Annotated in this window: 39 protein-coding genes, 1 pseudogene and 1 riboswitch (2 of these 41 running past the window's edge); of the genes and pseudogenes, 12 read left to right on the top strand and 28 right to left on the bottom strand. The window is 67.8% G+C overall.

Features of this window, described 5'->3' with window-relative positions; translation table 11 throughout:
- The 11 genes from ACFWUP_RS01575 to ACFWUP_RS01525 all read right to left on the bottom strand — a co-directional run.
- A protein-coding gene (locus ACFWUP_RS01575) for an SDR family oxidoreductase (protein WP_379229702.1) crosses the window boundary here: on the bottom strand, window positions 1-678 show its 5' portion. The gene continues 1,356 nt to the left of window position 1, outside the view; only the first 678 of its 2,034 coding nucleotides appear in the window; its start codon is at window positions 676-678; its stop codon lies off the left edge, out of view.
- A gap of 275 nt (window positions 679-953) precedes the next feature.
- Window positions 954-2,057 (bottom strand): glycosyltransferase, encoded by a 1,104-nt coding sequence (locus tag ACFWUP_RS01570; RefSeq protein WP_379229701.1) that lies wholly within the window; start codon window positions 2,055-2,057, stop codon window positions 954-956.
- A complete protein-coding gene (locus tag ACFWUP_RS01565) occupies window positions 2,054-3,394 on the bottom strand; it encodes a glutamate-1-semialdehyde 2,1-aminomutase (protein ID WP_379229700.1) in 1,341 nt (446 codons plus the stop codon). Before ACFWUP_RS01565 ends, ACFWUP_RS01570 begins: the two co-directional genes overlap by 4 nt.
- Window positions 3,391-4,716, bottom strand: a complete 1,326-nt coding sequence (locus ACFWUP_RS01560; protein WP_379229699.1) for a GNAT family N-acetyltransferase — start codon at window positions 4,714-4,716, stop codon at window positions 3,391-3,393. Before ACFWUP_RS01560 ends, ACFWUP_RS01565 begins: the two co-directional genes overlap by 4 nt.
- On the bottom strand, window positions 4,713-6,071 hold the full coding sequence (locus ACFWUP_RS01555) for a glycosyl hydrolase family 28-related protein (RefSeq protein ID WP_379229698.1): 1,359 nt from the start codon (window positions 6,069-6,071) through the stop codon (window positions 4,713-4,715). The genes ACFWUP_RS01560 and ACFWUP_RS01555 overlap by 4 nt, the downstream gene beginning before the upstream one ends.
- Window positions 6,068-7,348 (bottom strand): Wzz/FepE/Etk N-terminal domain-containing protein, encoded by a 1,281-nt coding sequence (locus ACFWUP_RS01550; protein WP_379229697.1) that lies wholly within the window; start codon window positions 7,346-7,348, stop codon window positions 6,068-6,070. Before ACFWUP_RS01550 ends, ACFWUP_RS01555 begins: the two co-directional genes overlap by 4 nt.
- Window positions 7,339-8,652: a hypothetical protein gene (locus ACFWUP_RS01545; RefSeq protein WP_379229696.1), complete on the bottom strand. Its 1,314-nt coding sequence runs from the start codon at window positions 8,650-8,652 to the stop codon at window positions 7,339-7,341. The genes ACFWUP_RS01550 and ACFWUP_RS01545 overlap by 10 nt, the downstream gene beginning before the upstream one ends.
- Before the next feature lie 29 nt (window positions 8,653-8,681).
- Window positions 8,682-9,698, bottom strand: coding sequence for a glycosyltransferase (locus ACFWUP_RS01540; RefSeq protein ID WP_379229695.1), 1,017 nt, complete (start codon window positions 9,696-9,698; stop codon window positions 8,682-8,684).
- On the bottom strand, window positions 9,695-10,945 hold the full coding sequence (locus ACFWUP_RS01535; RefSeq protein ID WP_379230919.1) for a lipopolysaccharide biosynthesis protein: 1,251 nt from the start codon (window positions 10,943-10,945) through the stop codon (window positions 9,695-9,697). Before ACFWUP_RS01535 ends, ACFWUP_RS01540 begins: the two co-directional genes overlap by 4 nt.
- Before the next feature lie 139 nt (window positions 10,946-11,084).
- A complete protein-coding gene (locus tag ACFWUP_RS01530) occupies window positions 11,085-12,221 on the bottom strand; it encodes a glycosyltransferase family 4 protein (RefSeq protein WP_379229694.1) in 1,137 nt (378 codons plus the stop codon).
- On the bottom strand, window positions 12,218-13,279 hold the full coding sequence (locus ACFWUP_RS01525; RefSeq protein WP_379230917.1) for a glycosyltransferase family 4 protein: 1,062 nt from the start codon (window positions 13,277-13,279) through the stop codon (window positions 12,218-12,220). The genes ACFWUP_RS01530 and ACFWUP_RS01525 overlap by 4 nt, the downstream gene beginning before the upstream one ends.
- 204 nt (window positions 13,280-13,483) lie before the next feature.
- On the opposite strand from ACFWUP_RS01525, the gene ACFWUP_RS01520 reads away from it, so the two are divergent.
- Entirely contained in the window at window positions 13,484-14,311 is an 828-nt protein-coding gene (locus tag ACFWUP_RS01520; protein WP_379229693.1) for a glycosyltransferase family 2 protein, read from the top strand.
- Window positions 14,312-14,353: 42 nt separating this feature from the next.
- Here the strand turns inward: ACFWUP_RS01520 and ACFWUP_RS01515 are convergent, their stop codons facing one another.
- Window positions 14,354-14,986, bottom strand: coding sequence for an MspA family porin (locus ACFWUP_RS01515; protein ID WP_379229692.1), 633 nt, complete (start codon window positions 14,984-14,986; stop codon window positions 14,354-14,356).
- 215 nt (window positions 14,987-15,201) lie between these two features.
- Complete coding sequence (locus ACFWUP_RS01510) at window positions 15,202-16,287, bottom strand: methyltransferase domain-containing protein (protein ID WP_379229691.1); 1,086 nt, start codon at window positions 16,285-16,287, stop codon at window positions 15,202-15,204.
- Between the two features lie 14 nt (window positions 16,288-16,301).
- On the opposite strand from ACFWUP_RS01510, the gene rfbC reads away from it, so the two are divergent.
- The gene (gene rfbC, locus ACFWUP_RS01505; RefSeq protein ID WP_379229690.1) at window positions 16,302-16,865 is read left to right on the top strand and encodes a dTDP-4-dehydrorhamnose 3,5-epimerase; all 564 of its coding nucleotides are present in this window, start codon (window positions 16,302-16,304) and stop codon (window positions 16,863-16,865) included.
- Here the strand turns inward: rfbC and ACFWUP_RS01500 are convergent.
- The 4 genes from ACFWUP_RS01500 to ACFWUP_RS01485 are packed head-to-tail and all read right to left on the bottom strand — an operon-like array spanning window position 16,843 to window position 20,577.
- Window positions 16,843-17,877, bottom strand: coding sequence for an NAD-dependent epimerase/dehydratase family protein (locus ACFWUP_RS01500; RefSeq protein WP_379230915.1), 1,035 nt, complete (start codon window positions 17,875-17,877; stop codon window positions 16,843-16,845). The two genes, rfbC and ACFWUP_RS01500, sit on opposite strands and share 23 nt — an antisense overlap.
- 2 nt (window positions 17,878-17,879) lie before the next feature.
- Window positions 17,880-18,530: a PIG-L deacetylase family protein gene (locus ACFWUP_RS01495; protein WP_379229689.1), complete on the bottom strand. Its 651-nt coding sequence runs from the start codon at window positions 18,528-18,530 to the stop codon at window positions 17,880-17,882.
- Complete coding sequence (locus ACFWUP_RS01490) at window positions 18,527-19,303, bottom strand: glucose-1-phosphate cytidylyltransferase (protein ID WP_379229688.1); 777 nt, start codon at window positions 19,301-19,303, stop codon at window positions 18,527-18,529. Before ACFWUP_RS01490 ends, ACFWUP_RS01495 begins: the two co-directional genes overlap by 4 nt.
- A gap of 14 nt (window positions 19,304-19,317) precedes the next feature.
- Complete coding sequence (locus tag ACFWUP_RS01485) at window positions 19,318-20,577, bottom strand: methyltransferase domain-containing protein (RefSeq protein WP_379229687.1); 1,260 nt, start codon at window positions 20,575-20,577, stop codon at window positions 19,318-19,320.
- A 488-nt stretch (window positions 20,578-21,065) separates the two neighbouring features.
- Here ACFWUP_RS01485 and ACFWUP_RS01480 point away from each other — a divergent pair, with 488 nt between their 5' ends.
- On the top strand, window positions 21,066-22,565 hold the full coding sequence (locus tag ACFWUP_RS01480; protein WP_379229686.1) for a sugar transferase: 1,500 nt from the start codon (window positions 21,066-21,068) through the stop codon (window positions 22,563-22,565).
- 86 nt (window positions 22,566-22,651) lie between these two features.
- Here ACFWUP_RS01480 and ACFWUP_RS01475 read toward each other — a convergent pair whose 3' ends face one another.
- From ACFWUP_RS01475 to ACFWUP_RS01465, 3 genes are read right to left on the bottom strand one after another with little or no spacing between them, the layout of a single operon-like run.
- Window positions 22,652-24,283 carry an ABC transporter permease gene (locus ACFWUP_RS01475; protein ID WP_379229685.1) on the bottom strand — a complete coding sequence of 544 codons (1,632 nt, stop codon included), beginning with the start codon at window positions 24,281-24,283 and terminating at the stop codon, window positions 22,652-22,654.
- Window positions 24,280-25,200, bottom strand: a complete 921-nt coding sequence (locus ACFWUP_RS01470) for an ATP-binding cassette domain-containing protein (protein ID WP_379229684.1) — start codon at window positions 25,198-25,200, stop codon at window positions 24,280-24,282. The genes ACFWUP_RS01475 and ACFWUP_RS01470 overlap by 4 nt, the downstream gene beginning before the upstream one ends.
- A gap of 3 nt (window positions 25,201-25,203) precedes the next feature.
- A complete protein-coding gene (locus tag ACFWUP_RS01465; RefSeq protein ID WP_379229683.1) occupies window positions 25,204-25,824 on the bottom strand; it encodes a TetR family transcriptional regulator in 621 nt (206 codons plus the stop codon).
- A gap of 100 nt (window positions 25,825-25,924) precedes the next feature.
- On the opposite strand from ACFWUP_RS01465, the gene ACFWUP_RS01460 reads away from it, so the two are divergent.
- Window positions 25,925-27,856 (top strand): acyl-CoA dehydrogenase, encoded by a 1,932-nt coding sequence (locus ACFWUP_RS01460; RefSeq protein WP_379229682.1) that lies wholly within the window; start codon window positions 25,925-25,927, stop codon window positions 27,854-27,856.
- Here the strand turns inward: ACFWUP_RS01460 and ACFWUP_RS01455 are convergent.
- From ACFWUP_RS01455 to ACFWUP_RS01445, 3 genes are all read right to left on the bottom strand, one after another.
- A complete protein-coding gene (locus ACFWUP_RS01455) occupies window positions 27,853-28,473 on the bottom strand; it encodes a phosphatase PAP2 family protein (RefSeq protein ID WP_379229681.1) in 621 nt (206 codons plus the stop codon). The genes ACFWUP_RS01460 and ACFWUP_RS01455 overlap by 4 nt on opposite strands.
- Entirely contained in the window at window positions 28,431-29,309 is an 879-nt protein-coding gene (locus ACFWUP_RS01450) for a nuclease-related domain-containing protein (protein WP_379229680.1), read from the bottom strand. Before ACFWUP_RS01450 ends, ACFWUP_RS01455 begins: the two co-directional genes overlap by 43 nt.
- 95 nt (window positions 29,310-29,404) lie before the next feature.
- Window positions 29,405-30,802: a DUF2252 domain-containing protein gene (locus ACFWUP_RS01445; protein WP_379229679.1), complete on the bottom strand. Its 1,398-nt coding sequence runs from the start codon at window positions 30,800-30,802 to the stop codon at window positions 29,405-29,407.
- A gap of 115 nt (window positions 30,803-30,917) precedes the next feature.
- On the opposite strand from ACFWUP_RS01445, the gene ACFWUP_RS01440 reads away from it, so the two are divergent.
- The 6 genes from ACFWUP_RS01440 (at window position 30,918) to ACFWUP_RS01415 (ending at window position 35,063) form a co-directional block, all read left to right on the top strand.
- Complete coding sequence (locus tag ACFWUP_RS01440; RefSeq protein ID WP_379229678.1) at window positions 30,918-31,559, top strand: CDP-alcohol phosphatidyltransferase family protein; 642 nt, start codon at window positions 30,918-30,920, stop codon at window positions 31,557-31,559.
- Window positions 31,560-31,601: 42 nt separating this feature from the next.
- Window positions 31,602-32,000 (top strand): glycine cleavage system protein GcvH, encoded by a 399-nt coding sequence (gene gcvH, locus ACFWUP_RS01435; RefSeq protein WP_379229677.1) that lies wholly within the window; start codon window positions 31,602-31,604, stop codon window positions 31,998-32,000.
- Between the two features lie 181 nt (window positions 32,001-32,181).
- A complete protein-coding gene (locus ACFWUP_RS01430) occupies window positions 32,182-32,667 on the top strand; it encodes an FHA domain-containing protein (RefSeq protein ID WP_379229676.1) in 486 nt (161 codons plus the stop codon).
- Window positions 32,668-32,737: 70 nt separating this feature from the next.
- Complete coding sequence (locus ACFWUP_RS01425; RefSeq protein ID WP_379229675.1) at window positions 32,738-33,523, top strand: MerR family transcriptional regulator; 786 nt, start codon at window positions 32,738-32,740, stop codon at window positions 33,521-33,523.
- Window positions 33,524-33,761: 238 nt separating this feature from the next.
- Entirely contained in the window at window positions 33,762-34,235 is a 474-nt protein-coding gene (locus ACFWUP_RS01420; protein WP_056817654.1) for a bifunctional nuclease family protein, read from the top strand.
- A gap of 270 nt (window positions 34,236-34,505) precedes the next feature.
- Entirely contained in the window at window positions 34,506-35,063 is a 558-nt protein-coding gene (locus ACFWUP_RS01415; RefSeq protein WP_379229674.1) for a MerR family transcriptional regulator, read from the top strand.
- A gap of 3 nt (window positions 35,064-35,066) precedes the next feature.
- Here ACFWUP_RS01415 and ACFWUP_RS01410 read toward each other — a convergent pair whose 3' ends face one another.
- The 5 genes and pseudogenes from ACFWUP_RS01410 to ACFWUP_RS01390 all read right to left on the bottom strand — a co-directional run bounded on the left by ACFWUP_RS01410 (window position 35,067) and on the right by ACFWUP_RS01390 (window position 41,222).
- A complete protein-coding gene (locus ACFWUP_RS01410) occupies window positions 35,067-36,296 on the bottom strand; it encodes an SfnB family sulfur acquisition oxidoreductase (protein WP_379229673.1) in 1,230 nt (409 codons plus the stop codon).
- A complete protein-coding gene (gene sfnG / locus ACFWUP_RS01405; RefSeq protein WP_379229672.1) occupies window positions 36,296-37,411 on the bottom strand; it encodes a dimethylsulfone monooxygenase SfnG in 1,116 nt (371 codons plus the stop codon). Before sfnG ends, ACFWUP_RS01410 begins: the two co-directional genes overlap by 1 nt.
- A gap of 40 nt (window positions 37,412-37,451) precedes the next feature.
- Complete coding sequence (locus ACFWUP_RS01400) at window positions 37,452-38,834, bottom strand: styrene monooxygenase/indole monooxygenase family protein (protein WP_379229671.1); 1,383 nt, start codon at window positions 38,832-38,834, stop codon at window positions 37,452-37,454.
- 184 nt (window positions 38,835-39,018) lie between these two features.
- Window positions 39,019-40,008: pseudogene (locus ACFWUP_RS01395) on the bottom strand (NtaA/DmoA family FMN-dependent monooxygenase); the annotation flags it as partial.
- Window positions 40,005-41,222 (bottom strand): acyl-CoA dehydrogenase family protein, encoded by a 1,218-nt coding sequence (locus ACFWUP_RS01390; RefSeq protein ID WP_379229670.1) that lies wholly within the window; start codon window positions 41,220-41,222, stop codon window positions 40,005-40,007. The pseudogene ACFWUP_RS01395 and the gene ACFWUP_RS01390, both read right to left, overlap by 4 nt.
- Window positions 41,223-41,379: 157 nt before the next feature.
- A riboswitch (glycine riboswitch) is annotated at window positions 41,380-41,479 on the top strand.
- Window positions 41,480-41,638: 159 nt separating this feature from the next.
- Here ACFWUP_RS01390 and gcvP point away from each other — a divergent pair.
- Both gcvP and ACFWUP_RS01380 read left to right on the top strand, forming a co-directional pair.
- Window positions 41,639-44,449, top strand: coding sequence for an aminomethyl-transferring glycine dehydrogenase (gene gcvP / locus ACFWUP_RS01385; protein WP_379229669.1), 2,811 nt, complete (start codon window positions 41,639-41,641; stop codon window positions 44,447-44,449).
- Window positions 44,450-45,281: 832 nt separating this feature from the next.
- A protein-coding gene (locus ACFWUP_RS01380) for a non-ribosomal peptide synthase/polyketide synthase (protein ID WP_379229668.1) crosses the window boundary here: on the top strand, window positions 45,282-57,671 show its 5' portion. Its footprint extends 12,078 nt past the window's final position; the window shows 12,390 of its 24,468 coding nt (coding positions 1-12,390); the start codon lies at window positions 45,282-45,284; the stop codon falls past the right edge of the window.

Below are 57,671 nucleotides of genomic sequence, written 5' to 3'. Positions count from 1 at the left end.
CGCGACGTAATCAACCGGCACCACGTTGGTCGCGCCCAGATCGGGCAGCGGCAACGGCAACTCGGACGGCAGGGCCGACAGCGCGGAGATGGCGGAGAAGAAGTAGTACGGGCCGTCGATCTTGTCCATCTCGCCGGTGCTGGAATCCCCGACGATGATCGCCGGGCGATATACCCGCCAGCGCAGGTCGTCGGCCTCGCGAACGAGTTTCTCCGCGGCGAACTTGGTGCGGTGATACGGCGAGGTCAGGTTCTGGCCGAGGTCGAAATCCTCCTCGAAGAACTTGCCCGGGTGATCGCCTGCCACCGCCACCGAGGACACGTGGTGCAGGGTGGCGTCGAGGCTGCGGGCCAGCTCGATCACCGAGCGGGTGCCCGCCACATTGGCGGCGTGGGCTGTTTCCTCGTCGGCGGTCATGTCGTAGACCGCACCGAGGTGCAGCACGTGATCGGCTCGCGGGGCACCGTCACCGAGGCCGAGGCCTTCGGCGGTCAGGTCACCGACCAGCGCGAAGACACGATCGCTGTCGGGATGTTGCGCATTGTGCGCGGTGAACTTGGCCAGCGATTCGGCGCGCACCAGCACGTGCACGATCGCGGTGGGGTCGGCCGCGAGCAGCCCTCGCACCACGCGCCGTCCCAGAAATCCGGTACCGCCTGTCACGATGTAGGAAACCATCGCCCCTCCTGAAAATCTCGAAACACGGTGTCGCGCAACAGTGATCGGCATGCGGCGGTGGATGCGAAATCAACGGTTGAGGTCCAGCAGCAAAGTGGCTGCAGAGAAACCGGACACATCGTCGTCCCGGCTGGGCCTAACCGTACTCGCCAGTAACCTTGCCGGGCAAGCTTTCGGGTGTCTGTGACCGTGTGGGGTTTGTCACCCGTCGTCGCAGGTCAAAGGGTATGTGTGACAAGAGATTTCCGTAACTCGAAGTTTCGGACAACTTGTCGCTACCGCGCCGCCAGTACCTCGCTGACGGTGCTAGCCATCCGCGAGCGGAACACCTCGGGGGCGAAGGTGTTGGCGTGGTCGCGGATCTTGGCGGGATCGTAGGCGGCCGAACTGAATTCGCGCATGCGCTCGGCCAGCGCCGCGACGACGTCGGCATCGGAGCCGGCCGGAACGTATTCACCGGTGACGCCGGGACGCACGGTGTCGAGGGCCCCGCCTGCGCCGACCGCGAGCACCGGCGTGCCACAGGCCATCGCCTCGACCGGGACGATCCCGAAGTCTTCGATGCCGGGCATGAGCAGAGCCTGGCAGCGTCGGTACATGTCCTGCAGCATGTCGCCGGAGGTGGCGCCGAGGAACGTCGTCTCCGGGCCCGCGATCTCGTCGAGCTGGGCGCGGAAGCGGCCCTCGCCCAGGACGACCAGGCGGACTCCGGCTCGTTGTGCGGCGCGAATGGCGAGGTCGGCGCGCTTGTAGGGCACGAGCCTGCCCGCGCACAGGAAGAAGTCCTCGCGCGCAACGGCCGGATCGGGGGTGAAGCGGCTGACCTGCACGGGCGGGTTCACGACCGAGGCGGGCAGACCCCACCAGTCGGTGACCCGCTCGGCGACCGCGTGGGAGTTGGCGACGACGTGCGTGAGTCGTGGTGCGGCGCGCAGTTCGCCGCGACGGGCGAGGGTGCCGAGCGCGCCGAGGGCGAGTTGGCCGACGCGGCCACCGGCCTCCTGTGCGCGGAACTCGCGATCCCAGGCCCAGCGGGCGGGGGAGTGCACGTAGGCGACGACGGGCGCGTCGGTGGCGAGGGCGGCCTGGGTGGCGAAGGCGTGATGGCTGATCACCACAACGTCGAAGTCGCGCAACGGCATTCGACGCAGGGCGCGGGGCACCAGCGGGAGCAGGGGTGCGTGCCGACCGCCGGTGTAGGTGTGCGCCTTGCTGAGCCAGGTGTCGTGCACGGTGCGCACGGGTTCGCGCAGGCCGTCGGGTGCGACGATCGGCGCGAAAACCTGCGCGTCGGGCCAGGTTTCGACGAATTCGCCGATCACGGCTTCGGAGCCGCCGAATTCGGTGAAACGTTCGTGGACGATGGCGACACGGGTCATCGGGAGGTGCTCGCTTCGATCTGTCGGGGCGCCGCGGTGCGGCGCAGTGCGGGGGCGACGGGACGACCGCGCAGTAGTCCGTCGACGGTGCCGCGCTCGATCGCGCGGCGGTAGACCTCGGCGGCCTCGGCGCACGCGGCGATGGTGGTGGCGATCGCGTCAGCGTCGTGGGCGGCGGAGGTGACGAAGGACTGGCCGAGCACGCCGCGCATCAGGAGTTCCTGGAGGAACAGGGTTCGAAATTCTTGCGAGGGTGCACCTTCCGCGTCCAGGGTGCGGTAGATGAGACAGGACGGCCTGCCGAGTACCTGGAGGAAGTCAGCGATGCCGAGGTCGGCGGCGACCGCGTTCACACCGTCGGCCAGTGCGCGGCCCGCCTGTTCCATCCGGGCGACGGGGTCCTCGGTGCGGTAGGCGTGGACGACCGCCCGGAACGCGGCCAGCGAGGACGTTTCGGGGCCGTGTGTCGTCGAGAGCAGGAAGACACGGTCCTGATCGGTGCGCAAGCCGCCCCGCTCCATGTACTCGCGTTTGCCCGCGAGCGCGGAGATCGGGAAGCCGTTGCCCATCGCCTTGCCCCAGCACGACAGGTCCGGCGTGACACCGTAGACGGCTTGGGCGCCGCCGGCCGACCACCGGAAGCCGGTGATCATCTCGTCGAACACGAGCAGCGTGCCGTACCGATCACACAGTGCGCGAACACCTTCCAGATACCCCGGCAGCGGCTCGGCCATGGCCGTCGCGGCTTCCATGAAGACCGCGGCCACGGAGCCGTCCGCCAGGACAGCCGCCAGCGCGTCGAGGTCGTTGTACGGGAATTTCACGGTGTCGACGGCGGGGATGCCGCCCGCCATGTCGGTGGTGCCGATGAACCAGTCGTCGACGGAGAAGAACGGCTGATCGCAGATGGCGATGGTGGTGCGACCGGTGACAGCTCTGGACAGGCGGACCGCGGCGGTGGTGGCGTCGGAGCCGTTCTTGGCGAACTTCATCATGTCGGCGCCAGGTACCAGCGACAGGAAGTCCTGCGCGGCGAGCAGTTCGAGTTCGGTGGGGCGGGTGAAGCTGACACCGTCGGCGATGGCGTCTGTAACTGCGGCGAGTACGGGCGCGTAACCGTGTCCGAGCGTGACCGCGCGCAAGCCGATCCCGTATTCGACGTAACGATTCTCGTCAGCGTCCCAGACGTGTGCGCCACTGCCGCGCACCAGTATCGGGGCCATCGACTCGGGATATTGGTCTGCGCCACGGGCGTATGTATGGGCGCCACCCGGAACCAGGTCGTGCAAGCGCGCTTGCAGTTCGTTACTGCGGCGAAATCCGCGGTGCCCGTTCATGGATGTGCCTCACCGGTACTCGTTGGCGCACTCACTGATGTGCTGAACGCCCACAACTCGTGATCGGCCAGTGCGCCGCCGGGACCACGGACATAATGCATCGTGCCCTCGTGACGCAAACCCGCCTCGTGCGCGACCTCGGCACCCGCGCGGTCGGCGGTCGGCACAGCCATCGCGAGTCGCCAGATACCGAGTTGCTCGGTCGCGTACATGACCAGCAGGCGCAAGGCCCGAACGGCGACGTCGGGTCCGGCGTCGGGTGAAACCCAGAGGGCCGCACGGACATTACGGTCGAACATGTCTCTGTCGAATAGGCGGCACTCACCGGCGTAGCGTCCGGCTACGTCGATGACGAGCACGACGCCCTGCTTCCCGAGTAATCCCGGACGTGTCGACATTCTGGTGCGGTACCACTCGCGCCGAGTGTGTAGTCGGGCCCACTGCTCGCGCCGCATCGTCGCTGCGAGCACCGGGTGGGCTGCGATGCGCGCCGCGCGACGAGCGCTGAAATCGTCACGGCGTAAGGGGCGTAGGGAGACTGTCGAGTGCTCACCGCGTACTGTGCCCCGCACTTGGGCGCGGAGTGGGTCGGCGGCGTGCCACAGCCTGCCGAGCTGGTACCGAGACCATGTCCGCGCGATCGTGTACCGCGAGATCGTTGGTCGTGATGTCACGACGCGACCGGGCCCGGTCGCGTCCACCGGGCCGACGTGGGCGGACCAATCCGCGGCCAATCCGCCTGCGGGCACCCGATCGCGGGTCACTGCCCACAGTTCGTGGTCGACGCGACCGCTGCCGGTGTCGAAGTATCCGGCCATGACCGCTTCCCGCGTCCAGCGCTGGTGTATCACCCGTCGAGCGGCTGGATTGGCGACCGAGATCGGTGCGGTAATCCGGTCCAGACCGACGCTGCCGAAGCCGAAGTCGATGAGCAGTGCTACCGCGAGTCCGGCAGCGCCACGACGGGCGACCTGCCCGTCCACCCACGCACTGGCCTCGGCGGCGCCCGCCTCGATCCCGAGCAGTTCGATCTGCCCAGCGAAGCGGCCGTCGATCTCCAGCACGGTCGCGACCCGTTTACCGGCCGCGGCTTCGGTGCGGGCAGTGAGACATTCGTGGACCCAGTGGGCAGCGGTGTGGCGGTGTTCCCAGTTCAACGGCGATCGGAACCAGTGCGGCTCGATCCGGTCGCGGTCGCGGAGCCGAATGCGCCGCCAATCGGCGAAGTCATCGAACCTGGGCGGGCGTAACACCACGGTGAGGCCGCGAAAGTTCACCGGTCCCAGTCGCACATCCGCGTAGGAACGGGTCCCCGGCCTCATGTCCGAGGCCTTTGCGTGCCCAGCGTGACGGTGTGTAGTACACCGTCTGTGTCGACCGCCAGTCGCCAGTAGCCGCCTTCCGGATCCTTGAGGATCACGCCCGCGTCCGCGCGATCGGACAGCCAGGTCCCACCGGAGAGGACGGCCGCGCGTACCGCACCGTCGGAGGCTTGCGCCTGGAACAGGTCGGCATCGCCGTGCCCCGCTCTGGTCACCAGCGTGCCGGTGAATCGCGAGGTCCGTATTCCGCTGCGTCCGATCACCTGCCAACCATCGGGGAAGACCCCTGCGCGCAGATCCTCGGTCGATCCGGAGATGAGATTGACAGCGGTGCCTTCGGAGCATCCGACAGGGTCGATTCGCAATTCGATGGCGGGCGGGTCGGATTCCTGATCGAACACGACATTGGCCAAGTAGGGCTGCCTGCAGTACACCAGATCGATCCCGACGGATCTGGCCGCTACCTTGCAGTTCACCATTCCGAACTGGGCGGGCCCGCCGACCCCGTGGGTACCGACGGAAATGGCGATGTCGGCGCCTTCGAACCAGATATTGGTCAGCCACCAGTCGTTGGCCGCGCCGTCGATCTGCAAGTGCCGACCGGTGGTCCGAGGATCGCGGTCGGAGACGAACTCGACATTGGTCAGCGCCAGACCCGCGTTGTGGTCATTGCCGGTGCCGAGTACGCCGACATAATTGCTGGTGAATTTCGAGGAGGTCACATAATTCTGGATACATCGGGTTTCAAGGCCGACACCGAAATTGTTGATATCGCAGTTGATGAACGCGGTGCCGCCGGTATTGCGATCCAGCACGATCCCACGCTGGGCGAGGAACCGGGGGTGGTTGTCGCTGAGATGGTTTCCGCGCACGACCACGCCATCGAAGGAACACCGGAAACACTCCGACAGGACGAAACCGGTCGCGCTCGGGCCCGTCAGGTGAAAACCGATGCGGGAGAACCTGACCCGGTTGCGCTTCTCCAGGCGGATCAGCGTGACGTCGTCCTCGCACAGCACTGTGCTGACATCGCCGCCGTCGCCGAGAACGGTGGCGTAATCGGCCATCTCGGGCCATGACCGGACGCGATAGGTGCCGGCCGGCAGATAAAGCACCAGCGACTGATCCCGCACTGCCGCGGCGGCCGCGATGGCGTCGGTGTCGTCGGCCTTGCCGTCACCGACAGCGCCGTAGTCACGCACGTTGCGCGCCGCCGGCGCGTCAGTGACCCGTGGTGACCGGAATTCGACATCCGTCTCGGGGGCGGGTGAGCACGCGGCCGCGAGTGGTAACACCGCGGCCGCCCCGAAGGTGGCCGTCAGGAGACGGCGCCGCCCCACTGATTCCTCTGTCATGCAGGCAGCCATTCCAGGAAGCGGTTGAGGGGAGTCGCCGGTTTGCTGTACACCACAACACCGGTCAACCCGGACTCGCCGAGGGTCGACAGCGCGTTGCGTAGGCCGACAGTGGTGAGCGCGCCTGATTCGACAATTCCAACGGTGACATCACACAGCGGCGCGACACAGATCGCTTCGGCGGCGACGGTGACCGGTGCCGTCTCGACGATGACGTGGTCGAATCGTGAGGTGAGGTCGGCAAGCAGTTCGATGAATCGCCCCGACGCAAGCAGATCGGGTGTCTGGTTGTCGGCCGCGCCCAACGGAAGAAACGCGATCCCGGTCTCCGACCACGGTGTCATCGCGCGGCCGATCGGCAGGGTGCCACGTAGGACGGCGGCGATTCCGGGGCTGTCGCTGGGAATGAGCGACGAACTTCCCCCACCGCTGGTGTCGGCGTCGATGAGGAGCACGTGCTGCTCGCTGTCGGCCAGCGAACAGGCGAGTGCCATCGCTACTTCCGGCTCCGATTTCGGCGACAAACTCGTCAGATGCACTGTTCTCGCGGCGTTGTACTGACGCAACCGACTACGCAACCGCCGGGTCTCGCCCTCGGCGCCGGGTCTGCCCTCGTCGATCACACCGAGAACCGGGACGGGTAGGGCCGCCGCGATCGCCGCCGACGTGCGCAGCGACCGGTCGGTGCGTTCGCGCACGAACGCGGCCCCGGTGCCCAGCGCGAGACCGGCGATCAGTCCGAGAAGTACCAGTCGGCTGGATGGTTGGCCGATGGGGGCACTCGGCACCGCGGCCCGGTCCACCACAGCGACTCGGGCAGCCGGTGCGGCGCCACGCTGAATGGATTCGAGTTCATCGATGAGCGTGCGGAATTGGGCGACGGTGGCGTCGGCGAGATTGCGCGCCACTGTCGGCGTCGAATCCTGTACCGCGATGATGATCACCGTCGTGGCGGGCGGCGAGCTCACGGTGATCTTTGCCCGCATTTGTTCCGGCGTGATCCTCAGACCCTGATCATCGACGACGCGCGCGGCCACCGTGGTCGAGGTCGCCAGATCGAGGTACGAACGCACCCGCTGCTGTGCGGCCAACCCACCCTGATAGGAGTCGTTCACCGAGGTACCGGTCGCCATCGAGACATACATGGAACTGGTGGCTGAGTAGGTGGTCGGCATAGTCTGTGCGTAAGCCGCCGAGGCTGCGGTGCACACCAGCGCGACGGCGACGATCAACAGCCACCGCTGCCGCACGATTCGCCAAATATCGATCAAACCCATCGCTGGGACTCCATTTCCCCTGATTTCACAGTTGTTTCGGTACGTCGGAACTCAGCGACGACCAGATAGACCAACCACACGAGCACGGCGGTCTGCGCGAACTTCCCGAGGTCTTCCATGCTGCCGAGCACCCCGCGCTCGAATAGCGTGGATCCTCCGGTGACGGCCAATCCGAGCACGACCACCGGGATCCATCGTGAGTACAGCGTCGCGGCCCAGGTCAGCAGCAGCGCGAAGGTGAACAGCGCGCCGAGGACCACGCCGGGGTAACCGCCGAGCACGTACCCCTCATTGAAGTTTCCTTCCGCGAGGGACACCGTCACCGTGCTCATGTCGACAGAAGCGCCGCGGACCTCGGTCGCCCAGGCAGTTCCGGATTGGAACTTCTCGATCCCGAGCAATGGGCCCGGAATCAAACTGAGACTTGTGTTCTGGGCGACCTCACCGGGTGTCAGCCAGCCGCCCGGCCCGTAATACAGTGCATCGGTGGCGGCTTCGAGCAAATCGAATCGTCGCAGGATGCTCAGGAACGGGCGCACATTCTCCGGGTAAATCGCATCGACCTGGTCCGCGTCGCCCTGGGCGGAACCAGCGGACTTGAACGACTGCAACCACCCGAAGCCGAGTGCGCCGACGACGCCGATTCCGACAACCCCGAGCGCGGTGCGTTTGCTCCAGCCGACCATCGAGAAGCGGATCACCAGTGTCAGTGCCGCACCGAGGATCGGCGTCTTGGATTGCACGATCGCTGACCACCACAGCTCACCGGCGAGCAGTCCGGCCAGGATCAGCGCGGTCCGGCGCGGATCGGGCGAGCGAACGAACAAGATCAGCCCGATCGCCGCGATCGACGCGGGCACGGCGAGCAGGGCGAGCGCGGGGTTGGCGCTGGACACCTCCCCAGCGGTGCCGGTCGAGCCTGTGGCCGTCGCCGCGGCCCGGCCGAGCATGGTGACGATGTACAGGACGACGAGGGTGGGCACGAAGTCGGGGTCGTCGAGGACTCTGGGACACCGTGGTGGTCGTCCGCGCGCCCACACGGCATAGGCCACGACCAGACCCGCGTACACCCACACGCCGAACATGACGTGTTCGAGCGCCAGCGCGATGCCACGGTCATAACCCAGATTCGCCAGTCGCGGATCTGGGACGTTGTCACCGAAGTGCGGTTCCGGGCGTACCGCGAGCAGCACCAGCGGGCGCGCGACGTAGGACAGCGACCAGAACACGGCCTGGGCGATGAGAAAAACCCGGGCGACGCCGGGAACCCACAGCGCGGCGACCACGATGACCAGCAACGCCACGGTGATGGCGGTGACGGTGGCCGATGCGTTCAGGGCCTCGCCTCCTGCGCCAGGGCGACGATCTCGCGGGCACGGTCCACATATCGATGTCCGTCGGCGACGATGCGCCGGTGCCCGGCGGCCGCCACCGCGGCGACCCGGTCGGGTTCGGCCGCACAACGGTCGAGAATGTCTGTGAGCTCGGCGGAGCCGGAGTACAGGAAGCACTCGGTGGAGTCATCGAGCAGTTCCGCGTGTTCGTCGGTGCGTTGACCGACGAACAGCCCTGCGGCGGCGGGTACTTCGAACGTGCGGCAGGTGTGAGTATCCCGGTTGTCGGAATTCAGCAGGACCAGGTTCGCGTCGATCTGGGCGATCGCGGCCGAGTACTGCGCACCGTAGACGGCCCCACTCACATGCGCGCGGGTGGCGCGGAGTTCGGGGACCCGGCGCCAGCCGGGACCACGGATGAGCATGCGCTCGCCATACCGTCGAGCCAGATCGACCAGGTCGGCGCGGCGATCCGGTCGGCACACCCCGATGAACCCGACCAGGTAGCGCCGGGCGTCGCGGCGAGCGGTCGGGTGGTGCCATGCCGGATCGTAGGCGCTGCGCACGAAACCGACCGCGCGAGCGCCACGCGCCCGCAGCTCTGCCACATTGTGCCGTTTGGTGGTGACGACGAGGTCCCACTCCGGTTCGTGCGCGAGGTAGGCCGCGCTGAGGTTCTCCGGATTCGACACATCATCGGCGCTGTAGTGCACATGCACAGCCGCGGGCAGATCGAGCAGTCTGCGCTGGTCGAGGTGGATTCCTTTGAACACGAACACCATATCGGGCGCGAAGTCCGCAGCGCTACGCTCGATTCGTTCGTGGATCGCGCGCACCTGCCACGGTGCTCGGTGACCGCGAGCTTTCGCGTACACCCAGGGCGGCGACAGCCGGGTCGGCACAGTGACGGCGGTCGAGTCGACGACGAGGACCTCGTTGCCCGCCTGTCGAAAGCCGTCGGCGAGTGAGCGGGCATTGCTGCCGAGCCAGTCGTCGCCGATGAACAGTATTTTCATGCGTGAAAATCTTTCTCGATTCGGTCGCGCACGACCAGCATCCTGATCCGTGCCAGATACCAGGCAGCGACGGCGTACTCGACCAGCACACTGCCGTAGACGAGGGTGAGTACGGAGTGGGTGCGCAGGGTCAGTCCCAGCGCGCACGCGGCGATGACGGTGCCGATCACCGCGCCGATCAGCACACCGACTGTGTCGTTGCGAACCGGCAGGATGGCGGTTGTGATGAAGGAGGTGACGGTGGTGGCGGGCAGGATGAGGACCTCGACACGCAACAGCGTTGCCGCGCGAACGAATTCGGCCCCGAAGATCAGCTCGATCAGCAGCGGCGCACTGACCCATACCGCCGCACTGACCACTGCTGCCAACGCCACGCAGGCCGCGAGCACGCGCAGACTGTCGCGCCAGAACCCACTGTCGGCGCTGCGCCTGGCCATGCGGGGCAGGAGGGCGAACCCGATCGGGTCCAGCAGCGACTGCACTGCTCGCACCAGGCGGTCACCCGCGGAGTACAGCCCGAGTGACGCGGCGTCGAGCACACCCGAATACAGCGCGGCCGCGCCCTGCCCGTAGCTGGTGGTCATCAAACGAGACGCGAAGACTGATGCGCCGGTGCGCAACAGGTCGCGAACGGCGCGCGGCCGACTCGGTGGGCCGTATCGCCGCGTGGTGTCGATCCAGGTCGCTACGACAGTCGGCACCGAGGAGACCAGCAGGCACAGCAGGGCGACCTGCGCGCTCGGGAAGCGAGGCAGCACCCCGAGTAACAGCGCGAGGTAGCCGATACGGCCGATGCCCTGATAAGCCGTCGACGCGCCGAAGCGGCCCTGCCCGATGAGCAGCCAGTCCTCCGACATCGACCACAATCCGCCTGCGAAAAGACCGAGCAGGATCATCTGCACCGGTTCCGGCGCACCGGCGACCCAGCCGACGGAGAGCAGAAGCGCCAGCGTGAGAACGGCACTCGCCCGCACGGCCAGGTAGTCGCCGCGCAGCTGGTTGATCGCGGCGAAGCGCGCGCTGCCCCGAGTACTGCCCTCGGCGTCGGGAACGCGGGCTGCCATGTACGACGTGATGCCCAGGTCCACCACCAATGATCCGATGAAATAGGCCGACATCGCTATCGCTAGCAAGCCGAGACCGTGTGCGCCGAGCACCCGGGCGATCAACGGCACCGTGACAAACGTGACCAGGTATTGCCCGTACTTGCCGAAGCTGACGAATCCGATGTCACGCAGGACTGTCAGCGGGCTCGACTTCGCGTGTTTGCCACCACCGCCCGCGCCGCGAAAACCGTCGGCGCGGCGATGCGCGCCGGCCGTTCGGGGAATCGCCTGGATACGCGGGAATACATCGGTGGTAACGGTGGCCAGGTAGTGATCGTTGTCAATCACCGCGCGTCACCACGGTGTCGAGGAAGTCGGCGACCACATGCGCGGTCGCGGTGATGTCGAAGTCGCGGGCGCGCCCGCGACCCGCCAGCGCGAGCTGGGCACGTGCGGCGGGGTCTGCCAACAGGGACTCCAGCGCGTCGGCGAGGGCGACGACATCGCCACTCGGTACGAGCAGACCGTGGACGCCGGGGTCGATGATCTCGTCGGGCCCGCCCGGGACCGAGGCGATCACTGCGGCGCCCGCGGCCATCCCTTCGACGACTACTTGTCCGAACGGCTCCGGCAGCACCGAGCAGTGCACGAGAATGTCTGTGGTGGTGAGGTATTCGCTGGGATCATCGATGTGTCCGGTGAATTCGGCGGGTATTCCCAGGTCGGCGGCCAGCTTCTCCAACTGTGCGCGAAAGGCTTCTTCGCCGAAGAAGGTGCCGCCGACCAATAGCACTCGGGCGGGTCGTACCGGAAGGGTCGCGACAGCCCGCAGGAAGACGTCCTGGCCTTTCCACGGACTGAGTCGCCCGACCACCGTGACCACCGCGTCGGCGGCTGGCCGAACCCGCGGGCGTGCTCGTGCCGCGGTGAGTTCCACGCCGGGATACGCCACGGCAGTCGGAACAGCGGCGGGCAGCGTGGCCGCGGTCGCGCGGCTGTTGGCAAGCTGTCCAGCGCAGACGGCGCGCGCGAGGATCCGGATCGCGATGGTGGGCAGTCGGCCGAAGTAGTCGGTTGCGATGCGATCGTGTACCTGCCATACCAGGGGCACCCGTGCGCGCCGCGCCGCCACCGCGCCGAGCACGAGCGCCTTGGTGCTCTCCGCGACCACCACGTCCGCGCGTGCCTCGCGCACGACGGCGCCGAGGACCCAGCCCAGCCGCAGCAGGGCGAGGAATCCTGTCGCCAGGCCGAGGAGCCCGGTGCCGATCTTCATCGATCTCGAGTCGAAATCGCTACGCACGACCATGGTTTCGATGCCGAGTGCGCGCATCCGCGCCACCATAGGACCGTCCTCGGTGAACACCATGGTCACCTCGTGACGCCCGGTGGCGCGCAGCGCGACGAGCAGGCGCGAAGTGGCCAGTTCGGCGCCCGAGGGTGCCGCGGTGTGTGCGAGGAAGAGGGCGCGGCTCATCGGAGATCCCGGTACAGCGCCGTGTGTCTGGCGGCGGCGACGTCCCAGGTGAATGTCTCCGCGTGCGCGCGGCAGGCGGCTGGATCGGGTAGGGCGCCGTTGAGCCCCGTGACAAGTCGGTCGCCGAGGGCGTCGGACGAACCGGCGGGCACGATCAGAGTGGGGTCGAGATCGCGGACGGCGTCGGGCAGGCCGCCGCAGTCGGTGACGATCGGCGCACGTCCCGCGGCCAAGGACTCCAGCGCGATCAGCCCGAATCCTTCCAGTGCGACGGTGGGAACCACCGACACGGTGGCTCGCGCGTACAGGTCGGTGAGGCGGTCGTCGTCGACGCGTCCGGTGAAGGTGACGGTGTCAGCGAGTGGGGCGGCTTGCGCGCGCAGTTCGCGTTCTGCGGTACCGGTACCGACGACGACGAGCCGGGCGTCGGGGTGGACTGCCAGTACCTGCGGCCAGGCGCGCAACAGGACGTCGATGCCCATGCGGCGTTCGAGCCTGCGCACACACAGCACGGTGCGGGTGGGCGTCGACAGGTCGTGGGGTGCCACGTGGAATCGGCGCAGATCCACACCGGGCGGAATGATCGAGATGCGTTCCGGCGCGACGTTGTAGTCGCGCTCGAGGACATCGCGGAATGTGCCGGACAGCACGATGAATCGGTCGGCACCGCGATAGCGGAGCCGCTCGAAGAGATGTTTCGCGCGCACCGCCACGGCTGATTCCCCTGCCATGGCGCTCTCCTGCGCCCATGGTCCGTGGAAGTGAACAACCAGTGGCAGCGCCGTGGCGCCGGATCGCGCGAGCGGCCCGTACAGGCAGAAGTGCCGATCGATGACCGTGCCGCGAGCGAGGTGGTCGCGCGCGGTGAAAGCGGTACGTGTACGCCGCAGCGTCGAACCACCTGCCGGACCCCATGATCCAGCGCCGACGTCGTCGGCCGTTCCGAACGCCGCGGCGGTGACCGACACCCCCGGGTGCTGTGCCATTGCACGGTACAGATCGGTGAAATACCGGTTCAGCCCACCCGGTGCCGCGCCGAACCACTCCGACCCGGTCATATGGACATTGACCGTTCCGGTCCCAGTCGTCAACCCCCGCACCCTTCATCTGTGTCTCGCGACGTGCTCCCGACCGGCGAAATTCGCGTCGTACCCATATTCTAGGGGAGTAAACGCGATCGGTCCTAATGAGCGTCGATGCGGTAGATTCGGCTCCCGAGCGGTGGAGTTCATCAGTGGTGTCGGGGTAACGGGTGGTTTGGCATGAATTCCAGGTTGACGGTCTGTGTGCCCGCTTACGATGCCGAGCGAACCCTCGGGGTGACATTGCGAGCGCTGCTGGTCGAGGATGTCGATTTCGAGCTGTTGATCCTCGACAACGCCAGTGCCGATCGCACCGGGGAGATCGCGCGGTCGACCGGTGATCCCCGGGTGCGGGTGCTGCGGAACGAGTCGGTGCTGCCGATCGGGGCCAACTGGGACCGGGTGATCCGGGCCGCGTCGCGCGAACTGGTGAAAGTGGTGTGCGCCGACGACATTCTGCGCCCCGGCGCGCTGACCGAGCAGATCGAGTTGATGGCCGACCCGTCGGTCGCGATCTGCGCGGGGCGCTTCGACGTGATCGATGAGAACGGCGACTTGCTAGAGACCGACCTCGGCCTGCCAGGTCTGCTCGGCCGCCGCACACCGCGAGAACTGGCCAAGGTCATCGTGCGTCGCGGTCCGGCCGAATTCGGGCCCACGGCCGCGGCGATGTTCCGCCTCGCCGACTACCAGCGGGTCGGCGGTCTGCGCCCCGACCTGGTGTTCCCGATGGATGTCGACCTGTTCGCCCGCGTGGCCACCGGCGGTCACTTCGTCGGCATGGACCGCATCGTCGCCGCTTGGCGAAACTCCTCGTTCAACCTGTGCAGCCGCACCACGACCAGGTCCAAGCTGACCGACATGTACCGCTTCCACCACCGCATCGCCACCGACTATCCCGAATTGGTCACGCGCGCCGACGTTTTCACCGGCGATCTGCGTTTGGTCGGCCAGATCATGGAACGGGTGCGGGTTCGGACACTGGGCGCGGTCGGGCGAGGCGCATGAGAACGGCCGCCACCACCTGGTGACGGCCGTGCTACGTGGGGATCAGATCGAGAAGGTCTTGCCGTAGGTGACGACGGTGTCGCCGCCGGAGCCGACGATCTTCACGAACGGGCGGACGTTGGTCTGGCCGAGGACACCGGTGACGGTGCCGTGGAAACCCGAAAGGCGAAGCACGCCTTCGGCTCCCGAGATATCGCCACCGGCGACCTCGACCTCCTGGATGCCGGGACCGAAACCGACGGCGACTTCGATGCCTGCTTGGGGGATGAGGCCGTCGATGGTGGCGCTCGGGTCGGAGCCGAGCTCGATGCCAAGGCTCGGCGTCGACCACTCGAACTTCAGCTTGCCGTCGAGGGTGGCGGGGTAGCCGACCTGGTAGCCGACGATGATCTTGCCCGACCACGCCTCGGCCTCGGGGCCGGTGACCCGGTAGGAGGCCGCGCCGCTGTGGAACCACTCACGGGTGAGGGGGTTGCCGTCGAGCGGTGCGACGAAGTCGACCCTTGTGTCGGACTGGATGGCCTCGACGGTGCGGTTCTTGCCGTCGAGAACGGTACTGCTGCTGTCGATTTCGGCACCGGCGGAACCGGCACCCATGGCGAGACCGACGGCGATGGCCGAAGCCATCGCGGCGACGCGAAGCGCGCGCGGACGAAGCACGGTAATTCCCCTCATCAGAGTTCTTCCCCTGGATACTCGCCCGCCGAACGCTGCGTTCGACGCCGCTGGCCCCCTGTGATCCGGGCACCGGCCACCGCGACACTGCGATGGTCCAGCGGTGACCGGAACCCGATCATGGTGCGGCGCTGGGCGATCCGAGTATCCCACGGGATTCGGCGACGCGCTGATCAACATAAGATCGTCTATGCCACAGTCTTCACACGCGACTATTACCGGCGTGGGCCCGCCGGGTCGTCGATAATCCAGCGGCCGTCGAGTTCGGGCAGTCCGGCGCTCACCTCGGCGAGCAGATCGGGCAGGGTCAGCAGGACGACATCGGGGTCGGCGGCGACGAGGTCGGCGGGGGAGATGATCGGCACGTCCGTACCGGGCATCCGGCAGCCCTGCTTGGCCGGTGAGGCATCGGCCACTCCGGCGAGCAGTCCGCGGTGCGCGCCCGCCATGCTCAACAGGGCGACGGCCCGTGACGCGGCGCCGTAGGCGTACACCCGATGTCCTTGTGCGGCACCGCCGTCCAGCCAGTCGCGGAGGGTGCCGACGTGGCTGTCGACGGTCTCCTGCAGGCCCGCGATGGCGCGGAGCGAATCGGCCTCGGTCGTGAGAATCCGCCGCACCGTGGGATCGGGAGCGTGCTCACCGTGGCGAACCGCGAGGAGCACGGTGCCACCGTAGAGGTCGAACTCCCACGCGGTGACCACGCTCATCCCCGCAGCCCGCAGGAGTGTGCGCAGGGTGTCCAGGGAGTAGTACGCGAAGTGCCCGTGCCGCAACGCATTCCACTGTCCCTGCGCCACGATCGTGGCCAGCGAGTGGTACTGCACCAGCAGCACGCCGTCGGGCGCCGTCGCCGCGGCACGTGCGGCGAAGGCCGCTCGCTGGTCCGGTTCGTGCATGATGCCGAAACAATCGAGGACCACATCGGCGGGGCCGTCGGCGATCTCGCTGAAGCCGTGCTCGTCGAGCAGGGGCAGCCAGGTGCCGCCATGGGGGCTGCCGAACTCGGTCACTGTCGAGCCGCGCAGCAGCCCGGCGTCGTGGACCAGGCGCACCGCCTCGGCGGCTTGGTCGCGCAGGGCCTGCGGTTCGATGCCGCGAGGCTCCGCCGTGACGGTGTCGTCGTCGGCGAGTTGGGCCAGCCCGCACGCCGCGCACCGGTCCATGCGCAGCGGGTGGCCCACCTCGAGGGTCGCGATCGGAGTGTCACGTGGCGGAAAGTGATCGGCCGCGGGCACTGTGCCGAGGTCGAGAACAGGGGTGAGCGCGGTCTTCGCGCAACCACGGCATCGGCGGGTCATGTAAGGATGTCCTCGTGCGTATCGAGCGGACCGAACTGGCCGACGTGGTGGTACTCGTTCCCGAACCGTTCCGGGACGAGCGTGGATTGTTCACCCGTACTTTCGACGCGGGCGAGTTCGACGCCCACCTCGGGGTGCCGGGGGCGGCGGCGACATTCGTGCAGGATTCGCAGTCGCGGTCGGTGCGCGGGGTGATCCGCGGCATGCACGGACGTGGCGGACGCGGTGAGGCCAAGCTGGTGCGCTGCGCACACGGCGCGGTGCACGACGTACTCGTCGACATCCGGCCGGAGTCGCCGACTTTCGGTGCGCGCCAAGCATTCCGGCTCGACGACGAGCAGTTCCACCACCTGTACGTGCCGCCGGGATTCCTGCACGGATTCCAGGCGCTCACCGACATCGCCGACGTCTGCTACCGCATCGACCGCCCGCACGATCCGGCCGAGGATCTCGGGGTCGCCTACGACGACCCCGAGCTGGCCATCGACTGGCCGCTGCCCGTCGGCCCGGTCTCCGCGCGAGACGCCGACGCCGGGAGCTGGGCCGCGCTGCTGGCTAGGCTGAAGCCGACGCACTGATCCGGCGCAGCCGCGCGTCCAGCACGCCGGAATCGCACAGGCCCTGCAGGTGCGGCAGCCGGGTGAACCGGCGGAAGAACGCGTCCGAGGTGAGTCCGCGCGCGGTGTACTCGGTGAACAGTTCGGCGGCGCCCGCGGGCACCGTCCACTGCGCCTCGAAGCCGAGAACCGCACGCGCGTAAGAGAAGTCGACCCGGTAGGAGCGCGGATCGGCGCCGCTCTCGCCGGTGATCAGCAGGCTGGAGCCGGGCACTGCCTCGACCACCGAGGCGGCGATCTCGGCGACGGTGAGGTTGTTGACCTCGGTGCCGATATTGAACGCCCGGCACGAGACGTCGGCGGCCGGTGCGGTGAGGCAGGTGGCGAACGCGGTCGCGATGTCCTGCGCGTGCACCAGGGGCCGCCACGGGGTGCCGTCGGAGAGCACCTTCACCTCGCCGGTGAGTACCGCGTAGCCCACCAGGTTGTTGAGCACGATATCGGCGCGCAGACGCGGCGAGAAGCCGAAAGCCGTTGCGTTGCGCAGGAATACCGGGACGAAATCGTCGTCGGCCATGGCGGCCACATCGTCTTCGACGCGCACCTTGCTCTCGGCGTACGGCGTGATCGGGCGCAGCGGCGCGTCCTCGGTGACGAGGTCGGCACCGGCGGCACCGTAGACCGAACACGTCGACGCGTAGAGGAACCGCGAGACCCCGGCTTCCTTGGCGAGACGGGCCAGCCGCACCGACGCGTGATGGTTGATGTCGTAGGTGATCTCCGGCGCCAGCGCACCGAGCGGATCGTTCGACAGCGCGGCCAGGTGGATCACCGCGTCGAAGCCACGCAGCTGCTCGACGGTGACCTCGCGCAGGTCAACCGCCAAACCCTCTGGGTCACCGGCGAATTCGCCCAGCACACAGTCGGCGAAGTAGCCGATGTCCAGACCGGTGACCTGATGGCCCGCCGCCTGCAACACCGGCACCATCACGGTGCCGAGATAGCCCTGGTGCCCGGTGACCAATACCCGCATGTTCACGTCTGTTCCCATCTGATGATCGCTTTGTCGAGCACGAACGCCTCGGCATACGGTGCGTGGCACTGCACGCCACGCATCCGGGCCAACCCGAGGAAGGCCTGGTCGTCGAACCAGTCGCGGCCGGTCTGCGACGGATAGTGTTTGTGCAGCAGTTCCGACTTCTGTTGTGCCAGTGCGTGACTCAACGGGTGATACAGGGTGGGAGCCGGGGTGTCGGTCTCCCACTTGAGGATTTCGTAACCCAGGGTCAGGTGGTCGCGGAACTCGGTCGGCACCAGTTCGGCGAGCAGGCGATGGTCCTGGTGGGCGTCGTCCCGGTGTGGGGCGAACACCACTTCGGGTTCACCGCCACGACGGAATTCGGCGAGGGCGTCCTTGATCCGGTCCCAGTGCGCGGGGGCGCGACCGTCGGGCACATCGAGAACCCGCAGCTCCGGCTCGGTGCCCGAGCAGAACGCGGTCAAGGCCGCCCGCTCTTCGTCCTCGCGTGCGGTGCCGCCGCCGGAGAGCACCAGCGCCCGCACCTCGACACCGGGATCGGCGCCGGTGAGCGCGAGAAGTGTTGCGCCCATACCGATCGCGATGTCGTCGCAGTGCGCGCCGAGCACCGCGATCCGGCGTGGTGGACGGGTGAACAACCCGATCACGGCTGGTCCCACACCATCCACGGGCGCGTGCCGTTGCGGTAGGCGTCGTCGAGTTCGGCGCGTTCCTTGAAGGTGTCGGCCGGCTTCCAGAAGCCCATGTGCTGATACCCGAAGAGCCTGCCCTGCCCGGCCAGCGCACCACACGCGTCGGCCACCAGATCGCCGCCCGGCGGGAGCAGATCGAAGATCTCCTGGCTGAGCACGAAGTAGCCGCCGTTCTCCCACAGCGGCATCTGGGCCACCGGCACGATGTCCTTCACCTCGCCCGTCGGGGAGATGTCCACGCAGTGGAACGAGGACTGCGGCGGCACCACCATCATCGACGCGGCCGCACCCGAGGCATGGAAACGCTCGATCATGGTGTCCAGCGGGGCGTCGGTGAGAACATCGGCGTAGTTGGCCAGGAAGTACTCGTCGCCGTCGAGGTGCTCGCGCACCCGGCGCAGCCGCTCGCCGATCGCGGATTCGACACCGGTGTCGACGAAGGTGATCGACCAGTCGCTGATATCGCTACCGAGCAACTCCACTTCGCCGTTGCGGATCACGAAGTCGTTGGACGCCGACTCCTGGTAGGTGAGGAAGAAGTCCTTGATGTGCTCGGCGCCGTACCCCAGGCACAGGACGAACTCCTTGTGACCGTAGTGCGCGTAGTAGCGCATCACATGCCACAGCAGCGGGCGCGGGCCGACCAGCTGCATCGGCTTGGGCACGACGTCGTCGGAGCCGCCGCGCATGCGCATGCCGTATCCGCCGCAGAACAGTACGACCTTCATCGGTTCGTTCACCTTCATTCGGAGTGTGCGCCGGCCGCGACCGGTTCGCTCGCCGGGACGCCACGATGCAGCACCGGCAGTGGATACACGAGTTCGCCACCCCAGTCGCCGACATGGCTGAGCTGGGCGGTGATCTCGGTTTCGAGATTCCAAGGCAGGACGAGCACCACGTCGGGCTTGTCCGTGTCGATGCGCTCCGGCGGGTGGATCGGGATCCGGGTGCCGGGGGTGTAGCGGCCGTGCTTGTAGGGGTTGCGGTCCACGGTGTACTCGAGCAGGTCGGGCCGGATACCGCAGTAGTTGAGCAGGGTGTTGCCCTTGCCGGGGGCGCCGTATCCGACCACCCGCTTGCCCGCCGCGCGGCAGTCGAGCAGGAAGCGCAGCAGGTCCTGGCGGACCGATTCCGCGCGGGCGCCGAGCGCGGCGTAACCGGCCGGTTCGTGCAGGCCCGCGGCGCGTTCGAGGTCGAGGACCTCGCCGACCCTGGCGCTCGGTTCGGCGACGGCGTCGGGTCGCGCCCACAGGCGGATCGAGCCGCCGTGAGTGCCGAGGAGTTCGACATCGACGACGGTGAGCCCGGCGATCGCCAGTGCGCGCTGGGCGGAATGGACGGTGTAGTACTGGAAATGCTCGTGGTAGATGGTGTCGAACTGGCCGAGCTCGACGAGGTTCAGTGCGTGGTGCACCTCGATGCTGAGCCAGCCGTCGTCGCTGAGCAGGGTGCGCAGCGCGTGGGTGAACCCACGCAGGTCGGGGACGTGGGCGTAGACATTGTTGGCCACCACCAGGTCCGCCGGACCGTGCTCGGCGCGCACGCGGGCGGCCGAATCCTGTTCCAGGAACGCGGTTTCCGTCGGCACCCCGGCCTGGCGCGCCGCGAGACCCACATTGACCGATGGCTCGATGCCGAGGCAGCGGATGCCGCGGGCGACCGCGTGGCGCAACAGGTAGCCGTCGTTGCTGGCCACCTCCACGACGAACGAGTCGGGGCCGAGGTCGAGGCGCTGCGCGGCGTCGGCGACGAACTGTTCGGCGTGGCGGACCCAGCTGTCGGAGAACGAGGAGAAGTACGCGTACTCGGTGAAGGTGTCCTCGGGGGTGATCAACGCTGGGATCTGCAACAGCAGGCAATCCTCACACAGCCGCAGATGCAGCGGATACGTCGACTCGGGCAGATCGAGTTCGGTCTCGGACAGGAAGCTCTCGCACGGGGGCGTGGCACCCAGGTCGAGCACGCTCGTGAGCCTTTCGGAATCACAGAGTCGACATTGCACGTGGAGCCCCCACCTTCTTACACATTCACCAGAGCTGTCACGGCCGATGCCGGACATGCCGAAAGTCGGTCCGACGGGGCAAGACGTTACAGGCGAACGCTCACAAATTCGATTCCGAAGTGATGGGTCGGACATGGATTCGTGATAGGTTTTGCGGTTCGACTGGGCCTTCTTGTCGATCGACAATCACTGATTGCCTCGACCATTGCTCGAGGCTTTGTGATGTCAATCATGCGGGAAAGGTATTTCCCTGCATTCATATCGAAAGGCAATGGGTTGACGCCTGCCCTGCAGGGACGCGCTGGAACAGCGCAGTATTCTCTGGAATGTCTTGGTGCGCTCGCGGTTCGATGCGAACCTCTGCGAACGACCTGTAACAATCGGCCGTCGAAGATCGAATCGTGGGGAAGTAGAGCAGCGGCATCCGCCGACGCCCGATCGATGGGGTTCGGGAAGCAACTCGTTTCTCGAAGGGGAAGTGTGGACTCATGAGCTACGAGCTCACCGGTGTCAGTGATGTAGATGTCGTCACCGGCGTTCCTATACGGAGCCGAACGGCTCGTGAGAACTGGCAGTCCGCGTTTGTACAACGACTGGTCGTTACCGATGTCGTCGCGGTAGTCGGCGCGGTCGGCGCCGCGCAGGCTATTCGCTTCGGTGGGCCCGCCGAACCGCCGCTGGCTTGGCCACTGCCGTACGAGGTCGGGTACTCGGTGGTGTCGCTGGTACTGGCTGCGGGCTGGCTGACCCTGCTACACGGGTACGGCACGCGCGCGCCCGAGGTGATCGGCACCGGCAGTGAGGAATTCCGCAGGCTGGTCTCGGTGACGCTGCGACTGTTCGGCGCGTTGGCGATTCTCGCTCTGCTCTTTCGGGTCGAGGTCGCACGGGGGTATCTCGCCATCGCGTTGCCCGCTGGATTGTTCGCGCTCATCGTCGGTCGGCTGGCCTGGCGGTTCCGGCTGCGGACGCGACGGGCAGCGGGACACTGCCACACCGCGGTGCTCGTAGTCGGAACGCCGGAGGCCGCGGGTGCGATGGCCACCGCGTTCACCGGGGACCCCAGATCCGGTTACCGTGTCGTCGGAGTGTGCGTGCCCGCGGGCTCGGCGGAGTACCGATTCGGCACGCCTGACGGACCGTCTGTACTCGGCGACGACCGCTCTGTGCTCGATTCGGTGCGCCGGAGCGGGGCCGACTCGGTCGCGGTGGCGGCAACTGAGCATCTGGGCCCGGCCGAACTTCGGCGCATGGCCTGGGAATTGGATCCGCTCGGTGTCGATCTGATCGTGGCGCCCGGTGTGGTCGACATCGCCGGGGTGCGCCTGAGCAATCGCCTCGTCGCGGGAATGCCGATGCTGCACATCGATCGGCCGCGATACGGTCTGGCCAAATCCAGCCGTAAGGCGCTGTTCGACGTGTGTTTCGCCATAGTGGTGCTGGTGCTGATCGCGCCGATGCTCGCCGCCATCGCGATCGCGGTGAAGCTGACGAGCCCCGGCCCGGTGTTCTACCTGTCCGAGCGGATCGGGCGCGACGGTGCGCCGTTCCGGATGGTCAAATTCCGCAGCATGCGTCCCGACGCCGACACGGCGGTGGACGACCTCATCGCGGAGCACGGCGGAAACCCGGTGTTCTTCAAGGTCAAAGACGATCCGCGGGTGACCACCGTCGGCCGGTTCCTGCGCAAGTACAGCCTCGACGAGTTGCCCCAGTTCTTCAATGTGCTGCGCGGCGACATGAGCGTGGTCGGGCCTCGCCCGCAGGTGCAGCGTGAGGTCGACAGCTATGACGGGGAGATGCGGCGGCGACTGCTGGTGAAGCCGGGTGTCACCGGGTTGTGGCAGGTCAGCGGGCGCTCGGACCTGTCGCCGGAGGATTCGGTGCGGCTTGACCTGTCCTATGTCGAGAACTGGTCGATGGTCCTGGATCTGGCGTTGATCGCGCGCACCATCGGGGTGGTCACCCGCGGCGACGGCGCGTACTGAAACCGCCGGTGGTGCGTGAATCACCACCGGCGGTTCGGCAACGACCATGGCGCCGCACTCCCGGCGGTGTGCGCGGCGCACGTCGGTCAGCGCAGGTCGCGGCGGCGGAAGGCGATGAGGCCCACGAGGATTCCCGTTCCGGCCAGGGCTGCGAGGGAGGTGATCGGCACGATGTCGAATGCCGCGCCCGGCAGTTTCGGCGGGTGGACGAAGGGGACCAGATCGAGGATCCACTGCGGGAAACTGCCGAGCGAACCGAGCAGGAAGATCACGATCATCGCGCTCAGGACGGCCCAAGCCAGTGCCGCGTACTTGGGCAAAGCGCCGAACAACAGCATCGCGATGGCGGTGACCACCCAGACCGCGGGCAACTGCACCGCGACCGCACCCAAGGACTGGCCGACTTTGCGGACAAGATCGCCATCGGTTGCGCCCCAGACGATCCCGATCCCAAGCCCGGACGCCAGCAACGCCACGGCGGGCCCACCGATCGCGAACAGCAGGTGGCTCGAGGCGTATCGCACGCGCCCCACCACACCGGCCAGGACCGTTTCGGCGCGACCCGTGTTCTCCTCTTCGTGCAGCCGCAGCACCGCCGACACGGAGTAGGCGGCAGCCGCCGCGGCCAGCATGGTGACGGCGTAGGCGATGAACGCCTTCTCCAGATCCGCCGACCCGCCCAGCGAGGTGACCACGTCCTGCAGGGTGCCGCTGTCGTCGAGCATGCCGCCGATACTGTTCACCGCACCGCCGATCAGCAGCCCGTACAGGGCGAAACCGGTCGTCCACGCGAGCAGCGAACCCCGCTGCAACCGCCAGGCCAGACCCACCGGACCCGACAGCGCGGTGCCCGCAACCGGAGGCCCGGGACGGTCGGCCAGCAGACCCGCGCCGATATCGCGGGTCCGCAGCAACCGGTAGGCGAACAGGGTCGCGACGGTGCCGAGGGCGGCCAGGGGCACGAGTACCCACCAGCGCTCGTCGGCGAACGGACGGATCTGCAGGCACCACCCCAGTGGCGAAAACCAGGACAGCACACCGTTTCCCGCGTCACCGACCGCCCGCACCGCGAACGCCGCGCCCAGGGCGGCGAACGCAATGCCACGGGCCAGGCGCGCTCCGGTGCTGACCTGCGCGGCGACCGCGGCCACCGCACCCCAGACGACACCGGACCCGGCGAGCGCGGCACCGAAGGCGACCGAACCGGCGACGGGTAAGCCGGTGGCCAGTAGCGAAGCGGCACAGACGATTCCGGCGACCACTGACGCTCCGTAGGTGAGCAGAAGTGCTCCGGTGAGACCGGCGAACCGGCCGATGCTGGTGGCGCCGACCAGTTCCGCGCGCCCGGTCTCCTCTTCGACCCTGGTGTGGCGGATCACCGTGAGTACCACGGCGATCGCGATCACCGCGTACATGGCCCCGGCCTTCCAGGTGCCGATGGAACCGAGTGCCGAGCTGAAAACCGGTCCGTACATGGCGATCAGCGCCGGGCTCGCCGCCGTGGTCGCCGCGAAGCCGTCGAGTTGTTCGCCGGTGGTGTAGATGTCCTTGATCGAGACGATCTGCAGCGCGGGCATCAATCCGATCGACAACGCCCACAGCGGCGCCACCACCCGGTCGCGGCGCAGGTACAGGCGCAGCATCTGGCCGGTGCCCGCGAATTCACCTGCGGTGCGCGATGTTCCGGCGACATGGGGGAGTGCGACGGTCGTGGTCATGCGCGCACCTTCTCGGCGGTCTCGACGTGATAGTGGCGGAGGAACAGATCCTCGAGTGTCGGCGGCGAGCTGGTCAGGCTGCGCACGCCCGCGTCGCCGAGGACCCGGATCAGGGCGCCGAGGTGGTCGGCGTCGACCTGGCAGCGCAGTGTCGATCCGTCGCGTTCGACATCGTCGACACCGGGCAGCGCGCTGACGTCGCCGGGATCACCGATCAGCTCGGCGGTGATGGCGGTGCGGCTCAGATGGCGGAGTTCGTTCAGCGAACCGGATTCGACGGTGCGGCCGGCGCGGATGATCGTCACCCGGTCGCACAGATGCTCGACCTCGGACAGGATGTGGCTCGACAGCAGCACTGTCGCACCACGCGCGGCCGCCTCACGCACACAGTCCTGGAAGACCTGTTCCATGAGCGGGTCAAGGCCCGAGGTCGGCTCGTCGAGGATCAGCAGGTCCGCGTTCGCCGAAAAGGCCGACACCAGAGCGACTTTCTGCCGGTTGCCCTTGGAATAGGCGCGGGCCTTCTTCGTCGGATCCAGCTCGAAACGTTCGATCAGCTCGGTGCGGCGCGCCTCGTCCAGTCCACCGCGCATGCGGGCGAGCAGATCGATCGTCTCGCCGCCCGACAGCGACGGCCACAGGGTGACATCGCCTGGGACATAAGCGATCCGGCGATGCAGCTCGACCGCATCGGTCCACGGATCACGCCCGAACACGGCTGCCTGCCCGCCGGACGCGCGTAGTACTCCGAGTAGAACCCGCAGGGTGGTGGACTTGCCCGCGCCGTTGGGGCCGAGGAATCCGTGGATCTCGCCGGTGTCGACGTACAGGTCGAGTCCGTCCAGTGCGGTGAAGCGGCCGAACGTCTTTCGCAGATCCGTGACGTCGATGACCCGGTCGGTGGTGGGGGTGGGCATCGTCTACTCCTCGAAAAGGGTGTCGAGCATGGTGGAGTCGGTGAGCAAGCCCTGGGTGTAGAGCTCGAGCGCCGGGAAGGCGGTCTCGTCGGAGAGTTCGCGAATCGCTGTGCGGTAGTCGAGTTTTCCGTCGCGGTGCATGCGCATCTGGAGGTAGAGGTTCATCGCGCCGACATGGCAGAGCACGATGTAGCGAGCACGGGCCGCGTGATCGCGGCTCGGCTTGATCGTGCCCGCGTCGACCGCGGTCTGCATGTACTGCTCCGCGTCGGAGATCATGTGCTCGAGCAGCGACTCCGCCAACGCGCCGCCCGCCTGGAAGCTGCGCATCAGATAGGCCACCAGTGGTGCGTACGTCTCGATCTCGGCCATCGCGGTGAGCATCGCCGCCGGCCCCGGTGCCTGGATGGTGCGCAACTTCTGGTCGCGGATGATCTCGAGCACACGATCGTCACAGGCCGCGCGCAGACCGTCCTTGGAACCGAAGTGATGGTTCACCAGTCCGGGCGACACTCCGGCCGCCGCGGCGATCGCCCGCACGCCGACGCCGAAGCCCTGCTCACCGAACAATTCGATCGCGGCATCGCGAATGCGGGCGGCGGTCGTGAGATCGGCTGAACGCATGTTCAATATGTTAAACGTGTGTTCAATCTGTTGGCAATAGTTCGGCCCGACCGAGTTTCGGGCCCAGGGGTCACTTGTCGCCCCGGCTAAGGTCGAAACCATGGCTACCGGCACATCGACGACGGCAGAACATCTCCGCGCAGCGCTGGACGGACCGTGGCGCGCGGTCAGGGAGCAGGCGCGCACACAGCTCGCCGGCGAGGACTTCACCGACGACCCCGAACTCGACATGCACGCGGCAAGGGCTCGCGTGCTCGACCAGATGCGCGTGATCGCGACCATGGGTTACCCCGAGCGCGGCTTCCGGCCCGAGAACGGCGGCACCGGCGATCCGGGTGGCGCGGTCGTCGGGCTGGAGATGCTGGCCTACACCGACCTGTCGCTGTGGGTGAAATCCGGTGTGCAGTGGGGACTGTTCGGCGGCGCGGTGGAAAACCTCGGCACCGAACGTCACCGCGACTTCATCAAACGCCTGATCTCGCTCGACCTGCTCGGCTGTTTCGCGATGACCGAATCGGGCCACGGCAGCGACGTGGCCGATCTGGAGACCACCGCCACCTACGACCCGGCCACCCAGGAATTCGTCATCAACACCCCGACTCCGTCGGCGCGCAAGGACTACATCGGCGGCGCTGCGGTCCACGCGCGGATGGCCGCGGTGTTCGCGCAGCTGATCGTCGGCGGCGAGAGCAAGGGCGTGCACTGTCTGCTGGTGCCGATCCGCGACGATCTCGGCGCCGACCTGCCCGGCGTGACCACCTACGACGACGGACTCAAGGGCGGACTGCCCGGCGTCGACAACGGCCGCATCGTCTTCGACCACGTGCGGATTCCGCGCGAGAACCTGCTCAACCGCTACGCCGACGTCTCCCCGGACGGCACGTACAGCTCCGATATCGAGAACCCGAGCCGCCGCTTCTTCACGACCCTCGGCACGCTGGTGCGCGGCCGGGTCAGCGTCGGTGGCGCGGGCGCGGCGGGCGCCAGGGTGGCGCTGAGTATCGCGGTGCGATACGCGCTGGCACGCCGCCAGTTCGCCGACCCCGATACCGGCGAGGAGACCCTGCTGCTCGACTACCGCAGCCATCAGCGCAGGCTGCTGCCGCTGGTCGCGAAGTCGTTCGCGCTGGCCTTCGCCCAGAACGACCTCGTTCGCCGGATGGATCTGATCCAGCGCGGACTCGACACCGAACCCAGCTCACAGCGGGCGTTGGAAAAGCGTGCCGCGGGTTTGAAGGTCGCCCAGACCCGGCATGCCACCCGGGCGATCCAGGAATGTCGCGAAGCCTGCGGCGGTGCGGGCTATCTCACCGAGAACCGCCTGGTCACGCTGAGGGCCGACACCGATGTGTTCACGACCTTCGAAGGTGACAATGTCGTCCTCACCCAGCTCGTGGCGAAGGAACTGCTCACCGCCTACTCCGACGAGGTGCGTGACCTCGACGCCCTCGGCTGGGTGCGCTTCGCCGCCACCATGGCCGGTGACGTGGTGCGCAAACGCTCCGGGGTGCGCCAGCTGATCCAGACCCTGCGCGACCGCAACGACGAGACCGTCGACGAGGGCGATCTGTCCAAACGCGATGTCCAGCTGCAGCTGTTCGCCGATCGCGAGGACTACCTGCTGCGCACCGCCGCCCACCGGCTGCGGGCCCGCGCCGAGGACACCGGCCCGTTCGAGGCGTTCAACAACGCCCAGGACCACATCCTGGCAGCGGGTAACGCGCACATCGACCGTCTGGTTCTCGAGGAATTCGTCGACGGCATCGCCACCATCGAGGACCCGGACGCGAAGGCACTCGCCGAAACCGTGTGCGACCTGTTCGTGTACGCCTCGCTGGAAGAGAACCTGGCCTGGTACATCATGCACCGGTTCATGTCGGTGGAGCGGGCCAAGGCCGTGCGGCGCGGGGTGAACGAACTCGTCGACCGGCTGCGTCCCGACGCGCTGACGCTGGTCGAGGCGATGGGTGTGCCCGAGACGATGCTGCGCGCCGAAATGCTGCACGACGCCAGCGTTTTCGACCGCCGCTAAGCGCTTCGTCGAGCGTGTAGCGCGTCGGAGAGCCAGCACAACCCGATCGCCATCGAGGCGGCCACCGCTGCCCCACCGAGCACATCGGTGGGGCGGTGGTATCCCAGAGCGGCCATGCCCGGGGTGATCGCGATCAGTGCGAGAACGGTGAGCGCCGCGACCACGAGCCGGGTCCCGCGGTCGGACACCAGGCACGCGAAAGTTGTTGCGACAGCGACAAGATGGACGGTGTGCCCGCTGGGGTAGGCGAGATGGTCGTCCATCTGCCTGTCCCACAGCGGTTTCAGCAACACGGTGTTGACCGTCAACGCGATCTCGGGCACCACCAGCATGGTCACCGCCCGCCACCACTGCCGACGCAGTGCGAACCACGCGCACGCGGCCACGAGCAACGCGATCACCACCGGCGCGTCGCTCGGCACGACGAGCAGCCGTGCGACGCCAGGGGAGACGGTGTGCTCCGACACCACCGAATCCAGTTCGCTCGCACCGCCGTTCGCGGCGAAGGTCAGCGGAAGCGCGGCGGTCAGTGCGGCACCGGCACCGATCGCCGTCAGCCGCCGCCCGGTCCGGCTCAGGCGGGACCGTAGGTGAGAACAGCCGTGATCACGAACCACAGCACCCACACGATGGCCACGATCATGCCCAACGCCAGGGTGATCCGCAGGAACGCGGCACCGAAATCGAGATCACCGGTGACCCGCGGATACAGCTTCCACGGGCTGTACCACGGCGCGATCATGCCCCGGGACTGCGCGTCGCGTTCGAGTTGGGCCTGTTCCTCGGCGTAGGCCTCCGCGGCAGCCTGGGTGGGTCCGCCGTGCCAGAGCGTCACGTCGATCGGGCCGAGGAAACCCTCGTTGAGCAGATCCTGGGGTGCGGGCAGGTACGGCAGAATGCCGAGGCCGCGGAAGGCGATGGCGATGTCGTTGGCCGTCCAGAGATTGTGTTCCTTCTCGGCCAGCAATTCGAAGTACATCTCGAGCCGGTGCGGGTCGTCGGTGACGATTACGTCGAAGCTCGGGTCGCTCCAGCCCTGGTGCACGTCGATCTGGGCGCCGGGCATCGGCACGATCAGGCCGAGGCCGTGCACCGCGCGCTGGCCGAGCCCGCGGGCGGCGAGGTAGTCCTGCAGGGCGAAGGTGTGGTCGCGTGAACGCTCGAGGGGCGTCGTCTTCTCCGCGCCCGCGAACTGGGCCAGCTCACCGGAGACCATCCACGGGCCGTTGAGCGGGATTTCGAGGACACCGTCCTGGGGTGCGGTGAACGTTTCTGCCTCGATGATCACGCAACTGGTGGGGGTCCACACCACCGCGTCGAACTGGTGCAGCCGATCCTGATGGAACAGGCTGCAGTTGATCGTGGCGACACCGTGCGGGCTCGCCGGGTCCTTCCACGTCCGCAACCAGTCGATCAGCGCCGCCTCGGCATCGCTGCCTGCCGCATTCTGCACGCGCACGAGCATGGAGACCGCCCTTCGTTGGTCGTTGGCGCGGACCCCGGCACACGCACCCGTGCCGAGAACCGTTGTCGTACATGGTAGCTGGGTCAATCCTGTTCGGCGGCGATCGTGCCCGCGTCCACGGCGGCGACGAGTTCGGCGTGATCGGCCTCGGTGCGGTCGGCGTAGCGGACCGCGAAGGCGGCGACCGCGTCCTCGAAGCGTTCGTCATCGTCGTCGTCGGTTTCCAGATAGCCGGCCAGCGCGCGTGGATCCAGCGAGCGCGCGTGCGCGCGTGCCAGCAACGCGCCCGCGAGCCTGCCGTAGTCGTCGAGATCGTCGGCCGACAGGCTCGCCGGGTCGATACTGCCCTTGAGATTGCGGAATTGGCGGACGATGAACGGCAGCGACTCGTCGAGTTCGATCGTCGTCCAGCCGAGCAGGATGTCGGTTTCGGACTGCACGGTCCGCGCGCCGACCACGATCCGCTCGCCCTCGTGTCGCGGCGCGACCGGCGGCAGGAACGGCGCGAGCGCGGACGGTCGCGCCTGCTTGACCTGCAACACCACCGCTTCGCCGTCGTTGCCGTGCAGCAGCGCCACATAGCTGTGCAGGCCGACGCTGCCGGTGCCGACGATGCGGAACGCCACATCCGAGACCGTGAACCGCGACAGCAGATTGCGCCGTGATTCGCGGATGGTGCCCGCGTACTGCTCCAGGCCGTCGATCACCGCGTTGCACACCTGCTCGTCGACCGTGGTCAGCACGGGCGGATCACTGACGAAGCGGTGCTTGCTGATGTCGGTCTCGTGGTCGTCGAGGTGCTCGGTCCACTTCGCCACCACCTTGGCACTGGTGTTCTTGCGGGCCTTCTTCGCGGCCTTCTTGAAATCGTCGAGCAGATCCTCGGCCTTGGCGCTGGTCAGGATCGACTCGTCGGGCAGCGCGGTCCACGACTGCATGAACGGCATCTCGGCCAGCTCGGCCACGGTCCGCCGGTAGGAGCGCGCGGCGTCGCGGGCGGCGCGCAGGCAATCGTCGGCGTCGACACCGCCTTCCCGGCCCGCCAGCACCAGGCTCGCCGCCAGGCGTTCCAGATCCCACTCCCACGGGCCCATGACCGTTTCGTCGAAATCGTTGATATCCATCACGATCTCGCCACGCTGGGTGCCGTAGAGGCCGAAGTTGGCGGCATGGGCGTCACCGCAGATCTGGGCGGCCAGCCCACTGTCGGGCCCGGCCGCGAGGTCGGCCGCCATCAGACCGGCCGCGCCGCGGAAGAAGGTGAACGGTGAGGCGATCATCCGCCCGATGCGCAACGGGATCAGCCGCTCGATCCGGCCGCGATTGCTGATCTCGATGAACTCGCGCACCGTCGGGCGCTCGGGGCTCGCCGCGTCGCGGTCGCGTTCGGTGACGGGCACCCGCTGCCTGGCAGCCCGGCCACGTTCACGGGCGTCCTCGGCGGAGACGTAGGAGCGCAGATCAATACCACTGTCGGACACGACTGTCGAGATTAGCCGGTCGGGGCGCGGCGGGTGGCGCCACGCTCGACACACAGCGGAGTTGGCGGCGTTTCGGCGTGGCCGGATGGCGCGAGCGGGGGTCGCTGCGGTAAGCATGGGCGTGGCAACCGAATCAGGAACGCCGGGCACGCACGACACCGAATCCGGTGGCGTGTTCAGCGACCGCATCCTGACCGTGCCGAACGCGCTGAGCGTGGTGCGGCTGATCGGCATCCCCGTCTTCCTGTGGCTGCTGCTGGTCCGCCATGCCGACGGTTGGGCTTTCGCACTGCTGATCGCCAGCGGATTCACCGACTTCCTCGACGGCAAACTCGCCAGATTGCTGGATCAGTCCTCCCGTTTGGGCGCCCTGCTCGACCCACTGGTCGACCGGCTGTACCTGGTGACGACGCTGGTGGCCTTCGTGGTGCGTGGCCTGTTGCCCTGGTGGCTGGCGGTGATCTTGATCGCACGCGATCTGGTGCTCACCGCGACCCTTTCGGTGTACAAGCGGCGCGATCTGCCCGCACCCGAGGTGATCTACCTGGGCAAAGCGGCCACTTTCGCGCTGATGTCGGCGCTGCCGTGGATGCTCACCGGGGAGATGGACTGGGCGGGGGCGAGTTTCGGGTGGGCTTTCGGCTGGGCACTGCTGATCTGGGGTACGGCGCTGTATGTCTGGACCGGGGTGCTCTACGCGGGGCTGGCCGTCGCGGTCGCGCGATCGATACCGCCTGTGCCCCACCGTGGGAGCTAGTCGATACTGTTACGCGCAACGTCGACGATGAAAGGACGTCCTGTGACCCGGACCCCTGAGGAACTGCGCTACACCGAAGAGCACGAATGGGTGCGGCGGACCAGCCCCACGGCGGTCCGTGTCGGCATCACCGACTACGCCCAGTCACAGCTGGGTGACGTCGTGTTCGTCCAACTGCCCGACGTCGACAACGACGTGACCGTCGGCGACAGCATCGCCGAGGTCGAGTCGACCAAGAGCGTGTCCGACATCTACGCTCCGCTCAGCGGCAAAGTCGTTGCGGTGAACGAGGATCTGGTGCAATCGCCGGAAACCCTCAACACCGATCCCTATGACGCGGGCTGGTTGTTCGAGCTCGCGTTCGACGATGAGGCAACCCTGGATTCCGCCCTCGGTGAACTGCTGGATGCAGCGGGTTACCGAGGAGTTATCGGGGGCTGACGCAGCCTTCACAGTTCTCCCTGCACGGGCACGCCCCGGCAGGGTACGGTCAAAGCCACAGCGGATACGTCGGGGAATCGACGCCGGGAATCTTTTTCCTGGCGATGTGATCGCGCCGTTCGTGTCGGGCGAATACAGCACCTGCTTGCATGGATAATCAGGTTCGAGGAGGAGAGAAACGGTGAGCGAGAACAGGGACCCGGGTTACGGGGAAACCGCGGCCGAGACGACGTCGGTCTTCCGCGCGGACTTCCTCAACGAGGTCGACGCGTCGCGCTCCGCAGAGCCGGCCGGCGAACAGCCGGTTCAGGGCGTCGAGGGCCTGCCTGCCGGCGCGGCCCTCCTGGTGGTCAAGCGTGGCCCGAACGCGGGCTCGCGTTTTCTGCTGGATCAGCCGACCACGTCGGCCGGCCGTCATCCCGACAGTGACATTTTTCTCGACGACGTCACCGTCAGCCGTCGGCATGCCGAGTTCCGTCAGGACGACGACTCGTTCCAGGTCGTCGATGTGGGCAGCCTCAACGGCACCTACGTCAACCGGGAGCCGGTGGATTCCTCGGAGCTGCAGAACGGCGACGAGGTCCAGATCGGCAAGTTCCGGCTGGTCTTCCTGACCGGTCCGCGCGCGCAGGCGAACGAGTCGGCGTCGGGCGCGGGGTCGCGATGACCCCAACGGTACTGGTGCTCGCGAAGGGCACAGTGCTGTGACAGGGGCGGCGCAGTGGGCGCGCGGAGGGATGTCGATCGGCTCCGTGCTCGACCTGCTGCGACCAGATTTTCCTGACATCACCATCTCCAAGATCCGGTTCCTCGAATCCGAGGGCCTGATCCGGCCGGAACGGACACCGTCGGGATACCGGCGGTTCTCGGTGGCCGACTACGAACGGCTGCGCTTCGTGCTGACCGCACAACGCGATCAGTACCTGCCGTTGAAGGTGATCAAGGAGCAGTTGGAAGCGATCGACAGTGGTGCGGCGACGCTGGGCGTGCGTGAAGCGCGCGCCCGCGCGCACTCCCACCACGGGTCCGCGGACGCCGGGCACGCTGTGTCCGGCTCCGCGGACGCCGACGAGGCCGCGACCCCGTCCGCCCCGCGTCGCCTCGGCCTCGTCGGTGGCGAGATCACGCCAGAGGAACTGCGTGTCGACGTCGGTGTGCGGCTCACCAGGGCCGACCTGCTCGCCAAAGCCGATATCGATGACCGTTTCCTCGACGATCTGCTGCGCGCGGGACTCATCGTCGCCGGTGCGGGCGGATTCTTCGAATCCGATGCGGTGACCCTGGCCCACGCGGCGAAGGCGATGGCCGAATTCGGCCTGGAGGCACGCCATCTGCGCGCTTTCAAACTGGCCGCCGACCGCGAGGCGGCACTGATCGCGCAGATCGCCGCGCCCATCGCGAAGAGTCGCGATGCCGATGCGCGCGCCCGCGCCGAGGAGACCGTCCGCGAACTCGCGGCATTATCGCTGAACCTGCACGCCGCACTGGTGAAAGCCGCCGTGCGCGCTGCCCTCGGCGGCTGACACACCCGGCCGGGTGAGCAGGTATCGCCCCGGCTACACACCGATTTCGGCTCGAGCGACTTCCTTGCGCGCCCCAGAATTCGCCTAGACTCGTTGATACGGCGAGCTGTGCGGCGATAGCGTGCCGGCCGGCGGCGAGTATGGGAGGCAGAGAACTCATGAGCGAGCGTAGCGAGCGGTCGATCAACACAGCCGAGCACTCGGTCATGGCGGAGCCGAGCGCCAGCGAGGTGGAGGCATGAGCGAGATGCGCGTCATCGGCATCCGTGTCGAGCAGCCACAGAACCAGCCCGTGCTGCTGCTGCGGGAGGCATCGGGGGAACGGTATCTGCCGATCTGGATCGGGCAGGCCGAGGCCACCGCGATCGTGCTCGAGCAGGAGGGGGTCACCCCGATCCGTCCGCTCACCCACGATCTGATCAAGATTCTGATCACCGACCTCGGACACACCCTCAAGGAAGTGCGGATCGTGGATCTGCAGGAGGGCACCTTCTACGCCGATCTGGTGTTCGACGGCGACCTGCGGGTCTCCGCCCGACCCTCGGACTCGGTGGCGATCGCCCTGCGCGTCGGGTGCCCGATCTACGCCGAGGAACCGGTACTCGCCGAGGCGGGGCTGGTGATGCCCGACGAACGCGAGGACGAGGTGGAGAAGTTCAAGGAGTTTCTGGAGTCGGTCTCGCCTGATGACTTCAAGGCGACGGACAGCTGAGATCTGATGGTTCTCGGCCGCCTTGATCTGGACTGAGTGGAGGGTGCGACGAAGGAGTGCCCGGAGGGAGGGAAGACCGAGGCTTCCGGGCCGAGGACCCGCGGCGCCAGCCGCGAAATGGCTCAGCCTGAAGTAGAGGTCGAGGGAATCGCTGGTCTAGGTGCTTGGTGTGACAACACCGCAGGTCCGACAATGGCAGGAGTAACCTCGAAAGTCGGGCAACATCCGTCGTGACTGGCGACCCGAGCACGTCGGCAGAAGGAGCGATCAGTGGAAGAACAACCGCAGGATGTCGTACAGCCTGGCTTGTTCCCGGACGACTCGGTTCCGGACGATCTGGTCGGCTACCGGGTGCCGAGCGCGTGTCAGGTCGCCGGTATCACCTACCGGCAGCTCGATTACTGGGCCCGTACCGGCCTGGTCGTCCCGTCGATACGGGGCGCGGCGGGCTCGGGCAGCCAGCGCCTGTACTCGTTCAAGGACATCCTTGTCCTCAAGATCGTGAAGCGGCTGCTGGACGCGGGCATCTCTTTACAGAACATCCGGATCGCCGTCGATCACCTGCGCAGCCGTGGCGTGGGCGATCTCGCCGGGATCACCCTGTTCTCCGACGGCACCTCGGTCTACGAGTGCACCTCGCCCGAGGAAGTGGTCGATTTACTGCAGGGCGGCCAGGGCGTCTTCGGCATCGCCGTCGGCGGTGCCATGCGTGAGCTGACCGGCGCGATCGCGGACTTCCCGGCCGAACGTGCCACCGCCATCACCGACCGCCCGGAGGACGAACTGTCCTTCCGTCGCAAGGTCAGGGAGAACCGCAAAACCGGTTAACGGTCAGAAGGTGCCGTGAGCCGGGGGCGGGCTGTCGTGGAGGAGGGCACGGCCCAGGTGCTGGTATTTCCAGCGGACCGGGTCGTGCAGTGTGTGGGTTCTGGCGTTGCGCCAGAAGTGGTGCAGGTTGAGATCCGCTGCGGCGCTGCGGGTTCCGCTGACCTCGAACAGCGCGGCCGACACGTCGACGGCCGCGCGGTCGGCGACGATCTTGGCGGTCGCGACGGCAAGGGACGCCTGACCGGCCGCGGCCTGTTCGTCGGTGCCCGAGAGCGGGGCCCGGATCGCCGCATCGACGGCGGTCGCCGCGGCCGTCAGGGTCGCTTCGGCCGTCGCCACCGTCACCACCAACTCGCCGAATCGCTGGATCAGCAGCGGGTCGTCGATGGCGCGGTCGACCCCGGCCTCGAACCAGGGCCGGGCATGTTCGCGCACGAATTCCGTTGCGGCGGTGAGGGCTCCGCGTGCTATACCCGTATCTATCGCCGCGTGCAGGAGCTGGGCGTACGCGCCGTAGGCGGTGGGTCCGGCGAGGGCCGTCGCCCGGGGAACGAGCTGCTCGGCCCGGACCCGCACGTCGGCCAACTCGACGGTGCCGCTGCCGGTGGTGCGCTGACCGAGGCCGTTCCAATCGTCCACGATTCGGACGCCCGACGATCGGGCAGGTAGGTAGGCGATGTATTCGCCCGCGGGCAGACCGCTGCGTGCGTCCGGGTCGTCGAGCCTGGTCAGTACGGCGAGCAGATCGGCGAACAGCGAGCCGGTGCAATAGTATTTCTGGCCGTCGATCCGGAATTCGCCGCCCACCGGGCGCAGGGTGGTCGAGATTTCGGTGATGGTCGCGCCACCGCGTTCGGATTGCGCATTGGCGATGCGCGCACCGCCGAGCACCGCCGCGAAGTATTCGCGTCGCTGTTCGGCGGTGCCCGCCAGGCGCAACAGATTCAGATAGACGAAATGACTGTGCGGGATCTGGGCGATGTTCGGATCGGCCACCGCCAGCAGACGCACCACTTCTGTAACCACACTCGGCGCGAGATCGGCCCCACCGAATTCGGCGGGAACCGTGATCGCGAGCAGACCCGAGGACGCCAGCTGATCCAACTGCGCGTACGGCAGTTCGCGATCGCGGTCGCGGGCGGCGGCGCCGGGCGCGAACTCGCGGGCGAGCTCGGCCGCGACGGTCACGGCCTGGTCGGCGGAGGTGATGCGCCCGGCGGTGGCCGTGGTCATCAGCCGACCACCGTCGCGGGAACCCGGGCCGCCTCGAGTTCACGAACCAACGGCAGCACCTTCGCCCCGAAGTACTCGATGTCCTCCTGGAAATGCAGGAATCCGCCGAGAATCAGATCCACCCCGAGGTCGCGATAGGCGACGATCCGCTCGGCCACCTGCTCGGGTGTGCCGATCAGCTGCGTGCGGAATCCGTCGTTGTACTGCACGAGGTCCTCGAATGACGAATCCGCCCACATGCCCCTGCGGTCGCTGGTGGACGCACCCGCCTGCTGCACCGCGTCGCGGAAACCCTCGACCGCGGGCTTGTTCGCCTTCTCGATGATCTCGCGCAACGTATCGCGCGCTTCCTTCTCGGTGTCGCGGGCGATGATGAACCCGTTGAGCCCGAACTTCACCTCGCGGTCGTTCGCCCGGGCGACGGCTCGCAGATCGTCGAGCTGTTCGGTGACGCCGTCGAAGTCCTTGCCGTTGGAGAAATACCAGTCGGCGTAGCGGCCGCCGTTGCGCCGGGCAGCCGTCGAGTTACCACCTTGGAACAGTTCGGGGTTGGGCCGCTCCGGGGTGTTCAGCGGTTTCGGCTTCAGGGTGAAATCGCGGATGCGGTAGAAGTCGCCGCCGTAGTTCACCTCGTCCTCGGTCCAGATCTTGCGGATCACCTCGAGGAATTCGCCGCTGCGCCGATACCGTTCGTCGTGCTCGAGCCACGGCTCGCCGAGAGCCTGGAACTCGCCCGCGAACCAGCCGGACACCACATTGATCGCGAACCGGCCGTTCGAGAGGTGATCGGCGGTCGCGCCGAATTTCGCGAGTACCGCCGGATGCCACAACCCCGGATGAATGGCGGCGATCACCTTCAGCCGTTCGGTGGCCAGCAACAATGCCAGGCTGAAGGACGTGGATTCGTGCTGGAATTCGGCACCGTAGGAGGCGGTGTAGCGCACCTGCGAGAGGGCGTAGTCGAAGCCGTTGCGTTCCGCGGTCTGCGCGAGCTTCTTGTTGTACTCGTAATCCCAGCTGGTGCGCTGTTCGATATCGCTGGTGACGAGGCCACCGCTCACATTCGGCACCCAGTAGGCGAACTTGATCTGATCGGTGATCCGCTCGGTTGTCATAGCTGCTCCAGAGGTTCGTGCGGGAGTGGGTTGGCTGTCGCTATCCGACGGCGACCGGCGCGAACGTCGACCGCGCGAAGCGACCGGCCGGTGCGAACTTCGCCAGTAGTTCGCCCGCGTCCACGCCGGTGACCTGGGTGATGTAGGCGGCGGCGTCCTCGGGAGTGTCGATGGCGAGGAACGGCTGCGGCCGGTGCAGCAGCCCGACCAGCGCCGAGGCGAAGCGCGGGTCGACGGCGGCGGTGGCGAAGAACTGGCCGCCGATGTCGGCGAACTCGGGGTCGCTGAGGAACAGCCGGGTCACCTTGGCGGCGGCATCGCTGCGGGCGGCCAGGAACGCGGCGTACTGCTCGCCGATCCATTGCTCGTCGAAGGGCCCGTCGTGCACCGCTGCGGCTGCGACCAAGCGCTGTGCCTGGATCAGCCCACTCTGGGCGCCCTGCCCGGCGACCGGGTCGTAGGCGACCGCGGTGTCTCCGAGGGCCGCGACCGGGTGGCCACCTTCGGTGCGTCCCACACCGACACGCACGACCGGGCGCACCGCGCCTTTGAGCCAGGAGTGTGGGTCTTCGGCGATCACCTGGGTGGCTTGGACCTCCGGCAGGTCCCAGTCGATGTAATCGCGGTAGAGGTCCTTGACGATGCGCAATGCCGACTCGGCGGAATCGGCCGCGGCGAATCGGGTCTCCCAGTCGCTGCCGGGACGCGCCCAGCCGAGGAAGGCCCAGCTCGGACCCACATCCTTGTGCAGGTACGGACCCCACCACGCCTCGCCCTGCTCGGCCAGGATGGAGAACAGGCTGTGCGCACCGCCTGCGGGGCCGCGGTGGGCGAACACGCCGGAGTCGTAGCCGAGGCCGGTCACGGTGACGGTGAGCAGCGAGCGTTGCGGCTTGTCGTAGACGGTGCGGGTGGTATCGATCGGGAAGAGGTCGGACAACCCGCCGCGCCCGGTGGCGACCAGGGTGAGGTCGTTGGCGGCGGCGATCGCGTCCAGTGACTGCGGGGTCACGTTGTCGACCACGAACTCGCCGCCGCGCGCACGGAAGGCGGTGAGCCGTTCGTCGGCCTTGAGCCGGGTGTCGACCGCGACCCCGACATACCCTTGGAAGGTGCCGTCGAACGCGATCAGTTCGGCGTTGTCCGGGCCGGCGATGCGGACACTGAGTCCGGTGTGGCGGGGTGCGCGGCCGGTGTAGCTGTCGAGCCCGAGCGCGGCTTCGGCCTGCTGGGTTTCGCCGAATTCGAGGGCGGTACCGGTGGCGGGCACGTCGTCGCGCAGCGCGCGTTGATCTCGGTCGCTGTAGAGGGTGACGGTGAAACCGGCGTCGAGTAGTCCTAGCGCCGCAGTGACGCCGGTTTGGCCGGCGCCGATTACCGCGGCCGAACGAGTGGAGCGGGAAGCGGGAGTCTGCGATGTCATACCGAAATACTGCGCTGACCTGCGCCTGATGAAGAGTGTTGCGATCAGCGCGAATTGATCCCTACGCGCCCGCTGGTTCGTTCACCGACCCCGGCCGTGACACCGCGTGCGGCAGCACGGTGGACCGCGGAGCACCGACGCGATATCCGGTACCACGATGGTGGGCGGGCAGCCGATCGCCGGCCCCGATCGGGTCGTCGAGGTCGTATCGTGACAGGTCGATTCCCATCGAGCCCGACATGAACACCAGCCCGCCCTCGACGCTGGCGTAGGACAGGTATTCCTCGTGTTCGGCCCGTGCCGCCTCGTCCGTCTCGTCGGCGATGCTGGTGGCCAGCGCGTAGATCCTGGCCTCGTACCGCCCACGCCCCGCCGCCGCCAATGCGTCGCGAACCCGCGAAACAGTCTGGGCCAGTACGCGTTTGGACGGACCGGCGATGAAGATCGCTTCGGCGTTCTCGGCCGCGAACTGCACTCCGCGCGGTGAGGCGCCCGCCTGATAGATCACCGGCGTGCGCTGCGGTGACGGCTCCGACACGTGGATTCCGGGCACGGTGTAGTGCTTGCCGTAGTGACCGATGTGGTGCACCTTCGCCGGGTCGGTGTAGATGCCGCGATCGGCGTCGCGGACCACCGCGTCGTCCTCCCACGAACCCTCCCAGAGCTTGTAGAGCACCTCGAGGTACTCGTCGGCCCGGTCGTAGCGTTCGTCGTGATCGAGCTGATCGGCGTCACCGAAATTCCTTGCCGCCGAAGGCAGATAGCCGGTCACCACATTCCAGCCGAGCCGACCGCGTGTGAGGTGGTCGAGAGTGGACATGCGGCGCGCGAACGGAAACGGATGCTCGAAACCGGTGCCGGTGGTGATGCCGAAACCCAGATGCTCGGTCACCGCCGCCATCGCCGACACCAGCAACAGCGGGTCGGCGACGGGGGTCTGCGCGCCTTGGCGCAGCGCGGCGGTGTCGTCGCCGCCGTACACGTCGTAGGTGCCGAGAACATCGGCGATGAAGATGCCGTCGAACCGCCCGTGTTCCAGGAGTTTCGCCAGCTCGGTCCAGTAGGCGATGTCGGTGTAGCGGTGGGACCGGTCGCGCGGATGACGCCACAGTCCCGGTGACTGGTGGGCCACGCAGTTCATGTCGAACGCGTTGAAGCGGATCGGCCTGCTCATCGCGCAACCTCCGTGCGGCGCTCGCCCGCGCTCCAACCGAACGGCAACTCGGTGCCGTTGAGCAGGTAGTCACCGACGGCACGGGCCTTGAAGATCGCCGGATTGTGCACGGAGACGGTGCGCGCGTTGCGCCAGTGCCGGTCCAGGCGCAGCTGTTCGGACACGATGGACGCGCCACCGAGCTCGAACAGCTGGGTCGTGGCGGCGAGAACGATATCGATCACCGCGAGTTGTGCTTGCGCGGCGGCCAATTCGGCGGCGGCGAGGTCACCGTGGTCCTTCGCCCCGGCGTCGAGGACGCGATCGAGAATGTCCGCCACAGCCAGGACGGTCGCGCGCGCGGTGAACGCCGCCGCCGACAACTTGCCGATCACCTGCTGGACGAGGGGGTCCTCGCGCGGCAGATCGGCCGAGGCGTGCGTGTAGGTGCGGGTGCGCGCGCTCACCCATTCCCTGGCGTCGCGTTCGGCGCGAGCGGCGATCCCGGCGAGGACCGCGAGCTGCACCAATTGCAGGTAGGCGGTGCCGTAGGTGGGGCCTGCGACACCGTAGCCGGGCCCGAGGACGCGATCGGGCGCCACCTCGACATCGGTGAACTCGGTGGTACCGCTGGCGGTGAGCCGCTGCCCGAAGCCGTCCCAGTCGTCGTGCTGTACCACCCCCTCGGCGTTCGCGTCGACCAGCACACCGAGGCGCTCACCGGCACGATCGGCGGCGACCAGGATGTGATCGGCGAACAGTGAACCGGTGCTGTAATACTTCACCCCGTTGAGGAGCAGCCGGTCGCCGTCCTCGGTCAACCGGGTGCGATACCGGTCGACGGCGCCCACCCCGGGTTCGGTGATCGCGTTGCCGACCAGGGTGCCCGCGGCCACCGCCCGCAACCACCGCTCCCGCTGCGTGCCCGGCTCGGCAAGCCGCTGATCCTCGACGAACGACCAGTGCACCCGCAGCGCCTGCGGCAGGTTCGACTCGGCGGCCGCCAGGTCGATGAGCAGCCGGAACAGCTGGCGCACGCTCGCACCGTAGCCGCCGAACTCGACCGGTACCCGCAGGGCGCCGAACCGGGCCTCCTTCAGCCAGGTGACCTCGTCGAACGGCAATCTCCGGTCGATCTCTCTCGCCACCGCACCGGCGGCGATCCGGTCGAAGATCGGGGCGAAGACGGCATCGAGCTCGGAATCTGTGATCGCGGACGCGGTGGTGGAAGTCATGCCCCAACGATCGCGCAGCGGGCTGGCGGATTCACCGGTTGCGCGCACGGGGATCGAAACGGTCTCCCGCCGCGGCGGGGAGTGACGAGCACTACACCCCCGGCGAGCCCCTGGTGGCGAGACCGGGGCTGTGCAACATCTAGACTTGTAGGTGCGTCGCCGCAGTGCGGGAGAGTCCTTGGTTCGTGAGAATCGGGGCGCCGAAGGAGCAGCACCTCCCCGTCAATCTCTCAGGCAACAGGGACCGCACGGTGATTCGACGCCTCTGGAAAGCGGTGGCATCCGGCTGCCCGCCCACGGGGAAAGGGACACGGGTCTCACGGCCGGTTACCGAATCTCTCAGGCGCACAGACAGAGGGGGAGGGCTGGTACCCGTCGACCGCGCAGGTCGACCCGCCCGACCTGGAGCTGCTGCCGTGACCCGTTCGTTCGCCGACCGCCACATCGGACCCGATTCCGACGAACTCGCCCGCATCCTCGCGACCATCGGCGTCGAATCCGTCGACGCCCTCGCGACCACGGCGTTGCCCGCCACGATCCTCGACGAGTCCGGCCTCGGCGCCCTGCCCGCGCCCGCTTCCGAGCATGAAGTGCTGGACGAGCTGGCCGCGCTGGCGCAGGCGAACACCGTCGCCACCTCGATGATCGGCCTCGGCTACTACGACACCCTCACCCCGCCGGTGCTGGTGCGCAACCTGCTCGAGAACCCCGCCTGGTACACCGCCTACACCCCGTACCAGCCCGAGATCAGCCAGGGCCGCCTCGAGGCGCTGCTCAACTTCCAGACCATGGTGTCGGATCTGACCGGCATGGATGTCGCCAACGCCTCGATGCTCGACGAGGCCACCGCCGCGGCCGAGGCGATGACGCTGCTGCGCCGCGCGGGCAAGTCCAAGTCGAACCGGCTGCTGATCGACGCCGATCTGTTCCCGCAGACCAAGACCATCATCGGCACCAGAGCCGAGCCGCTCGGCATCGAGATCGTCGAGGCCGACCTGTCGACCGGGGAGCTCCCCGAGGGCGAGTTCTTCGGTGTGATCGTGCAGACGCCCGGCGCGTCGGGCCGCATCGTCGACTGGACCCAGGTCTTCGCCGCCGCCCACGAGCGCGGCGCACTGGTCGCCGCCGGCGCGGACCTGCTGGCCATGACGCTGATCACCGCGCCGGGCGAGCAGGGCGCCGATGTCTGCTTCGGTACGACCCAGCGCTTCGGCGTGCCGATGGGCTTCGGTGGCCCGCACGCCGGTTACCTGGCCGTGCGCACTGCGTTCGCCCGTCAGCTGCCCGGCCGCCTGGTCGGCGTGTCGGTCGATGCCGACGGCGCGCCCGCCTATCGCCTCGCACTGCAGACCCGTGAACAGCACATCCGCCGCGAGAAGGCCACCTCCAACATCTGTACCGCCCAGGTGCTGCTGGCCATCGTCGCCGCCATGTACGCCAGCTATCACGGTGCCAACGGCCTGCGCGCCATCGCGCGACGGGTCCACGAGCACGCCGCGGCTGTCGCGTCCGGCCTCGGTGGGGCCGTCGTGCACGGCGCCTTCTTCGACACTGTCCTGGCCCACGTGCCCGGCGGCGCGGAAGCCGTTGTCGCCAAGGCGAAGTCGAAGGGCATCAACCTGCGCCTGGTCGACGCCGACCACGTCGCGATCGCCTGCGACGAGGCCACCACCGACGCGCACGTGGCCGCCGTCGTCGAATCCTTCGGCACCGCACTGACTCCCGACGCGGGCGCGGGCACCGAACCCACCTCGATCGAGACCCGCACCTCCGAGTACCTGACCCACCCGGCGTTCACCCGCCACCACACCGAGACCGCCATGCTGCGCTACCTGCGCGCGCTCTCGGACAAGGACATCGCCTTGGACCGCAGTATGATTCCGCTCGGTTCCTGCACGATGAAGCTCAACGCGACCGCGGAGATGGAGCCCATCACCTGGCCCGGGTTCGCCCGCCTGCACCCCTTCGCGCCCACGGAGGACACCGTCGGCATCCGCAAGCTGATCGCCGACCTGGAGGGCTGGCTGGCCGAGATCACCGGCTACGACGCGGTGAGCCTGCAGCCCAACGCCGGTAGCCAGGGCGAGTACGCGGGCCTGCTCGCGATCCGCCGCTACCACCTCGACCGCGGCGACGACCACCGCGACACCTGCCTCATCCCGTCCAGCGCGCACGGCACCAACGCGGCCTCGGCAGCCATGGTGGGTATGCGCGTGGAGGTGGTGAAGTGCCGTGCGAACGGTGACGTCGACCTCGACGACCTGCGCGCCAAGATCGCCGACCACGCCGACCGCCTGGCCTGCATCATGATCACCTACCCGTCCACGCACGGCGTCTACGAGCACGAGGTCGCCGAGCTGTGCGCGCTCGTGCACGACGCGGGCGGCCAGGTCTACGTCGACGGCGCGAACCTCAATGCCCTTGTCGGCCTTGCCCGTCCGGGCCGGTTCGGCGGCGACGTGAGCCACCTGAACCTGCACAAGACCTTCTGCATCCCGCACGGTGGCGGCGGTCCGGGCGTCGGCCCGGTCGCGGTCGGCGCGCACCTGGCGAAGTACCTGCCCGGTGACCCCCTCGAAGCCGGTTCGCACGCGGTGTCGGCGGCCAACTACGGCTCCGCCTCGATCCTGCCGATCACCTGGGCCTACATCCGGATGATGGGTGCCGAGGGCCTGCGCGCGGCGACGCTGACCGCGATCGCGTCGGCCAACTACATCGCCCGCCGCCTCGACGCCTACTTCCCGGTGCTCTACACCGGCGAGAACGGCATGGTCGCCCACGAGTGCATCCTGGACCTGCGCGAGATCACCAAGCAGACCGGCGTCACCGTCGACGATGTGGCAAAGCGCTTGGCCGACTACGGTTTCCACGCCCCGACCATGAGCTTCCCGGTGGCGGGCACCCTGATGGTCGAGCCCACCGAGAGCGAGAACCTCGAGGAGATCGACGAGTTCATCGCCGCCATGATCGCCATCCGCGGCGAGATCGACCAGGTCGCGGCAGGCGTGTGGCCGGTGACCGACAACCCGCTGCGAGGCGCACCGCACACCGCGGCCAGCCTGGTCGCCGACTGGGACCACCCCTACAGCCGGGAGACCGCGGTGTACCCGCGCGGCATCGGTCATGCCCGCCCGAAGGTGTGGCCGTCGGTGCGGCGGATCGACGGTGCGTTCGGTGACCGGAACCTGGTGTGCTCGTGTCCGCCGCTGGACGCGTACGAAGCCTGACCGACACCCTCTTCGACTACGGGCCCTGCCGAGCTGATCGGCGGGGCCCGTTGTCGTTGGTACCGGACTGTGACGCTGGGTGACGCTTCGGTCGCGCCGAGGTTGCCGACAGTGAATTCTTGATGCCCGCATTGTTGGCGTGTTACATACTGGACGTCTCGTTCAATCGCTTATCAGCGATGTCCAGTATTGTTCGACCGATAAGTGTGTCCAGTGAATTAGTCAAGCCCCGAGAATTGGCGGGAAATGGCTCGGATATCTGCCCGAGCGACACGCGCGACATCGGAATGATCAGCACGAATCCCACTCACCGGATCGATCTCGGCATTTCGTCAAGTGTCGATTGTCGACATCGGCGAGTTCTCGTCGGTTAGGTCGTTTGATCAGTTCATGCCGAAAGATTGCCGAATTGTCATTGCACGCGGGGAGTCTGCAGTTCTGGACGGCATGACCGAAGGTTGATGGAGTGGTTCGGTCGCGCCGAAGCGGATGCACCGAGGCCTGGTTGAGTCATCAACCTGCACTGTCTGCAAAATATCAGGTTCGTGTGGAATGTCTGAATTCGCGGTTGACCTGATTTGAATTGTTACTAGGGCGTTCCCTGAAAATCGTATGCCAGCTGTTTGCTGTCAGGCTAATGTCGGTGGGAGGTTTCGGGTCAGAGCCGACTGGGTACCGCACGTCGCGGGCCCTCGAATCGGTGTCTACCGATGCCGATTTCGGCCCTGAAAAACGACAAGGGGAATACGTATGGCTGTACGGCAGTAATGGGCCCGCATTCAGCGGATGTGGTACTGGTGGAGTCGAAAGCCATGCGAGGGGTCGGGTAATCATGGAGTCTGTCGAAAGCTGTGCCGGTAATCGGGATCTGATCCCGCTTTCGTCCGCGCAATACGGCATGTGGTTCGCGGATAGTGCGCACAGCGGACCGGCGACCAATATTGCGCAGTACGTCGAGATCGAGGGCCCGCTCGACGTGGCCCTGTTCAACCGGGCGGTGCACGAAGCGGTCGAGGAGACCGAGTCGTTGATGGTGCGGGTGGTCGAGGTGGAAGGGCGTCCGTACCAGGTCGTCGACCGCGACATCACCTTCAACGAGCTCGTGCTCGATTTCGGTACGCACCCCGATCCGATGGCGGCGGCGCTGGACTGGATGCGCGCCGACTACACGCGCCGGGTCGACATCACGCAGCATCAACTGGCGGTCTCGCGGCTGATCATGATCGCCGACGACCTGCACCTGTGGTACGCGCGCGCCCATCACCTGATCATCGACGGGTACGGCGCGTTCAATGTGGTGAACCGGGTCGCCGAGCACTACAACGCACTGTCGGAAGGGCGTCCGCCGGCTCGGTTGGTAGCCGCGCACCTGCGTGACATCGCCGCGGAGGAGCAGAACTACCGGGAGGGTTCGCGGTTCGAGTCCGATCGCCGGTACTGGCTGGACAAGGTTGCCGATCTGCCCGCACCCGCCGGTCTTTCGGGCCGTTCGGCGCGGGCGGGAACCGTGGACGAGGTTGCGGCGCGCGAACTTCCGGCGCCGGTGTGCGCGCTGCTCGATCGCCGCTCGGCCGAGCTCGACGCGTCGGCCGCACAGGTCGTGGTGGCGGCGTTCGCGGCCTTCTTCACGCGGATGACCGGCGCCGACGAGGTGGTGCTTTCGGTGCCGATGAGCGCCCGGGTCACCGTGAAACTGCGCAATGCCGCGGCGATGCTGGCGAATATGGTGCCGATCCGTTTCGCGGTCGACGATGCCACCACGGTGGGGCAGCTGGTTCAGGCCTCGATCAGTGAGCTGGTCTCGGCGCTGCGTCATCAGCGTTACCGCTTCGAGGATCTGCGCCGTGAGTCGGCCGCGATCGACAACTCCGCCAACACTTTCGGGCCCGTGCTCAACATCTTGTTCTTCGACTCCGCGATCCGCCTGGGCGACGCGACCGGCCGCTACCACGCGCTGACCTCGGGCGCGCTCGAGGACCTGCAGGTCAATTTGTACCGGACGGGCCCGGACGCGCCGCTGCTCATCGAGTTGCACGGCAACGAAAACCTGTACAGCCGCAGCGATATCGACGCGCACGCCGACCGGTTCATCGACTTCCTGCACCGCTTCATCGTGGCCGAGGCCGACCAGCGGGTGGTGGAACTACCGCTGATCTCGGCGGCACAGGAGCGCGGCATCGTCGACGAGTCGGCGGGTGTCGAGGGTGTCGCACCGGTCGAGACCCTGGTGGATTCGCTGGCACGACAGGCCGATTCGACACCGCTCGCGCCTGCTGTCACCGCCGCGGGTGAGACGATCACCTATCGCGACGTTGACGAGCGGTCCACTCGGCTCGCCCGGCGATTGATCGGCCGTGGCGCCGGCCCGGGTGCGCTCGTGGCGATCGCGCTGCCGCGCGGCACCCAGCTGATCGTCGCGATGCTCGCGGTGCTGAAATCCGGGGCCGCGTACCTGCCCCTCGATATCACCCATCCGCCGGAGCGACTGGAATACGTTGTCGGTCAGGCCGATCCGGCGGTCGTCATCGTCGAGGACGCCGCGCTGACGCTCGGCTCCGATATGCTGGTTCTCGCGCCAGGCGACGACCTCGACGGCGCGACGGACCCGATCACCGATGACGAGCGCACCGCACCGCTGCGTCCCGACGACGCCGCGTACGTCATCTTCACCTCGGGCTCCACGGGACGGCCGAAGGGCGTGGTGATCAGCCACCGTGCCGTTGTCACGTACCTGGCGAATGCTGTTGCTGCCCTCGATATTCAGGCCGACGACGTGTGGACCTGGTTGCATTCGGTGGCCTTCGACTACTCGATCTGGGAGGTCTTCGGACCACTCGTCACCGGCGGACGCATCGTGGTCGTCGATCCCTTGACCGCCCGCGCTCCTGACGAGCTGGTGCGGTTGACCGTGCGTGAAGGCGTCACCGTGTTCAGCCACACCCCTTCTGCGTTCTATCAATTCGCCGCGGCACGCCGGAGGTATCCGGCGGCGGGTTCGCCCGACGGGAAGCTGCGACTGGTCGTGTTGTCCGGTGAGGGCTTGGATCCGGCGGCGTTGGCGCCGTGGTACGAGGACACCCCGGACGGTCCGGTCATCGTCAACAGCTACGGCATCACCGAGACCACCGTGTTCGTCACCCGCGCCGACATGACCCCCGACCTGGCGGTGCCCGGTGCGCCCAGTGTGATCGGCACCGCGCTGCCGGGCCTGCGCACCTACGTGCTGGATCGCCGCCTGCGGCAGGCACCGGTGGGTGCGTGGGGCGAAATCTATGTCGCGGGAGGGCAATTGGCTCGCGGCTACCTGGGTCAACCTGCGCTGAGCGCGGGTCGATTCGTCGCCGATCCGTGGGGTGCGCCGGGGGAGCGGATGTATCGAAGCGGGGATGTGGCCCGCCGCAACCACGACGGCGACCTCGAGTACCGAGGCAGGGCCGATCAACAGATCCAGTTGCGCGGGTACCGCATCGAACTCGACGAGGTTCGTGCCGCGCTGCTGGCCCATCCGACGGTGGCCGCTGCCGCGGTGGTGCTCCATGGCGCCGACACCGACGCGGCGCGCCTGGTGGGCTATGTCGTCGCGGCGGGCGCCGATTGCGATGTCGATGCCGTTGTCGCACAGGCTGGTTCGCTGCTGCCGGAGTACATGATCCCGAGTGTCGTGATGGTCGTGGACGCGCTGCCGCTCACGGTCAACGGCAAGCTCGACCTGCGCGCGCTCCCCGAACCGTCAGCGGGGTCCTCGGCGCTCTACGTCGCGCCGAGGTCGGAGTCCGAGGAGATCGTCGCGCGGGTCTTCGCCGAGGTACTCGGCCTGGATTGCGTCGGCGCGTTCGACAGCTTCTTCGAGGTGGGCGGCAACTCGCTCACCGCGGCGGGCGCTGTTGTCCGGGTCGCCGATATCACCGAATGTGAACTGTCGGTACGTGATCTGTTCGCCGATCCGACGGTGGCCGGGTTCGCCGAGTGTGTCGGTCGGGCACGGCGCCGGGCGAGGCCCGCGCTGACGCCGGTGTCCCGGGACGACCTGCTGCCGTTGGCGCCCGCGCAGCATCGGATGTGGTTGATCAACCGCGTCGACCCCGAATCGGCCGCCTACAACATCCCCTTGGTCCTGCGGCTGACCGGCCGGCTCGACGCGGTCGCACTGCGCACGGCACTCGGTGACGTGCTCGACCGCCACGAATCACTTCGGACCCGCTACCCCGCTCGTGACGATCAGGGCACGCAGGACGTCTGGTCGGCGGAGGCGACCATGGCGGAATTCCCGTGTACCCCAGAGCGAGTCGAGTCGGACCGGCTCGACGACCGGATCCGCGAACTGACCGCCGAGGGTTTCGATGTCTGCGCTCGGCCTCCGTTGCGCGCGGCTGTGCTCACCACCGGTCCCGACAGCCACGTCCTGGTCCTGGTGCTGCACCACATCTGCTGCGACGGTGTGTCTTTGGCCCCACTGGCTGTCGACTTCGCCACCGCCTACGCCGCACGGGTGCAGGACACCGCACCGGATCAGCGACCCCTTCGGGTGCAGTATGCCGACTACGCCGACTGGCACCGCCGCCTGCTCGGCGACGAAGCGGATCCAGACTCCCTCGCAGCCGACCAATTGCACTACTGGACAACCCAATTGGCTGATATCCCCACCGTGTTGGAGTTGCCCACCGACCGGCCACGCCCCGCCCGTCGTTCGATGCGCGGTGCGGTCGTCGACACGCGGCTGCCCGCGCACACCTACGCCGACATCGAACGACTCGCCCGTGCCGCCGACGTCACCCCGTTCATGGTCGTGCACGCCGCCCTCGCCGTACTGCTCGCCCGGTTGTCCGGCACCGGCGACATCGTGATCGGCGCCCCGCTGGCCGGTCGCGGCGAGCCGGACCTCGCGCCGCTGGTCGGCATGTTCGTCAACACCGTGGCGCTGCGCACGTCGGTGCGCGGCGGCGAATCGTTCACGGCTTTCCTCGAACGCGTCAAGGACATCGACATCGACGCCTTCGCCCACGGCGACCTGCCCTACGACCGGGTCGTGGAAGAGCTCGACCCGCAGCGATCCGCTGCCTTCGCGCCGGTATGCCAGGTGTACCTGGCGTTCGACAACACCGAGCTGCCCAGCCTGACCCTGCCCGATCTCACGGTGGATGTCCTCGATCCGGGTGCCGAGCCCGCGAAGGTGGACCTCGTCGTCACGGTCGGTGCGAATGCCCCCGACACCGGTGACGTCGCGCTGCGCCTCAACTACGCGACCGACCTGTTCGACCCCGCGACGGTCGAGAACATGGCAGACCGACTGCGCCGGATCCTCGACGCCATGGTGGCGGATCCGTCGGTGCCGGTCGGCGACGTGGAATTGCTGTCCACCGCCGAACGTGCTGCGCTGCACCCTGTTCGGGGCGCGGACGCGGTGCCCGGTACCGCACTGGCGGATCTGCTGGCCCGTGGTGTGGCGATCTCACCGCACGGACCGGCTGTCGTCACCGGCGCGGCGCACATGGACTTCGCGGAGCTGGATGCGATGTCGAACCGGTTCGCCCGGCGGCTGCTCGACGAGGGTGCCCGACCCGGCGAAGTGGTGGCGATGGTCCTGCCGCGCTCGGCCGATTTCGTGGTGGCGGTGTGGGCCGTCGCCAAAACAGGTGCCGCCCTGGTGCTGATCGACCCGCGCAACCCGCGCGATCGCGTCCGTTCGATGCTGGCCGACAGCTCACCGAGGGTTGTTCTGACCAGCGCCGAGGTGGAAGGCGCGGCCCCCGAGGGGCCGTGGTCGCTGCTGGTGGTCGCCGACCCCGTCTCGCGCAGCATCACCGCCGGGTACTCGCCCGCGCCGGTCACCGACGCCGACCGTGGCAGGCCGGTGCACCCCGGCGACGTGGCATACGTGATCTACACGTCCGGCACTACCGGTGTCCCGAAGGGCGTCGAGGTCACCAACCAGGGGCTCGCGAACTTCGCCGCCGAACAGCAGGATCGCTACGACGTGTCGCCCTCCGTGCGCGTGCTGCAGGCCGCGGGGCCGGGATTCGACGCGGTGATGCTGGAAATTCTGCTCGCCCACCCCGGCGGCGCGGCACTGATCGTGTCCCCGCCCGATGTCTACGCGGGCACCGAACTCGCGGAACTCGTTCGGACACAAGGGGTTACCCATGCCTTCCTGACACCGAGCGTCCTGGCTTCGATGTCACCGGAGAACCTCGAATGCCTGCAGGTGCTGGTCTCCGGTGGCGAGGCCCTCACACCGGAGCTCAGCGCGATCTGGGCGCCGGGGAGGCGGCTGTTCAACGGCTACGGCCCCACCGAGACAACGATCATGGTCGCCATCAGCGACCCGGTGCCCGCGCACGGCCCGATCACCATCGGCGGTCCCATCCGCGGCATCTCGGCGCAGGTGCTCGACGCCCGGCTGCGGCCGGTTCCGGTCGGCGCGGCGGGCGAACTCTACATCGGCGGTGTGCAATTGGCGCGCGGCTACCTCGGCAGGCCCACCGCGACCGCGACGAGCTTCCTCGCCGACCCGTGCGGCGACGGCACCCGCATGTACCGCACCGGCGACCTGGTCCGATGGACCTCGGAGCACACGCTCCAGTACCTGGGTCGCGCCGACCATCAGGTGAAGATCCGTGGCCAGCGCACCGAACTCGGCGAAATCGAGACGGTACTCGCGCAGGATCCCGCCGTGAGCCATGCCGTCGTCGTGATCCGCCGCAGCGAGGGCACTGACCGACTCGTCGGCTATCTGGTCGGTACGGATGTCGACGCCGAGCGGGTCCGCGCCGACGCCCGCCACCGGCTGCCCGCGCACATGGTGCCCGATGTGTGCGTGGTGCTCGACCGGATCCCACTGACCGCCAGCGGCAAGCTCGACCGGGGTGTGCTGCCCGAGCCGGTGTTCCCGCGCGCGGCCGTCGACATCGCGCCGCGCACGCCCACCGAACACCTCGTCGCCGACGTCTATCGCGATGTGCTCGGCGCATCGCAGGTGAGCGCACTCGACAACTTCTTCGATCTGGGCGGCAATTCACTCAGCGCGACGAAGGTCGCCGCACGACTGTCCGACGTGCTCGGCACCGATATCGCGGTCCGCGCGCTGTTCGAGACACCGACTGTCGACGCGCTCGCTCGGGAGTTGGATGCTGTTGGACCGCAGGGTGATTCGGGTCATGCCCATCGCCGACTGGTTCCGCAGGAGCGGCCGGATCGGATCCCGCTCTCGCCCGCGCAGACCCGCATGTGGTTCCTCAACCAGTTCGACACCGCGTCAGCGGTGTACAACGTGCCCGTCGTCGTGCGCATATCCGGACCACTCGACGTCGACGTGCTTCGGTCAGCGTTCGCCGATGTGATCGACAGGCACGAGACACTGCGCACCCGATACCCGGACAGCGACAGCGGACCGTGGCAGGAGATCCTGCCGTTGGGCTCGGCGCCACAGCTCACCTGCGTAGAGGTCGCCGAGACCGAGGTAGCCGATCGGATCGCGCGCGAGACCGCCGTCGGCTTCGACGTGAGCGCGGAACTACCGTTGCGAATCACGTTGCTGCGCAGCGCGGCCGAGGAATGGACCGTGGTGCTCACGGTGCACCACATCGCCATCGACGGGTCCTCGCTCGCCCCGTTGGCCGCGGACCTGGCCGTGGCCTACCGCGCCCGGATGGCAGGCGAGCTGCCCGCCTTCGCGCCCCTGCCGGTCCAGTATGCCGACTACACGCTGTGGCAACGGCGAAACCTCGGCACGCACGACGACTCGAGCAGCGTGACCGCCGACCAGATCCGGTACTGGATCGCGGCGCTGGCCGACCTGCCGCAGATACTCGATCTGCCGACCGACCGCCCGCGACCCGCCCAGCAGTCCTACCGGGGCGCGCGCGTGTCCGCCACGATTCCCGCCGACCTGCACCGCGACATCATCGCCCTCGCACGTCGCCACGACTCGACCTTGTTCATGGTGACCCATGCCGCGTTCGCGGTCCTGCTGGCGCGGCTGTCGGGCACCGGCGACATCGCGGTCGGTACGCCCGTGGCCGGACGTGGCGAACCCGCGCTCGACCCGCTGATCGGCATGTTCGTCAACACGCTGGTGCTGCGCGTGCAGGTCGATCCCGCGGCACCGTTCACCGAGGTGCTCGACCGGGCCCGCGCCTGCGATCTCGGCGCGTTCGACAATGCCGCCATCCCGTTCGAACAGCTGGTGGAGGTGCTCAATCCGCCGCGCAGCACCGCACACGAGCCGCTGACCCAGGTCGGCTTCTCGTTCCAGAACATCGACATCCCGACGCTGCGTCTGGGCGGACTCACGGTGGCGGCCGAACTCGTCGAACCGGGCGTGGCGAAGTACGACCTGCATCTCACCCTGGTCGACACGATCGATGCGGACGGTACCCCCGGCGACATGCAGGTCGAATTCGGTTATGCGACCGATCTGTTCGACGAAGCCACGATCGCGCCGATCTTCGAGCGGTTCGTCGCCGTCCTGCGCGGTGTCGTCGCCGATCCCGGCGTGCCGGTGGGTGACCTGCCGTTGCTCAGCCCGCGTGAGCTCGACGAACTGGCGCAGCGCGAAACCGGTCCCGAAGCGCCGACGGGTGATGCGACGATCGCCGACCTGTTCGCGGCGCAGGTCGCGGCAACACCGACGCTCACCGCGGTTGTCGACGCCGTCAGCGGTGCCGAACTCACCTACGATGCCTTCGGTGCTGAGGTCAACGCACTGGCGCGCGTGCTGATCGGCAGAGGAGTCGGGCCGGGAAGTGTTGTGGCAGTGGCGATGCGCCGTTCGGTCGACCTGCTCACCACTGTCTACGCCATCCATGCGGCAGGCGGCGCCTACCTCCCGCTCGACCCCGACCACCCGGCCGACCGGCTGCGCGCCGTGCTCACCGCCGCGCGACCGGACGCTGTGCTGATTCGAGACGACATCGAGATCCCGACCGAGACGACGGTGTGGCGCCTGGCCGACCTCACTGCCGCCACGATCGATACCTCGCCGATCACCGACGCCGATCGCATCCGTCCGTTGCGCCCCGATGACCTTGCGTACGTGATCTTCACGTCCGGCTCGACCGGTGTGCCCAAGGGCGTCGCGCTCACCCACGACGCTGTCGTCAACCAACTCCGTTGGCTCACCGGCCATTACGAAGTCGGCTCGTCGGACGTGCTTGTGCTGCGCACCCCGTTCACCTTCGACCTGTCGGTGTGGGAGTTGTTCACCGCCCTCACCGCGGGAGCCACGCTGGTCGTCGCCGGTCCCGACGATCACGCCGACCCCGCCGCGATAGCCCGTCTCATCGCCGGCCACCGGGTGACCGTGGTCGATTTCGTACCCTCGCTCCTGTCGGCGTTCCTCGAGTTCGCGACGCCGGACGATCTGGCGACCGTGCGCCAAGTGCTGTGCATCGGTGAAGCTCTGGACGCCGCGACGGTCCGCCGGTTCCGTGCTGTCAGCGAGGCACGGATCGACAACCTGTACGGCCCGACCGAAGCGGCGGTCAGCGCCACCGCCTGGGAGATCGGCGAGTTCGACGGACCCGCCGTGCCCATCGGCACTCCCGAGGCGAATGTCGTTGCGCACGTCCTGGATTCGCGGCTGCGACCCGTGCCTGCCGGAGTGACGGGTGAGCTGTATCTCGGCGGAATCCAACTCGCTCGCGGCTACCACGCCCGCCCTGATCTGACGGCCGCGGCCTTCGTGGCCGACCCGTTCGGCACGGCGCCGGGTGCTCGTCTCTACCGCACCGGTGACCTGGTCCGCTGGGACTCCGCGGGCCTGCTTCGCTACGTCGGCCGCCGTGATTCCCAGGTGAAGATTCGCGGCCTGCGCGTCGAACTGGGCGACATCGAAGCCGCCCTGCTCTCCCACGACCGGATCGGCGCCGCGATCGCCAGGGTGCACACCGTCGCGGCCGAGCCGATCATCGTGGCCTACGCAGTCAGCGACGAAGCGATCGACGCCGATGCGCTGCGGACGTTCCTGCTGGGTCGATTGCCCGCGTATATGGTCCCTGCCCAGGTGATTCGGCTCGAATCGATCCCGCTCACCCCCAACGGCAAGATCGACTATCGCGCTCTGCCCGCCCCGGAAAGCCACGCAGGCGTGACCCGCTACCGGGCACCCAGCGGGATCGTCGAGGAAACCGTCGCGGGTGTGATCGGTGACCTGGTCCACACGCCGTGGGTCGGCGCCGACGACAACTTCTTCACCCTCGGCGGCAATTCGCTGCTCGCGACCCGCGCGCTCAGCCGCATCGGCGAAGTACTCGGCGTCACGATCCCCGTGCGTGCCGTCTTCGAAGCCCCGACAGTGGGGGAGCTGGCGCGGTGGGTCGAGCGTTTGCGGGCCGGCGGCGATATCGCGGGCCCGGTGGCGGGGCCGCGACCCGGGCGGATTCCGCTCTCGCCCGCGCAGAGCCGGATGTGGTTGCTCAACCAGCTCGACCCCGAGTCGGCGAGTTATGTTGTGCCGCTGTCGATCAGCCTCGACGGTGAACTCGATCTCGAGGCGGTGACGGCCGCGCTGCGCGATGTCGTCGATCGGCACGAGATCCTGCGCACCACCTATCCGGCCCACGACGGCACCCCCGAACAGGTGGTGCTGACCGCCGAGGAAGTGGTCGCGTCCTGGGATCTCGCCGTGCACTCGGTGTCGGCCGACGACTTGATTCCGCGGCTGACCCAGTTCTTCGGCACCGGATTCGACGTCTCGGTGGGAGCCCCGCTGCGGGTGGCCCTGTTCCGCCTCACCGATACGGCGCACGCACTGGCACTGTCGGTACATCACATCAATTGCGACGGCTACTCGGTGGCGCCCCTTGCCGCCGACATCATCGAGGCCTACCGTGCCCGCCGCGCCGGTGCGGCACCCGAATGGTCCCCGCTGCCAGTGCAATTCGCGGACTACGCCCTGTGGCAGCGCGAACTGCTCGCCACGCCCGACTCCGCCCCGAGCCGCGACCTGCTGTACTGGCGCACCCAACTCGCCGGGATCCCGGATGTTCTCGCACTGCCCACCGACCGCCCACGCCCACTCGAACAGTCCCACCGCGGCGCGACCGTGCACACGGCGGTCGCCGCGCAGATCGCCGAAGCGGTGGCGCGACTGGCCGGTCGCCACGGCGTGACCCCGTTCATGGTGGTCCACACCGCCTTGGCCGTCCTGCTCGCGCAGCTGTCGGGCAGCGACGACATCGCCATCGGCATCCCGTACGCGGGCCGCGGCGACCGGTCACTGGACCGCCTCGTCGGCATGTTCGTCAACACCCTCGTCCTGCGCACGCGCGTGCGCCCCGGACAGCGGTTCGACGACCTGATCGAACTGACCAGGCGCACCGATATCGAAGCGTTCGACCATGCCGCCGTCCCGTTCGAACAGCTGGTGGAAGTGCTGAATCCCGCCCGCTCGACGGCACATTCGCCACTGTTCCAGGTAATGCTCGCCTACCAGAACATGCCGCCCGCCCAGCTCGCGCTCGACGGGCTCGATATCGGCAACATCGATGTCGGCGCCGACGCCGCGATCTGCGACCTGCTGCTCATGGTCACCGAGGATCGCGGCCCGAACAACGAGATCGCGGGCACGAACCTGCGCCTCACCTACGCCACCGACCTGTTCGACGACGACACCGCACGCCGCTTCACCGAACAGTTCGTGCGCGTCCTCGATGCGGTCACCACCGACGCGCACACCGTTGCCGGGGAGATCGACCTCGTCGACGAACACACCCGCACCCGCCTGCTGCGCCCGCAGGACGCGCCACTGGTGAGCCCGGACCGCACCCTCGTCGACGCCTTCGACGAGCAGGTGGCACGCACCCCGGACGCTGTCGCTGTCCGCGTCCCCGGTGGCCGCACCCTCACCTACCGTGAGTTCGACGCAGCGGTCAATCGCCTCGCCCGCCACCTCATCGACCAGGGCGCGGGCCCCGAAACCACGGTGGCCGTGGCTGTTCACCGCTCGATCGACCTGATCACCGCCGTCTACGCCGTCGTGAAGTCCGGCGCGACCTTCGTCCCGCTCGACCCCGAGCATCCGACCGCGCGACTGGCCCACGTCCTGGAAGTAGCCCGCCCCCTGCTGGTCGTCACCACCACGGGCGACGAACTGTCCCTACCCGATGACGTCCGCCGAATCCGGCTCGACGAGCTGGACCTGACCACACAACCCGCCGGCCCCATCGGCGATGACGAACGCCGCGCACCGCTGCACGCCGACAACACCGCTTACGTCCTGTTCACCTCCGGCTCGACCGGTGCACCGAAGGGCGTCGCCCTCACCCATGCCGCCACCACCCACCAGTTGGCCTGGGCTCAACGCGAATTCCCGCACGATGCCTCGGACGTAGTGCTGCACAAGACACCGATCACCTTCGACATCGCGGTGTGGGAGTTGTTCTGGCCGTTGCAGACCGGGGCGCAGATCGTCGTCGCCGAACCCGGCGGCCACCGCGATCCCGCCTACCTGGCCGAGGTCATCGCGAACGAGCGAGTGAGCACGGTGCATTTCGTGCCGTCGATGCTCGACGTGCTGCTCGAGCGCCCGGGTACGACGCGACTGTCGTCGGTCCGCTATGTCTTCCCGGCCGGTGAGGCACTGGCCCAGCGCACCGCCGAACGCGCCCGACAGGTTTTCGACCAGGCGGAGGTGGTCAACTGGTACGGCCCCGCCGAAGCCGAGGTCGTCACGGCATACCGCTGTACCTCGGATTCCGCTGCACCACAGAGTGTTCCGATCGGGTATCCGGTATCGGGTATGTCCACCTATGTTCTCAACGCGCGCCTGCGGCCGGTTCCCGTCGGTGTGGTGGGCGACCTGTATGTGTCGGGAGTTCAGCTGGCCCGTGGCTATCAGGACCGCCCCGACCTCACCTGTGCTGTCTTCCTCGCCGACCCGTTCGGCGCGCCGGGGGAGCGGCTCTACCGCACCGGCGACCTGGCTCGATGGACGCCCGGAGGAGCACTGGAGTTCTTCGGCCGCAGTGACTTCCAGGTCAAATACCATGGTCAGCGCGTCGAACCCGGCGATATCGAAGCCGCGATGCACTCGATCGACACGGTGGCCCGCGCGGTCGCCGTCGTCACCGAGGACCGGATCACCGGCTACGTCACGCCGGTGTCGGGCGCTGCGCTCGACGGAGCGGAGATCCGCCGCAAGCTTGCCCGGCTGCTGCCGTCCTATCTGGTTCCCGGCGCGGTCGTGGTAGTCGACGCGTTGCCGCTCAACGCCAACGGCAAACTC

Origin of the sequence: Nocardia sp. NPDC058658 (genome assembly GCF_042716665.1) — a bacterium.
GTDB lineage: Bacteria > Actinomycetota > Actinomycetes > Mycobacteriales > Mycobacteriaceae > Nocardia.
The sequence above is the reverse complement of the archived record's forward strand: the minus strand, read 5'-3'. Positions and strand labels throughout refer to the sequence as shown.

Coding starts and splice junctions, on each gene's coding strand:
- ACFWUP_RS01570 (WP_379229701.1), bottom strand. CDS start 2,057: ATGACCCGTGTCGCCATCGTCCACGAACGTTTCACCGAATTCGGCGGC.
- ACFWUP_RS01565 (WP_379229700.1), bottom strand. CDS start 3,394: ATGAACGGGCACCGCGGATTTCGCCGCAGTAACGAACTGCAAGCGCGC.
- ACFWUP_RS01560 (WP_379229699.1), bottom strand. CDS start 4,716: ATGAGGCCGGGGACCCGTTCCTACGCGGATGTGCGACTGGGACCGGTG.
- ACFWUP_RS01555 (WP_379229698.1), bottom strand. CDS start 6,071: ATGACAGAGGAATCAGTGGGGCGGCGCCGTCTCCTGACGGCCACCTTC.
- ACFWUP_RS01550 (WP_379229697.1), bottom strand. CDS start 7,348: ATGGGTTTGATCGATATTTGGCGAATCGTGCGGCAGCGGTGGCTGTTG.
- ACFWUP_RS01540 (WP_379229695.1), bottom strand. CDS start 9,698: ATGAAAATACTGTTCATCGGCGACGACTGGCTCGGCAGCAATGCCCGC.
- ACFWUP_RS01530 (WP_379229694.1), bottom strand. CDS start 12,221: ATGAGCCGCGCCCTCTTCCTCGCACACACCGCGGCACCCTCGGGCGCC.
- ACFWUP_RS01525 (WP_379230917.1), bottom strand. CDS start 13,279: ATGACCGGGTCGGAGTGGTTCGGCGCGGCACCGGGTGGGCTGAACCGG.
- ACFWUP_RS01520 (WP_379229693.1), top strand. CDS start 13,484: ATGAATTCCAGGTTGACGGTCTGTGTGCCCGCTTACGATGCCGAGCGA.
- ACFWUP_RS01515 (WP_379229692.1), bottom strand. CDS start 14,986: ATGAGGGGAATTACCGTGCTTCGTCCGCGCGCGCTTCGCGTCGCCGCG.
- ACFWUP_RS01510 (WP_379229691.1), bottom strand. CDS start 16,287: ATGACCCGCCGATGCCGTGGTTGCGCGAAGACCGCGCTCACCCCTGTT.
- ACFWUP_RS01500 (WP_379230915.1), bottom strand. CDS start 17,877: ATGCGGGTATTGGTCACCGGGCACCAGGGCTATCTCGGCACCGTGATG.
- ACFWUP_RS01490 (WP_379229688.1), bottom strand. CDS start 19,303: ATGAAGGTCGTACTGTTCTGCGGCGGATACGGCATGCGCATGCGCGGC.
- ACFWUP_RS01480 (WP_379229686.1), top strand. CDS start 21,066: ATGAGCTACGAGCTCACCGGTGTCAGTGATGTAGATGTCGTCACCGGC.
- ACFWUP_RS01475 (WP_379229685.1), bottom strand. CDS start 24,283: ATGACCACGACCGTCGCACTCCCCCATGTCGCCGGAACATCGCGCACC.
- ACFWUP_RS01470 (WP_379229684.1), bottom strand. CDS start 25,200: ATGCCCACCCCCACCACCGACCGGGTCATCGACGTCACGGATCTGCGA.
- ACFWUP_RS01465 (WP_379229683.1), bottom strand. CDS start 25,824: ATGCGTTCAGCCGATCTCACGACCGCCGCCCGCATTCGCGATGCCGCG.
- ACFWUP_RS01460 (WP_379229682.1), top strand. CDS start 25,925: ATGGCTACCGGCACATCGACGACGGCAGAACATCTCCGCGCAGCGCTG.
- ACFWUP_RS01440 (WP_379229678.1), top strand. CDS start 30,918: ATGGGCGTGGCAACCGAATCAGGAACGCCGGGCACGCACGACACCGAA.
- ACFWUP_RS01425 (WP_379229675.1), top strand. CDS start 32,738: ATGTCGATCGGCTCCGTGCTCGACCTGCTGCGACCAGATTTTCCTGAC.
- ACFWUP_RS01420 (WP_056817654.1), top strand. CDS start 33,762: ATGAGCGAGATGCGCGTCATCGGCATCCGTGTCGAGCAGCCACAGAAC.
- ACFWUP_RS01410 (WP_379229673.1), bottom strand. CDS start 36,296: ATGACCACGGCCACCGCCGGGCGCATCACCTCCGCCGACCAGGCCGTG.
- sfnG (WP_379229672.1), bottom strand. CDS start 37,411: ATGACAACCGAGCGGATCACCGATCAGATCAAGTTCGCCTACTGGGTG.
- ACFWUP_RS01400 (WP_379229671.1), bottom strand. CDS start 38,834: ATGACATCGCAGACTCCCGCTTCCCGCTCCACTCGTTCGGCCGCGGTA.
- ACFWUP_RS01390 (WP_379229670.1), bottom strand. CDS start 41,222: ATGACTTCCACCACCGCGTCCGCGATCACAGATTCCGAGCTCGATGCC.